The organism is Halomonas sp. Mc5H-6 (assembly GCF_024124705.1).
GTDB classification, from domain to species: domain Bacteria; phylum Pseudomonadota; class Gammaproteobacteria; order Pseudomonadales; family Halomonadaceae; genus Vreelandella; species Vreelandella subterranea.
In genome coordinates this window covers 113,804-170,369 of sequence record NZ_JAMXSI010000007.1, presented here as the reverse complement: position 1 = coordinate 170,369, position 56,566 = coordinate 113,804, and the positions used below count along the sequence as shown (strand labels likewise).

Below are 56,566 nucleotides of genomic sequence, written 5' to 3'. Positions count from 1 at the left end.
ATCCGCATTATTTTTATTAACCCGTTTTTCATTCACGCTACGGGGCTTAACGAACGCCCGCAATAGACAGTGTCAGAAAGGTTGATGGCACCTTTATCAGCAATGATCCCAGTATTATTTTCGACCATAAGAGAGTTCCCTGTTCATGAGTTTTGGTTTGTCGATGATGAGCTGCTTACTCATCGCCCTGCGCCGAAAGCGGCGCGTTTCCGCCCATTAAAGCGGTAATAATGGTAACAGGACGTAAAACCTGAGCTAACGCTCGAATGTAGAGCGGAGTGGCTGTCGGTGTATGCCATTTCCACGGGAAAATATGTCAAATTCGAGGTAAGTCGATCACTTATAAGACGTTAGTTTAGTTTGACAGGCTCTGCCAGGGGATTATATGGACGGCTAGTCAACGGGGTGGAGAGTCTGCGGGATTGACGAAGCTGGCGGGGAGAGAGCCCATAGCCACGGCGAAACGCATGCGATAGCGCACTCTGGTTGGCAAAACCGGTTTGCAGCGCAATATCGGTCAACGACAATTGGCTCTGTACCACAAGCTGATGGGCCGCATGGAGTCGCTGACGCTTAACGTATTGCCAGGGCGAGAGCCCTGTCTGTTGACGGAAACGTTCCGAAAAATGTGCCTCGCTCAGGCACACCAGTTTCGCCAGGTCGGCGACACGCAGATTGTCGGCCATATGCTGTTGAATATAACGGTCAAGGTGGCGAATATCGAGACGCGAGGGTGGGTCAGAGACATTGCCCAGGCGCCCCTTGAGAGCCCCCAGAAAAGTGGCAGCCAGTCGGTCATGTTGAAAGGGCGGCAGGCCAGGGGAGTCGGTCTGGCCAAGCTCACATTCCATGAAGGCCAGGTAGTGGCGCAGCGAGGCATCCAGAGCAAAAAAACGCGGCGCATCGAACAGGGCGACCAGCTCGCGCTGCTCACCGGTAAGCGCCGGTGCATCTTCTGGCAGGTCCAGAATCAGCTGTCGGTTATAGCCACTGCCCGAGTAGTAGTGCTCATGATTCGCGGGCACGATACAGCCCGAAAACGCATTGACACGGCCGCCCAGCCCCTCGATCTCAAACTCCGACGCACCGCATAGAGTGATAACGATTTGGTGAAAATCATGAGCGTGGTGACGCGTAGCGCTTTCCAGAGGAATTCGGCGAATCGTGCTGGGCATAGGAATCTCCGTCGCCACCTGCGTTAATGTGCATGGAGTTCGGTGTGGGCCGCCAAATGGTCACGCAGGGCTTTCAGCTCCGCTTGACCTTCTGCGTTAAGCAGAGGCTTTCCCTGAGCCAGCTGCCAGCGCCTACCATGTTGGTCCATCAAGTGGGATGCCCGCCTCCGCACCCCCTCCAGGTACTCGTCATGCCGGATGGGGTAGCCGATCAGGGCGTTCCATTCCGTCTCGCTCACCTGGCTGGCCAGCGCTTTGTCAAAAAGTGCCAGCAGATCTTTCGGCTCGGTGCGGTACCTTGGCGTGCGTGAGGTCAGCAACACGGCGACGACACTGCCAATCACCAGAAAACACACCCCGAATACCAAAAGATAAAGTGCCATGCAGTACTCCCTTGGGGGTTGAGTGCGAAATGTCGATACAGACCATTATACCGTTCACATTTTTTGAAACGAAAATTTTGCAGATTGCCGAACTTTTTCAGAAAAGCGTGTCTGAGTAAGTACAGACAACGTAGTGATAGCAGTCGCTAATGGTGTTGTCTCGCTATTGTTTTGATCCCTTGCTTCCGCTGCTCCATGAGCAGCGGTTTTTTTTGCCTGACGTTCATGACGTCACGGCGGCCTGCTTTCGCAATGTTTGGCGACAGCCTCCTTAGTGGCGGCGAATGGTTAGCAAGGCGACAAGGATATCCCGCCGTGTGACAATCCCAACCAGGCGGCGTTGTTCAACCACCGGATATATTTTGGGCTTTGCGCCCAGCATTTCCTGAGCCAGATCGGTAATGCTTTTCACCGGAGTAACGCTGAGCACTTCGTTGCGCATCAATTCTCTAACCAGGGGGGCCTCGTCGTCATGATACACGCTGTCGAGAACGCGGCCCAACACATCCTGTTCCGAGATAAAGCCGATCAGATTGTCATGCCGGTCGACCACCGGCGCCCCTGGCAGTCGGTGCAGTGCGAGCCCCTGGGCCAACGTGGTGATCGACATTTCCGGCGAAACACGATAGCAATCGCGAGACATGATATCGCGTACTGTGTGAGGCGTGGGTTTTGACATTGTGGTTCTCCTTTTGCGTGAGCATGGCGAACGTTTAGTTAACCGTCACTCCATTCACTTTAGAAGATTTACATACAGATGCGATGATCATCCCGCTGGAGCATTCAACGCTTTAAAAGCGCTTGTAAAGGGCCGGGGGCGTCGCAATTGTTATTCTTATCTGGTCGAATAACCCAAGGGGCTGGCCGCAACAGACCCCAATGACTTGGCGTGAGGAAACATTATGGACGCACGTGAATATTTGAATCGCAAAGGGGTGCCGCTGGACCGTGATGCCGACCGCCCCAACACGCTGGAAGAGAAATCCTGGGAGCGTGCGCGTGAAGCCGGGCATCAACCCCCCAAGGTGGGAACACCCCACGATTGGGAAGAGTGGGAGCGCTATCACGATGATCTGGCGCACGACGCTGACGCTCTGACGCAAAAAATCGACAAGGAAGCACACCGCAAGACGAAGGTTAACGAGTCCACCAAGGCTGAAGCGACGCCCGCTGTTGATAAAAGCGTTGAATATTACACCCCTGAAAAACCGTCTGTTAACGAATCGGCGACGCAGCCACCGCCGCTGAGAGACATGCCTTCATCGGTGAAGGCCGCGTACTATGCATTGGCTGTGCTATTCCCGCCATTGGCGGTAGCGCTGACGGATGGGGGCGCGCGACGCGTCGCCATTACGACCTTACTGACGCTATGCGTCTGGCTACCTGGAGTCGTTTTTGCTTTTGTCTGGCTTCGCCGACAATAAGGCGCGCCAATTCCCAGGCAGGTCAACATTCAAGCGATGTTTTTGCCTACCAGCCATTGGCATTGACGAAACGCTACGTATAATCCATGTCAACTTTTATAATGTCTGGGGTTTACAATGGCGTATCTCGTCGGTGTCACCGCGCTGTGGGCGTTCTCTTTCTCGCTGATTGGCGTTTATCTGGCGGGCCAGGTGGACAGCTATTTTGCGGTCCTCCTCCGGGTAGGGCTTGCCGCCCTGGTGTTCTTGCCGTTCCTGCGGCCGAGCCTGTTAAAAGGCAAGCAGCGTTTGGCGCTGATGGCGCTGGGCGCCATTCAGCTTGGCATTATGTACACCTTCTTCTATCAGTCATTTATATTGCTGTCGGTGCCCGAAGTTCTACTGTTCACTATCTTCACGCCCATTTATATCGCACTGCTGGATGACCTGCTGTTTGGGCGGTTTACGCCGATCTACCTGTTAAGCGCTGGCTTGGCTGTGCTGGGCGCGGCGGTTATCCGCTACGATGGGGTGGATAGTGGTTTTTGGGCAGGCTTTTTAGTCGTTCAGGGGGCCAATCTGTGTTTTGCCATTGGCCAGGTAGGCTACCGGCGTCTAGCGGCTGACCTGCCCGCAGACTTGCCCTGGCACAATGTATTTGGCTGGTTTTTTATCGGCGCCATGGTGATTGCGCTGCCGGTCTTCCTGCTGTTCGGTAATAGCGCCGCCTTGCCAACAACCGGTGTGCAGTGGGGCGTGTTGGCCTGGCTTGGACTGGTCGCTTCGGGCGTGGGGTATTTTGCCTGGAACCAGGGGGCTATCCGGGTCGATGCAGGTACGCTTGCGGTCATGAACAACGCGCTGGTACCCGCAGGGCTGGCCGTCAACCTGTTGATCTGGAACCGTGAGGCCGATGTGGCTCGGCTGCTGCTCGGCGCGGGCATTATGGCGGCGTCCCTTTGGTTGAATCATTGGTGGCTGCAACGTCAGCAGGCACACCCTGCCTAGGGCCGGTTGACGTTTCACTCACGTAAGTCCATTTGCCCGCGCTGCCTGCTCTGGCCATAATGGACTGATATTACTTGAGTCGACCCACGACCCATCATGTTCAGGAAGCTGCTGTGCCATCGAATACACCCAAGGAGTCAGGGCGGCCATTTAGTACCATCGGGCTAATTGGCCGCCTGGGCAGCGATAAAGTCGTCGACTCGCTGCAGCGCTTAGTCAATTACCTGGTTGAGCATCGCTACCGCGTACTGGTCGAAGATCGCACCGCAACGGTGATCCCCCACCATGGTCAGCCCGAGGCCAGTCGTCGAGCCCTGGGGGAGATGTGTGACCTGGTGATTGTGGTCGGTGGTGATGGCAGCCTGTTAGGCGCGGCCCGAACTCTTTGCCATAGCGGGACGCTGATTTTAGGCGTTAATCGAGGTCGCTTGGGCTTTCTGACCGACATCTCGCCGGATGAGCTGGAAAGCCGCGTTAGCGAAGTGCTGGCCGGTGAGTTCGAACGCGAGGAACGCTTTCTGCTGGATATGGCGCTATATCGCAACGGTGTCATGGTGGGGTCGGGTGAAGCGCTCAATGAAGTCGTCGTCCATCCTGGCAAAGCGGTGCGCATGATCGAGTTCGAACTGTTCATTGATGGCCAGTTCGTTTACAGCCAGCGAAGCGACGGGCTGATTATCGCCACGCCCACGGGCTCTACGGCTTACGCCTTATCCGGCGGTGGACCGATCATGCACCCCAAGCTGGATGTGATTACTCTGGTGCCGATGTTCCCGCATACGCTTTCAAGCCGCCCCATTGTCATCGATGCGGCCAGCGAGATCCGCCTGCACATCGGTGAGACCAACCTGTCCTACCCCCACGTCAGCTGCGATGGGCAAACACGCTCGGTCGCCAAACCGGATGATGTGGTGGTCATTACGCGCAAGCCAGAACGCGTCCAACTGGTGCATCCCATTGGGCATAATTTCTACGAGGTGCTGCGCAGCAAACTCGGCTGGAGCAACCGGTTGGGAGACTGAAGATGGCCCACCAAATCGCCACCAAGTCGGTGTTTGAAGGCTACGATCTGATTGGGGATGTGCACGGGTGCGGGGCCACGCTCGCGGCGCTCCTCGAAAAGCTCGGCTATCGCCAGCGCAGTGGTGTCTATCGCCATCCGCGCCGCCGGGTGATCTTTCTTGGTGATCTTATCGACCGGGGGCCGCGCATCCGGCTTGCTGTGACGATCGCCCGGCGTATGGTCGAGTCGGGCGAGGCCCAGATTGTCATGGGCAACCATGAATATAACGCCTTGGCGTATACCCACCCGGCACCGCCGAATAGCCAACAGCGCTGGTTACGCGAGCACACACCGCGTCACAACCGGATTATTCAGGATACGCTGGAACAGTACCGCGACCACACCAATGAATGGGAAGACACGCTGGCGTGGTTTAAAACGCTGCCGTTGTTTCTCGAGCAGGATGGCTTGCGGGTGGTCCATGCCTGCTGGGACCACCAGCTGATTGCGCAATTCAAGCAGGATTACCCGGATGGCTGCCTGGATGACGATTTTCTGGTCGCGTCTACCGATCCATCGACCCAGGCATTTCAGATTCTGGATCGCCTGACGCGGGGCAGTCATCTACCGCTTCCCGACAATGTTGCCATTCATTCGGGTGATGGGTTTACGCGGCGCAGTTTCCGCACTCATTTCTGGGCAGCATCGCCGCAGTGCTGGGGCGATGTCGCCTTCCAGCCTGATAACTTACCCGGCGATCTAGAGCAGCGACCGCTCAGCCAAAAAGAACGCGAGACACTAAGTTATTATGGCCCTGACGAGCCGCCCTTGTTTGTCGGCCATTACTGGTGTGAAGGCATTCCTGCGTTGCCCACGGCGAACATTGCCTGTCTTGATTACAGTGCGGTGAAGTATGGCCGTCTGGTTGCCTATCGCTGGAATGGGGAACAAAACTTGAATGCCGATCAGTTTGTCTGGATTCGGGTTGCTAGAGAAGAGCAGAGTGTTTTAAACACCGTGCAGGATGACGATGATTGATCCGAATTGTTAATGTTACATTAATTTACATAATTTTTGCAAAACATATGAACTAACGTTGTCGCTGCTCGTCAGAATAGGTGTTCCCTTGAATGATCCCTTGCTATTTACCCGGCGGCCCCCTCCGCCGGTTTTTTTTGTGGAAATAATAACCACTGTCTTGTCACGCCCCGGCGTGTTCTATCAAATGGTTGCCAAGCTTGGCGTTTGTATGAAAAGCCTATGTCGTTACCATGAAGGAAGCCTATGCACCCCGTAATGCGTTTACCCCCTGAAGCGGATACCCAGGCACTTCGCAAAGCGCTTTGGCGTTATCGCATAGGGCACCGGATTACCGCTGAAGGCGATGCCCTGGTGCTCTGGGTCGCCGATCCAGATCAGCGTGAAGCACTTCTCGCGCTGGTAGCCCGCTGGCAGAAGGGCGAGCCCCTTGAATTAGCTGAGCAGGTCTCAAAGGCGGATTCCCCGGGGGTGTTCCCAACGCTAAAGCAGTTGCCGGTTACCGTGGCCATGGTGGTAGTGAGCCTGGTTGTGTTTGTATTGTTGGGTCAGTTCTACGGGCAAATTATGTCTGTCCTAAGCATTATTCCTACAACTTTTATAGGTAGGGATCTAGTTTCCTTCGGGTCACTGACGGAGACGCTAACCAGCGGCCAGATATGGCGTCTGCTGTCGCCAGCTTTTTTGCATTTTGGCTGGATGCACCTGATCTTCAACCTGATGTGGGTCTGGTATTTCGGGCGTCAGGTCGAAGCATTTCAGGGCGGACGGACGCTGCTCCTGCTACTGGTCGTCGCAGGGGTACTGGCGAACCTGGCGCAGTACGCGGCTGGCACCGTGCTGTTCGGTGGCATGTCGGGTGTCGTTTATGCCTTGCTGGGGCATGTGTGGCTGATGTCGCGTCGGGTGCCGGGAAGCGGCTTTTTTGTACCGCAAATGCTCGTCGTGTTCATGCTGGGCTGGATGGTCTTTACCATGACCGACATGGCCGGACTGGTAGGCTTTGGCAATGTTGCCAACGAGGCGCATCTTGGCGGGCTGATCGTCGGCCTGGTTACAGGCTGGTATTATAGTGCGCGGCGTTTACGGTCTTAACTGAGGAGTTTGGCATGAGCGATATGACCTTCGATAAAATGATCAACCAGATGACCCCGGCGATCTATGAGAGCCTCAAGCAGGCCGTATCGCTGCGCAAGTGGCCCGATGGTCGCTACCTCACTGCCGAGCAGACCGAATTGTGTCTTGAAGCCGTGATGCGCTATGAGGTGGAAAACAACGTGCCCGAAGCGAACCGCGTCGGGTATCTGGAACAGCGCACCTGCGGTGCTGGCGCCACGGGGCAGGGCGTTTCACCGGAAATGGTCGGCCTTGCCAAGGATGCGTCGCGTGACTGATGGCTTAGTGCAGGGCTGCTTGCGGAAAATGGCGGTGGAACCGGGTTCGACCCAGGCGCAACCCGTCAGCTATCAGCTGCGCGCGGGTGAGCATCGTATTGATTTGAACGCACGGTTGGGATCGCCGTTAAAGCTGAGTTGGAGCGGCGCTATCGCCTGCACCCATTGCGGTCGTGCAACCAAAAAAAGCTTTGCCCAGGGCTACTGCTACCCCTGCTTCAAGCGCCTGGCCCAGTGCGATACCTGCATCATGAAGCCGGAAACGTGCCATTACTATCAGGGTACCTGCCGCGACCCCGCATGGGCGGAGCAGCATTGCTTTCAGCCGCATATTGTTTACCTGGCCAACTCGTCGGGGTTGAAAGTAGGGATTACCCGTAAAACGCAAATGCCCACCCGCTGGTTGGACCAGGGGGCGATACAGGCCTTGCCGATTATCGAGGTCGATACCCGCCAGCAATCAGGCTTTGTGGAGATGCTGTTCAAGGAGCATGTTGGTGACCGCACCAACTGGCGGGCCATGCTCAAAGGCGAGGTGGCGGAGCTTGATCTGAAAGCCGAACGCGATCGCCTGATGGCCGCAACCGCCAGCGGCCTTGGGCAACTGAAAAGCGAACACGGGGAGGACGCCATTCGCGAGCTGGATGGTCAACACCATGCCTTTCACTATCCAGTTGCGGCCTTCCCGCGCAAAATCGTGTCGCATAACTTTGATAAGCAGCCCGAAGTCAGCGGCATTTTGCAAGGCATCAAAGGCCAATACTTGATGCTGGATACCGGCGTGATCAATCTGCGTAAGTTTACCGGTTACGAGGTAAGCGTTGCTTAATACCGCTTAGGCGTTACCGTAGCCCAGTGCCTTTTGCAGGTACTGGGCGTGACTTGCCACCCAGTGTGGGTCAATCGCCCCCCAATCGCGTATCTGATAGCGGCCGATGTTGTGCCGCTCGCCTTCATCCTTTTCGAACACACATTCGATATCCAATTCGGCAAGCGAGGTAATGGTGTCTTGCGCGGTGCGCCTTGGCATGCCTGTCGCCTCGATCAAGGCGGGGACGCTGGCAGCGCCCTGGTCAATCAGGTACGCCACATAAAGGCGGCGGTAAAAGCTCGATTTGGTTTTGCTTAACGGCGCGGGCATGGCGCATCCTTTTATGGGGGTCGACAGTAACGCCGCCCAGTCTAATAGAATAAATCCCCTTGCGCGCGCGGCGGGCGGAAATCGCGGGTATTCAATCCCTGCTCGGTGCGGGACTGCAATTTCCACTGGCGACTGGCACGATTGAACCGCTGGCCAATCATTTCGGCAAACACCCCTTCACCGCGGAAACGCTTGCCAAAGCGGGCGTCGTAATCCTTTCCGCCGCGGCACTGGCGAATCAAGCTCATCACTTTGGCTGCCCGTTCAGGGTAGTGGGCTTCCAGCCATGCCTCGAACAGTGGCGCCACTTCATGGGGCAGTCGCAACAGCATCCAGGTGGCGGTGCGCGCCCCCGCTCGGCTGGCGGCTTCAAGAATCCGCTCGATCTCATGGTCGGTCAGCCCAGGGATGATCGGCGAAACCAGGGTGCCCACAGGAATCCCCGCCGTATTCAGCTCGCGGATGACTTTCAGGCGGGCTTGAGGCGACGCCGTGCGCGGCTCGAGGGTGCGTTTCAGGTTGGCATCCAGGCTGGTAAGGCTGATAAACACTCGCACCAGGCGGTGTTCGGCCATTTCCGAAAGTAGCTCCAGGTCTCTCAGTATCAGGCTGCTTTTGGTCACGATGGTGACCGGATGCCGACATTCCAATAACAACTCAAGCAAGCGGCGGGTGGTTTGGTGTTTTGCCTCAAGTGGCTGGTAACAGTCGGTATTGCCGGAAAGGTTAATCGGACGGCATACGTAATTAGGGTGGCACAGCTCGTCGGTTAACCGCTCCACCAAACCGCTGCGGGCAATCAGCCTGGTTTCAAAATCCAGCCCTGGCGATAAATCCCAGTAGGCATGGGAGGGGCGGGCATAGCAGTAAACGCAGCCGTGCTCACAGCCGCGATAAGGATTCAGTGAGCGATCAAACGGCAAATCCGGCGAGGTGTTCCACGACAGGGCGCTTTTACTCACCTCTTCGCGTACCTCGGTGGCGATGGAGGTGGATGCTTCCTCCCGCCACCAGCCATCGTCTTCCGCAACGCTTTGGGTGGGCGCAAAGCGGTTATGCGGGTCGTACGTCGCTCCACGCCCTTTGCGTACAGAGGAGCCGCCATCAGCGTAATGAAAAGACGTCATCTGCCACCCCCGTTAATATATGGTTATATATACAGTATATGGCGTTTGTAAAAAGACGCAAGGCGAGGGAAAAGGGCTTAAGTGCTAAATTTTTACTTCTTCAATCACCAAACCCATCACCGAGGGCAGGTGGCCACCTTAATTCTCTCAAGCCGGTGTGGATATTGGCGTTACCGCTCTGCTGGCGATGATTCCGGATGAGATGGAAAAATGATGGTTATTTTGTCTCTTTCAGGATACGGTGCTATTCTATCTTCAGGGTGCCATTCAAGGAGGGGGCATGCCAGAGATTGATGCTCTGCTCGGGCTTTCATTTTGTATGTATTTTTTTGATAACAAGCAGCACAAGCTTCCTCACCTGCACGTCAAATATGGTGGCTATGAACTGATAATCGCAATTGAGTCAGGTGAGTGCTTGGAGGGATATCTGCCCAATAAGCATCGTAAGCGGGCAGAAAACCACATTGCTGAGCATCGGGAGCAGCTAATGCATATGTGGCAGAAAGCAGTCAATGGTGAAAACCCAGGCAAATTAGGTGACATATGTTAAAAATCATTGATGTGGACTTGGTTGGGTCATATACGCTTGAACTGGTTTTTAGCGATGGTTTTCATGGCGTTGCTGATCTATCAGGCTATTTTAGCAAGGCTCCTTTTTCAGGGATTAAAGACTTCCAAAAGTTCTCACTAACCGCGGCTGGGTCGCTCAACTGGGGTGGCAATGAGCTTTCTGCGAGCACCCTGCGTGCAGTGACAAAAGGCGTGCAGAAAACAGCAGCCACTCACTTCAATGTGCAGGAAATGGAAGACGTTATTAAGCAAGCCTCATGGGACTCTATGCAGGAAGGGCGTCCCGACATTTTACAGGCTGCTATTCGTTCCTACGTGGAGCAGTTCGGGCATAGCCAGGTCATTGCCAAAGCAGGTATCAAAAGCCGTACCAGCGCCTATCGTTCTCTAAAGCCACAAACCACCCCCAATTTCGCCACCTTGGTTCAACTGGGGCATGCGGTCATCGAATTAGCAAAAGAGAATGTCAGTGAGCGTTCTACAGCACAGCGATAAAACCAGGAAGTTAAATCAGATATTCTAAGAAGAGTAAGTACGCAGGTGGTGGAAGATAAGCCATGAATTGAGCTCAAAGCTGACTGGCCAAAGATCCGGCGGCAGGTAGAGATTGAATAGCGTCGCTACGACCAAGCCAGTCGTCCAATAGCAACAAAAACGCCTTGGCTCTCTAAAGCCAAGGCGTTTCGCGTTATCCAGTACGTGACTCGCTAGCGCTTAGCGCTTTTTCCGCGTGGTTTTTTTATCGTCGTTGGCTTTTGTGGCGCTGTCTTCACTTCTCCCATTGCCGGGGAAGTGCCCGCGCAGCAGCTCCAGCAGTCCCTGGGTCGAGGCGTCGAAGTCGGCGGCGTTGGTGTCGATGCGCTCGCTGATTTCACCGGCGATGCGCTTGCCGAGCTGAACACCCCACTGGTCGAAGGAGTTGATGTTCCAGATAACGCCTTGCACGAACACCTTGTGTTCGTAGAGCGCGATCAGGGCACCCAGGTTTTTCGGCGTCAGCTCGTCCAGCAGCAGGGTGCTGGACGGGCGGTTGCCAGGGCAGCTGTAGGGATCGTGCTGGCTAAGCTCCTTGCTGTCTCCCTGGCTGCCTTCCATAAAGGCGTTGGCCTGGGCGAGCATGTTGGTGAGCAGCGCGAAGTGGTGGTCTTCGACACCCGGCTCGGGCTTGAGTGAGGCGATAAAGTCGATCGGTACGTAGCGTGTGCCCTGATGCAGCAGTTGGAAGAAAGCGTGCTGACCGTTGGAGCCGGTCTGGCCCCAGACAATCGGGCCGGTCTTGTAATTCACCGGGTGGCCGAAGATATCCACCGACTTGCCGTTGGACTCCATATCCAACTGCTGGAGAAACGAAGGCAACTGGTGCAGGGCCTGGTCGTAGGGCACGATGGCCTGGGTTTCCGCACCAATGAAATTGATATACCAGATGCCAATCAGCGCCATCAGTACCGGCATGTTCTCGGAGAAGGGCGCTTCAATGAAGTGATTATCCATCTCGTGAGCGCCTTCCAGCAGCTCGATGAAGCCCTCAAAGCCAATCGAGAGCGCAATCGGCAGGCCAATGGATGACCACATGGAGTAGCGCCCGCCGACCCAGGCCCAGAACTCGAACACGTTCTCTTCACGAATGCCGAATTCCATCGCGGCCTTGCGATTGGTGGAGGCAGCGATAAAGTGCGCGCCCACATCGGCGTCTTCACCTGCGTTCTCCAGGAACCAGCGCCGCGCCGTCTTGGCGTTGAGCAGGGTTTCCTGGGTAGAGAAGGTCTTGGTTGAGACGATAAACAGCGTGGTGGCCGGGTCGAGACGCGAAAGCACCTTCTGGATATGGGTGCCGTCCACGTTGGAAACGAAGTGGAAATGCAGCTCCGGGTGGCGGTACTTCAATAGCGCACGGACGGCCATGTTGGGGCCCAGGTCCGACCCGCCGATGCCAATGTTGACCACGTCCTTGATGCGTTTGCCGCTATAGCCTTTCCACTCACCGCTACGCACCGCCTCGGAAAACTGCTTGATCTGCTCGCGGGTGCGGGTGATCTCGGGCATTACATCCTTGCCATCGACAAACACCGGCTCGTCGCCCAGGTGGCGCAGCGCAGTGTGAAGTACCGGGCGGTCTTCGGTGACGTTGATGATATCGCCCGAGAACATCTGCGCTCGGCGCTGCACCAGGGCGGAGTGGTCGGCCAGCTCGATCAGCTTGGCCTTGACCTCGTCGGATACGTGGTGCTTCGAGTAGTCGAGGAAAAGGCCGCCCACCCGCAGGCTCATTTTTTCAAAGCGCTGCGGGTCATTGGTGAAGTAGTCACGAATGCGGTCGTTAGCGGTTTTGTCGCGCAGGCGTTCGAGTGCCTGCCACGTCACACTGCGGGTTAACTGAAACATAGCGGTGTCCGTTGTTGTAGATCGGCGAGTTGTCTTGATGTTATGTGTGTAAAAATACTACATAAAACGCGCACTGTGGCAAACCACCGTAAACAAAAGCGTGTTGCGCGGTAATAAAACCAATAACGGTATCAAGAAAAAGGCGGGCCTTGGCCCGCCTGGTATTGCTTAGCTGGCAATGGCCACCTGGGTGGCGCCACGTTTGATCATGGCATAGCTCAGGCCGGTAATCAGCGAGCCGACCACAATGGCGCCCAGGTAGAGAAAGACCGGGGTGATGGCATTGGGGATAAGCAGTACGAAGATACCACCGTGGGGTGCCATCAGTTTAGCGCCTACCAGCATGGAAAGTGCGCCGGTAACGGCACCGCCCAGCATGCAGGCAGGGATTACCCGCAGTGGGTCTTTGGCGGCAAACGGAATCGCCCCTTCGCTGATAAAACACATACCCAGCACAAAGGAGGCCTTGCCTGCCTCGCGCTCGGGCGCCGAGAATTTGTTGCGCGCCACCAGACTGGCAATGCCCATACCGATGGCAGGTACCATGCCCGCGGCCATGATCGCCGCCATGGGACCATAGGTTTCCGAGGCCAGAAGCCCGACGCCAAAGGTATAGGCGGCTTTATTGACCGGGCCGCCCAGGTCGAAACACATCATGGCGCCCAGCAGAATACCCAGCAATACCGCGTTGGCAGAGCCCATGGTTTCAAGGAAGTTGGTCAGCGTGTTGAGAATGCCCGCCACTGGCTCGCCGACGATATAGATCATTACCAGGCCGGTGACCAGGCTGGCGATCAGTGGAATAATCAGAATCGGTTTGAGTGATTCGATACTCGAAGGCAGCTTGACATAACGGGTAACCGCCAGGGCGACGTAACCGGCCAGGAAGCCGGCCAGAATACCGCCGATAAAACCAGCGCCAATATCGGCGGCCAACATGCCGCCAATCATGCCCGGCGCGATACCGGGGCGGTCGGCAATCGAGTAGGCAATATACCCCGCGAGTACCGGGATCATCAGCGCGAAGGCGGTGCCGCCGCCGATTTTCATCAGTGCGGCGGCCAGCGAGCCTTCTTCCTCGGCGGCGTTGATACCGAACACAAACGACAGCGCGATCAGCAAACCACCCGCCACCACCATCGGCAGCATAAAGGATACGCCGGTCAGCAGGTGCTTGTAGACGCCTTTCTCCTTGACGCTTTTGCCTTCACTGCTGGTACTGGCCTGGTTGCCGTTTTCGACACTGGCGTGGGCGAGGGCGGCTTCCAGGGTTGGGCGCGGTTTTTTCAGGGCACTGCCGGTAGAGGTGCGATAAATGCGCTTGCCCGCAAAGCGGGTAGGGTCGACGTCGATATCACAGGCCAAAACGACGACATCGGCGTCAGCGATCTCTTTTTCCGTCAGCTGGTCCTGGGCGCCTACCGAGCCCTGGGTTTCCACGCGGATCGCATGGCCCATGGCTTTGCCCGCTTCCGCTAGCGCCTCGGCGGCCATAAAGGTATGGGCAACCCCCGTCGGGCAGGCGGTCACCGCGACAATGTTCTGCCCTTCAGCGGCCGCGGGTGCCGAGGCGCTGTCAGCGGGCGTGCTGGCGGGCGCTTGATAAATCGGCGCATCGCGTTTCGCGGTGGCCAAAAAGCCACTGGGGTCAGGGAGCGCGTCGGCAATCGGCGCTTGATAGAGCCGCTTGCCTTCAAAGCGCTCGGGGGCGGGCACGTGATCCGCGGCGACGACGACCAGATCGGCATTGGCAATCTGCTCGGCGGTGGCCGCCTGGAGCGGTGCCAGCTCACCGTGCATTTCCACATGAACGTGCCAGCCTTGGCGTTCGGCGGCTTGCTCCAGCCGCTTGGCGGCGAGGAAGGTGGTCGCCATGCCGCTGGGGCAGGCGGTAATCAGAATTACATTCATAGCGTAGCTCCCTCGGTGGTGGTGTCATCAAGACGCCGTACCCGGGTCTGTTGTTGGAGTGAGTCGAAGTCGTCGGCCTGGGGGTTGCCCACGCCCACATGGCGAACCGCATCGGCGGATAATGCCGTGGCGAAACGAAGGGTCTTCTCGGGATCGTGGCCGCTGAGCAGGCCGTGGAGCATGCCCGCGACGAACGTATCGCCGGCGCACACGGTGTTGACGGCGGTGACTAAGGGTGGCGTTGCCTGCCAACTGCCCTGGGTGTTAACCCAAAGCACGCCATCGGCACCGGCAGAGACCAGCGCCTGTTCCACGCCGCCTTGATGCAGACGACGAGTCGCCTGGGTCAGCGCATGACGGGTTTCAAGCGGCTCACCCACCCAGTGTGCAAGCTCAAGCTCGTTGGGCTTGACGGCGGTGGGCTGTATCTCAATGGCGGTGTTAAGCGCCGCGCCGCTGGTATCCACCCAGAGAGGAACACCGCAGGCCTTCAGGTGCTGGAGAAAAGCGCGAAAGTCATCGAGACTGAGCCCCGGCGGTAAGCTGCCCGCCACCACGACCGCGTGAGGCGGCGCGGCGCCGTATAAATGTGCATCCAGCCTTGCCGTTAAACGTTGCAGATCGTTTGAAGTGATCGGCGTGCCGGGGCCGTTGATGTCGGTGACCCGGCCGCTTTGTTCAGCTAGCTTGGCATTGATGCGTGTTTCACCCGCAACACGCACGAAGTCGTCATGCAAGGTGGCGTGCTGAAAGGCCAGTGCGAAAGGGGCGTCGTTATCAGCCCCCAGAAAGCCGCTCACGGTCACGTCATGGCCTAACCCTGCCAGTACCCGGGCAACATTGACGCCTTTACCCGCGGCCTCCAGCTGGGCGCTATGGGGGCGGTTAACCGCCCCTAGCGTGAGCTGGTCAAGGCTGAACGCCAGGTCCAATGCCGGGTTGAGGGTAATGCATAGCACACGGGCCATCAGCGAGCCTCCAGCGCGTCGCGTACGTCATCGCTGGTGGCTTGGGCCAGTGCCAATTGAGCGCTGGCCTGGGCATCCGCCAGATCAAACTCGCGCAGCCGCGCCTTGACCAGCGGGATCTGCCGGGCGCTGACAGAAAGCTCGTCAACGCCCAGGCCGACCAACACGGGCACTGCCATGGCGTCAGAGGCCAGTTCGCCACAGACACCCACCCATTTGCCCTGGGCATGGGCGGCATCAACGGTCATCTGGATCAGCCGGAGCACCGCCGGATGCAGGCCGTCGGCCTGGGCGGATAGCTCCGGATGACCGCGGTCGATGGCCAGGGTGTACTGGGTCAAATCGTTGGTGCCCACCGAGAAGAAGTCCACCTCGGCGGCCAGTGACGGCGCCAGCAGGGCACTGGAGGGCACCTCGATCATCACGCCGAGCTGGACGTCGGTGGCCCGCTGAGACGGGGCGATCTCGCTCAGTAGCCGGTCATAGATCGCCTTGGCGGCACGGAACTCGGCGATGTCCTTGACCATGGGCAGCATGATGCGCAGAGGGCTATCCTTACCGGCCATCAACAGCGCGCGTAACTGGGTTTCGAGCACTTCCGGCTGGGTCAGCGCCAGGCGAATGCCGCGCAGACCAAGGAAGGGGTTGTCTTCCTGCGGCACCGGCCAGTAGGGCAGCGGCTTGTCGCCGCCGACGTCCAGCGTGCGGGCCACCAGCGGGCGGCCGCCGAGAGCGTCAATCGCCTGGCGGTATTCGTCGATCTGGGTCGCCAGATCCGGCGCGCTGGCGTGGGCCATAAACAGGAACTCGGTGCGCAGCAGGCCAACACCTTCGGCGCCGCGCTCGACGGCGTCTTCGGCATGCGCGGTGTTGCCCAGGTTGGCGGCGACTTCGACCCGGTGACCATCCTGGGTTTGAGCCGTTTCAAAGCGCGTTTCCCAGGCGTCGGCTTCGCGCTGCTGCTGGTCAAGCAACTGCTGCTCGGCGCGCTGCAGGCGGTCTTCCGAAGGCTTGTGGGTGACCCGCCCGCGTTCGCCATCGAGAATCATCATGCCGCCGTCAGGTAGCGCCATGACGGCGTCACCGGCACCGACAACCGCCGGGATGCCTAACGCGCGGGCCAGAATCGCGCTATGCGCCGTAGCGCCGCCGCGAACGGTGAGCAGACCACGCACTCGCGAGGTATCCAGCCGTGCGACATCAGAGGGGCCAATATCGTCCATCACCAGAATATACGGATGCTCGGGCGGCGCGGGCCGCTTGACGTCGCACAGCACGCCGAGGACTCGGCGGCCCACGTCGCGCAGGTCGGCGGCGCGTTCGGCCAGTAGCCGGTCGGCTAGCATTTCCTGGGCGTGGGCCGCGGTGTCGATGGCTTCCCACCAGCCAGCCTCTGCCGAGGCCCCTTCGCGGATGGCATCGATGGCGGCCTGGTGCAGCTCCGGGTCGTCGAGCATTTCTTCGTGCATGGAGAGAATGTCAGCGACTTCACCGCCCGGCGCGTTGTGTACCAGCGTTTCCAGCTGGTCGGCGCCTTCTTTCAGCGCCTCGCGCAGGCGCGTTACTTCATGCTCGGGGTCGTCGGCGTGCTGCGGATATTCAAAGCTCGGCGGGCGGATGACGAACACCGGCGCGATGGCAAGCCCCGGCGAGGCGGCCACGCCGGTATGCGGCGTATCGTCAGCCAGCGGTTCCACGGCGGGCCTGGTGCTGTCGGTAGCGGGAGAGACGCTTTCCCGGCCGCCGTCAAAGGTGGCAACTTTCTCGCCGAGGCCGGATTCGACGGCCTCGCTGACGGCCGCGAGTGCCTGGCCTGCCTGCTCGCCCTCGGCAGAAAACACCAGCCACTGGCCCCGCCGTGCGCCCAAACCAATCACCTTGGTCAGACTGGCGGCGGAAACTGGCGTGGCGCTGCCTTCTTCAAGGCGAACGTTGATCGGCACCGCCTGGGCGCGGGCGGTCTGGACCAGTTGCTTGGCCGGGCGAGCATGGAGGCCGTGAGGGTTTAATACGCGGGCGCGCTGGGTTTGCGTGCTGGCGGTTTCACCCGCCAGGGTGGCCAGCCACTGGGCACTGGTGTTGTTGACCAGGCTCTCGCTGTCGTTGTGGTCCAGCAGAGGCAATAATTGCTCGAGCAGTGAACGGTGGCTTTCACCGCTGGCCGCCAGGCAGAACAAGGCATGAACGGGATGGCCGTGATGATTCAGTGATGTATCTGCCGGGGTTGCAACACCCAGAGCGGGCTGGGTAACCCCGTGAGCGTGGCTTGCCAGCCACAGGCCGTTACCCAGCCAGGTGGGCTCAGCGGAGGCAATGGCGCTGATAAACGTATTATCGACGCAGCCGCTTTGGCGCAGTCGTGCGGCAGCGGCTAACGTCAATTCCTGCAGATCCTTGGCGGGGAAGCTAACGCACAGGGTGTCGTTATCCAGACGTGGCATCACGGCTGGCTTGGAAAGCAGGCGCGCCACATCGGCGGCGGAGGTGGCGTCAGCCAGCTGCTCAGCGACGCCCTCGCGATCGAGTACATGGGTCAGCTGGCGCAGGATGTCGAGGTGCTCGTCGTTTTGTGCGGCAATGGTCACCAGCACGTGCACCTGCTGCCCATCGTGCCATTGAACCCCGTGGGGAAACTGTAAAACGCGTACCCCGGTTTGCTTGACGTATTGGCGGCTTTCCGGGGTGCCGTGGGGGATGGCGATGGCATTGCCCAAAAACGTCGAGGACTGGGCTTCCCGGTCGAGCAAGCCGTCACGATAGTCGGGTTCGACAAACCCCGCCGCCACCAGCGCATCGGCGGCGCTGTTGAGAGCTGCTCGCCAGTCGTCAGCATGGCAGTCCAGCAATATGTCATCAGAGCCGAGCGTCAGCATAGGTGTCTCCGTGTAGAACCATGGTCGTAGCGCACCGAAGTGAGCTGGATGAATCGTGTCATCTGTGTATAGTTGGCTATGCTGAATCGATTCACTTCGGGACACAAGAGGTTCGCGCCTAGACTTTGGTCTGATGGGCGTCTGTCGACTGTTAAACTGGCGGCAATCAGAGGGGAAATTCATGACACTTGCCGATATTGCCCGGCTTGCCGGGGTATCACGTACCACCGCCAGCTATGTGATTAATGGCCAGGCCGAAAAACGCCGCATTAGCCAAGCGACCATTGACAAGGTGATGGCGGTCGTTCGCCAGCACCGTTATCACATCGACCCCCAGGCCGCCGCCCTGCGCCGGGGGGCCAGTCGCTTACTGGGGTTGATCGTACCTGACCTGGAAAACATCAGTTACGCGCGGCTTGCCAAGCGTATAGAGCGGGGCGCTCGCGAACGCGGCTATCAACTGCTGGTGGTGAGCTCCGACGATTGCCCGGAAAGCGAACGGGCGCTGGCGCTCGCGTTGCGCGCCCAGCGCTGTGAAGTGCTTATCACGGCGAGTTGTCTGGCCAGCGACGATCCGTTTTACGCGGACCTGGTAAAAGAAGGCTGGAGCGTGGTGGGAATGGACAGGGGGCTGGACCCTGAACACTTTGCCAGCGTGGTCAGTAACGACCGTCAGGCATCGCTGGCGCTGACCCACTCGGTGATTGACCCGGCTACCCAGCGCGTTGCATGGCTCGAGGCAATGCCAGACCTTTCCATCAGCCGTGAGCGCCGGGCCGGTTTTCAGCAGGCGCTAGCGGGCACGTCCATAACGCCGCTGTATTTATGCGGTACGCATTATGAGCGTAGCGAAGGCGCCCGCCTGGCGGTCAAGCTGCTGGATGAAGAGGGGGGAGCCGATGCGTTGGTTACCGCGTCCTATACGCTGCTGGAAGGTGTGTTTGACGTCTTTCTGGAGCGAGGAGGGTTGCCGGAAGGGATGCGGCTGGCCACCTTTGGTGATCATCGCCTGCTGGATTTTTTGCCCCAGCCGATCAACTCGGCCCTGCAGGATTACGACCGCATCGCGGAGTTGACGCTACGCTGTGCCCTGGCCGCGACAGAGGGCGAGCCCCAATGCGGTCAGCAGGTGGTGGCACGCCATTTGCGCACCCGTCATCCCGGTGCGCAAATGATGGCTTGAAACCAAGCGGCCAACGACTCGCCGCTCGTCAGTCAATCCTTGCGGGCTTCGGCCCAAGCATCTGCGTCGGGTATCGACATGTAGTAGCTTTCATCTAGATAAGGCGAGGAAAGCACAAAGTCGGCGCTGGCGGCATTGCACGCTACCGGGATATTCCAGAGTGCCGCAAGGCGCAGTAGCGCTTTGACATCCGGGTCGTGGGGCTGGGGCGCGAACGGGTCCCAGAAAAAGATCAGCACGTCGAGCGCCTGCTCGGCAATGCGTGCGCCAATCTGCTGGTCACCGCCAAGCGGCCCGCTCATCAATCCTTCGATAGGCAGTCCCAGTGCGTCGTGCAAGCGTTTTGCCGTGGTGCCGGTGCCAAGCAGTTCGTGGCGGCCCAGCGTGTCTTTCCAGCGCGTCGCCCACTCAAGCATTTCGGTTTTCTTGCCGTCGTGGGCAATCAGCGCAATCCGCTTGCGGGCCTGGAGCTTGCGAATTGCCTGACGAGGGGGGCGCGCATCGTTCATGGTATGGATCTCCAAAGCAGGATCATGGCGACTCGGACGCAACGGCTAACACCTTCATGGTGTTGGTGCCGCCATGGGCGTTCATATGGTCGCCTCGAGTGAGAATGACATGCTCGCCGGGGTCCGCCAAGCCGTGGGCTTTTAATAATCTCAGCGCCTCGCCGTTGACGTCTTCTGCCTGCATGTGGCTCGTGTCGAAGGGTATCGAGACCACGCCCCGGTACAGCGCCATGCGGCGCTGAGCGATGGGGCTATGGGCCAGGCCGACAATCGGCAGCTTGGAGCGAATGCGCGACGCAATCAGGGGCGTATAGCCCGTGGCGGTCATGCAGGCGATCACGCTGACACCCGCGAGATGGTTGGCCGCGTACATGGCAGACAGCGCAATGGTCTCGTCAATGCGCTCGAAGCCTTCGTGAATGCGGTGGCTCGACTCCTGGGCAATGCGCTCGCGCTCAGCGCCCAGGCAGACGCGGTTCATCGCCTCGATGGTCTCCACCGGATAATCCCCCGCGGCGGTTTCGGCGGAGAGCATCACCGCGTCGGTGGCATCCAGCACCGCGTTGGCCACGTCAAACACCTCGGCCCGGGTGGGCAGCGGCGACTCGATCATCGACTCCATCATCTGGGTCGCGGTAATCACCGCACGGTTCAGGGTGCGGGCGTGCTTGATGATGCGCTTCTGGGTGCCGATCAGTGCCTCATCGCCAATTTCCACACCCAGGTCGCCGCGCGCCACCATCACGGCTTCCGAGGCCTGGATGATGCCATCCAGGGTTTTGTCGTTGGCCACGGCTTCGGCTCGCTCGAGTTTGGCAACCAGGCCGATGTCCTTGCCAGCATCACCAAGGAGGGTGCGTGCCTCCTGCATGTCGGCGGCGCTACGTGGGAAGGAAACCGCCAGGTAGTCCACGCCGATATCCAGAGCGGTGACCAGGTCGGCCTTGTCCTTTTCGGTGAGCGCCGGGGCGGAGAGGCCCCCGCCTTGCTTGTTGATGCCTTTGTTGTTGGACAGCTTGCCGCCCACGTGAACCCGTGTGTGCACTTCCTGGTCAACTACTTGAGTGACATCCAGGACCACGCGACCGTCGTCGAGCAGCAGGCGGTCGCCGGCGGTGACGTCATCGATCAGCGACTTGTAGTCACAGCCGACCCGTTCCTGGTTGCCCTGGTCAGTGCCGAGCGCCATGTCGAGGATGAACGGCTGGCCGTGGGTGAGGTGGATGGCACCATCCTGAAAGCGTGAAATGCGAATTTTAGGCCCTTGAAGGTCGCCCAGTACGGCGACGCTACGCCCCAGTCGCTGGGCGATCTCACGAACGTCCTGCAGGCGGCGGCGATGGTCGTCCGCGGCGCCATGGGAGAAGTTCAGGCGAACGACATCGACACCGGCTTTCAGCATGGCTTCCAGTACACCGGGGCGGTCGCTTGCGGGGCCTAGCGTGGCGACAATCTTGGTGCGGCGTATGGGGAGTGAGAGGATTTGGCTCGTCATTGCACATTCTCCTGGGTCGGCCATGGTTATTGTTGGCGCTGCGCGGATATTGAAATTGCAGGCTATTAAGTTGTGGACTACGATAGCGTCTATATAGTAATTTTACTACATATTGATTGAAAGGCAGCCTTTTTGAGGACTTTGGCTCCGCAAAGCGTCTCGTTAGGGTGCTTAAATACGTATTTTTAGTAACTTTTTACTGAATATAGAACCGGTTGCGTAGCAAAGATCCGCTATGTATTTTTGTTACAAACGTTCTCTGCAAAGGTGAGGTGCCCCATGACAATAAGAGTCGCTATCAACGGCTTCGGTCGCATTGGCCGTAACGTACTGCGTGCCCTTTACGAAAACGGCTACCGTGATCGTATGCAGGTCGTTGCGATCAACGACCTTGGCGATCCGTCGCTTAACTCCCACCTGCTTCGTCATGACAGCGTCCACGGCCATTTTCCGTATTCGGTCGATCATGACGCGGAAAGTATCAGTGTCGATGGCGACCGCATCGCCATTTCCTCTGAGCGAGATCCCGCAAAATTGCCCTGGGCATCGATGGACATCGATATCGTGATGGAGTGCACGGGCTTGTTCACCAAGCGCGAAGCAGCGGCCAAACACATCGACGCGGGCGCCAAGCGTGTGTTGATTTCAGCACCCAGTTCTGATGCCGATGCCATGATTGTGTACGGCGTCAATGAAGAAACACTCACCGCTGAGCATAAAGTGGTCTCGAATGCCTCCTGCACAACGAATTGCCTGGCGCCGGTCGCCAAAGCCTTGAACGATGCAGTGGGTATCGAGAATGGCCTGATGACGACGGTGCATGCGTATACCAATGACCAGAATCTGTCGGATGTCTATCACACTGACCCCTACCGGGCGCGCAGTGCGACCCAGTCGATGATTCCGACCAAGACGGGTGCCGCGGCTGCCGTCGGCAAGGTGCTGCCCGAGCTTGAGGGTAAGTTCGACGGTCTGGCAGTGCGCGTGCCGGTGATCAACGTCTCGCTGGTGGACCTGACCTTTACTGCGGGCCGTGACACCACCGCAGAAGAGATCAACGCGGTCGTTGAAAAAGCGGCAGTCAATTCACCGGTCTTGGCGGTCAACGCCCAGCCATTGGTGTCTATCGATTTCAACCACGACGCCAACTCGTCCACTTTCGATAGCAACCACACCCGTGTTAACGGGCGGCTGGTGAAAATCATGGCCTGGTACGACAATGAGTGGGGCTTCTCCAACCGCATGCTGGATACCGCGGAAGCCATGCAGGCCGTCGCCAAGTAATCCAACCGGTCAGGGACAGGTATCGCCGAGCAATAACTCCGTTTTCAACCGTTGTTGCTCGGCGGGCTTCAGGCCGAGAATCATCTGCGCCGCCACCCGCCCTTTGCCTTCGCTATCCTGCCTAACCGTCGTCAAACGGGGGGCTCGGTACTGGCCTTCCGCAATCCCGTCAAAGCCGGTGATACGCAGCTCCTCGGGTACCCGGATGCCGCGCTGCTCGGCCAGCGTCAGCGCCGTCAAGGCAATGCGATCCGACATGCACAACAGCAGGTCGGGACGCTGGTGCTCAGGTTGATCGAGTATTTCTGCCAATACCGGGCGACACACCTCGAACGTATTCTCCTCGATATTCCACAGCGGTACCTGTTGTGCATCCACGCCGTGTTCGCTGAGCGCGGTATGGAAACCTTCCAGCCGTGCGCGGCTGATCGTACTGGTGTTGGGCAGCAGGGTGTGCTCGGGCGTCACGCGCCCGTTGCAGGGTTCCTTGGTCAAGCGCAGGTTAATAATCGTTGGTCGCTTTGATGGCTGCTTAAGGGCATGGCAGGCGATGTGGTAGCTAGCCTCGGTATCGTCGATATGAACCGTTGGGCAGCCTTCTACGTCAAAATCGACCGAGACGAGCGGACGATGGGCCGGCAGCCGCTGCAACAGCTGGTTGTTGGGCATCAAACCATAGACGATGAAGCCATCGGCGATATTAGCCGAGCCCGCTGGTTGCGAATCGTGTCCACGCCCCGGCAGCAGCAACAGCGTATGCCCATGGGCGTCGAGAACTTCGGCGACACCGGAGAGAAACTCGCTGGCCACGGCATCATTCAAGCTGTAGGTAAGGCTCTCTGCCAGTACCACGGCAACAATTCGTGAACGGCCGGTGCGCAGGCTGCGGGCCTTGGCATCCGGACCGCTGTATCCCAGGCGGGCCGCTTCACTCAAGATGCGTTCGCGCAGTGTGGGAGACAGTTGGTCGGGCCGGTTGAAGGCGTTGGAAATGGTGGCAGTGGAGACGCCGAGTTCACGGGCAAGGTCCTTGAGCGTCATTCGGCGGGGTGGTGTCACGGGGTTTCCTATGCAGGCTAATGTCAGGCGTCCATCCGCAAGAATACCGACCCCCGCAGCCACCCGACAAGCCTTGCATCATACGGCTCGTGGCGATCTGCGCGGGTCGGTGGATAATCGTGGTCAAAGCACGCCAGTCAGGCGGCTTGCCGTTGAGCAGGCAAATCCAGCGCGGCACCGCGGTCATCGAACAGATGGACATGTTGCGTGTCAGGCACCAGCGCGACGTGTTGCCCTTCTTCCCATTGACTAGGCGCTTCGCTGCGATGGATCAGCAGTGTATCCCCTTCTTTGGGATCCAGGTAAACGTAGACTTCGTTACCCAGGTATTCAACGTTGACGATCTCGAAACGGTTATCTCCAGACGGCTCTGCCAGGCGTAGGTGTTCCGGGCGCACGCCAATACTGAGCGCGGCGCTTTGCGGCTGCGCACTTGCATCCTGTGGCAAGGCAAGTTCGCCCACGCCTGCAGCGAGTACCCGGCAGCCATGGTCATCCTTTGCCAGCAGTTGGGCGGGCATGAAATTCATGGTGGGTGAGCCGATAAACCCGGCAACGAACTTGGTAGCGGGGCGCTGATAAAGCGCTTGAGGGCTGCCCACCTGCTCGACGTGGCCGCCGTTGAGGACCACGATCTTGTCGGCAAGCGTCATGGCCTCTACCTGATCATGGGTCACGTAGATCATGGTGGAGCCGAGACGATTATGCAGCCGGGCGATTTCGTTGCGCATCTGCACGCGCAGTGAGGCGTCCAGGTTGGAGAGCGGTTCGTCAAACAGCAGAATGCGCGGTTCCCGGGCCATGGCACGGCCCATGGCTACCCGCTGGCGCTGGCCACCGGAAAGTGCCTTGGGCTTGCGGTGCAGCAACTCTTCCAACTGAAGAATCCTGGCTGTACTCATCACCCGATCATTGATCGTCTCATCCGACTGTTTGGCCAGCTTAAGACCAAACGCCATGTTGTCGTATACGGTCATGTGCGGGTAGAGCGCATAGGACTGGAACACCATGCCGACACCGCGTTCACGTGGCGGTAAATCGTTGACCACAGTGTCATCAATACGCAAATCGCCATCGGTGATGGATTCCAGACCGGCAATCAGGCGCAGCAGGGTGGATTTGCCGCAGCCCGATGGGCCGACAAACACCACGAATTCGCCGTCGCCGATTTCCAGATCGACATCGTCGATGATGTGGTCGCGGCCAAACACCTTGTTAATTTTTTCAAGCGTAACACTTGCCATGGGTGACTCCTTGCCAACCTCAAGGCCTGTGCCCCGGGTTGGCCTGTTGTTGTTTGAAACGGCCTAGGCGGTGCGCATAAAGGCCGCCTGGTAAGCGGGGAGCGTCAGTCTGTCGCCGTCGCGTTGATAGTTGAAGCCATGGCCGTCGAGATCGGCGGTCACCGTAACGGGGAGCGTAACCTCTTGCGGCTGGCCGGTCAGATTGAAAACGCACAGCAGGGATTCGTCGCCGTGTTGGCGGGTAAAGCCCAGCAGGTCGTCGCCCACGTCGACCAGCGTCAAGTCACCGTCAAACAGCGCGGCGTGCTGGCGCCGAAACGCCAGCAACTGGCGTGTGGCATTGAGGGTTGAGGCCGAGTCGCCCTGTTGCTGGCTCACGGCAAGCTCGCGATGTCGTGGCGAGACCGGCAGCCATGGTTCAGCGCTTGAAAAGCCCGCCTGGGACGAATCATCCCAGGGCATGGGCGTGCGACAGCCGTCGCGGCCCTTGAATTCGGGCCAGAGCACCTTGCCGTAAGGGTCCTGAATGCGTTCAAAGGGAACCTCGGCTTCGGGTAGCCCAAGCTCTTCGCCCTGGTAAAGGCAGACGCTGCCACGTAGTGAAAACAGCATTGCCAGGGCAACTTTAGGATAGGCCGTTGGGTCTTCGTCGGCGCCCCAGCGCGAGGCGCTGCGCTCAACATCGTGATTCGAGGTGGCCCAGCACGGCCAGGCATCGCCCGCCAGCCGCTGGAAGCGCTCGATGACCTCACGTAGATAGGCAGCGGAATGCGGCTTGTTGAGCAGGTCGAAGGTGTAGGCCATATGCAGCTTGTCGCCCCCGGCGGTGTACTCGGCCATACGCTCCAGCGGGTTGTCATCGCCGATTTCACCCACGGTCGTGGTGCCGGGGTATTCATCCATCAGCGCACGCAGATCCTTGAGAAAGTCCAGGTTCTCCGGGCGGCTGAGGTCATAGACGTGGCGCTGCCAGGTATACGGATTGCTGTCCGGGGCGCCCAGGGTTTTGGCTTCGCCTTTGGGAACGGGTGGGTTGTCGCGTAACTTGGCGTCATGAAAGAAAAAGTTGACCGTGTCCAGGCGGAAACCATCGACACCCAGCTCCAGCCAGAAGCGCATATTATCCAACTGGGCCTGACGCGCTTCCGGGTTATGGAAGTTGACGTCCGGCTGACTGGTTAGAAAGTTATGCATGTAATACTGCTGGCGGCGAGGCTCGAAGGTCCATGCCGGGCCGCCAAAAATCGACAGCCAGTTGTTGGGTGGCGTGCCGTCTGGCTTGGGGTCAGCCCATACAAACCAGTCAGCCTTGGGATTGGTGCGATTCTGGCGGCTTTCCTGAAACCAGGCGTGCTGATCCGAGGTATGGCTGATGACCTGGTCGATCATCACTTTCAGGCCCAGCCTGTGGGCTTTGGCCAGCAGCGCCTTGAAGTCGTCCAGCGTGCCGAACATCGGGTCCACGTCGCGGTAGTTGCTGATGTCGTAGCCGAAATCGAGCATTGGCGAAGTAAAGAAAGGCGATAGCCAGATACCGTCGACATTGAGCGATGCCACATAATCGAGCTTTTCAGTAACGCCGGGTAAATCACCGATACCATCCCCGCGGCTGTCCATGAAGCTGCGCGGATAAATCTGATAGATAACGCCGCCGCGCCACCAGGCGTTTGTGTCTTGGGTATCTTGCATGAGTGAGTCCGTTGATGACATTAAAAATCCTTAGCCTTTGACGGCGCCAGCGGTGAGTCCAGAGACGATGCGTCGCTGGAAGATAATCACCAGCACCACCAGTGGGACAGTCACCACCACCGAGGCCGCCATGATGGGCCCCCAGGGCAATTCGTAGGCGCTGCCGCCGGACAGCAGGGCGATCGCCACCGGCACGGTGCGCTGGGTGTCGGTCAGGGTGAAGGTAAGTGCGAACAGAAACTCGTTCCACGCGGCAATGAAGGCGAGCAGCCCGGTGGTCGCCATGGCGGGCCACATCAGGGGTAAAAACACCTTGGTAATGGTGATCCACGGTGTAGCGCCGTCCATGATGGCGGCTTCTTCAAGTTCCATGGGGAGCTGCTTCATGAAGGTGGTCAGCACCCACACCGTGAAGGGCAGGGTGAAGATGGTGTAACTCAAGATCAGCCCTGCCGGGTTGTTGTAGAGGTTGAGCGTGCGGATGACTTCAAACAGCCCGGAGAGCACTGCCACCTGGGGAAACATCGACACTCCCAGAATGACCAGCAATACCGTTGAGCGCCCGCGAAAACGGACGCGACCCAGCGCGTAGGAGGCCGTAATGCCCAGCAGTAGGGCGATGAACACCACGCTCACGGCGACCACGATGGAATTGAAGATCGCCCGCAGAAAGCTCGACTGGGTGAGCACCTGGGCGTAGTTACCCAGGTGCCAAGTAGACGGCCAGAGCTCCACGCGGAACAATTCGCTTGAAGGTTTGAGCGAGGTGATCACGGCGTAATAGAACGGGAACACGGCGTAGACCATGATCAGCACGATCAGCGCCCAGAAGCCGACCCGTTTGGCTATTTTGCTCAGCTGACGTGCGGTCATGCGTCACCTCCCAGTTGCAGTTGCTTGCGACCGGCATAAATGTAGGCAACGGTTGCCAGGGCGATAATCAGGAACAGCAGGGTGGACGCCGCGCTGCCATAGCCGACGTCCTGGAATTCGACCAGTTGCTGGCGAGCGTAGACCGACATGGACATGGTGCTGGTGGAATTCGAGGTCAGCACGTAGATGACATCGAACACCCGCAGTGCGTCGAGAAGGCGGAAAATCACCGCCACCATCAAGGCAGGGGTAACCAGCGGCAGCGTCACCTTGAAAAACACCCGCACCGGATGAATGCCGTCGACTTCGGCAGCCTCGTAACAGTCCTTGGGCAGCATCTGCAGGGCGGCAAGCACCAGCAGGGCAACAAACGGGATGGTTTTCCAGACATCGACCATGATCACCGCCCACATCGAGTAGGTGGCGCTGGCGGTCCAGGCAATGGGGTCATCGATGACGCCAACCCCCATCAGCATGTGGTTGATGATGCCGAACTGGTCGTTGAGCATCCATGCCCACATCTGCGCCGAGACAATGGTGGGGATGGCCCAGGGAATCAGTACAGCGGCACGCACAATGGTGCGCCCTTTAAACTCCGCATTGAGAATCAGCGCAACGATGACGCCAAAGACAACCTCAAGCGATACCGACACCACCGAGAAGTAGACGGTATTCCATACCGACTGCCACCACACGGGGTCGGCCATGATGCCAAACCAGCGGCCGTTATCGTGAACCAGGTAGTTCTCGAAACCGATGAAGTTGGCGGTGCCCAGGTCAGACAGTGAGGCGTCGGTAAAACTTAAAAAGAAGGTGCGAAATAAAGGCCAGCCAGCCACCAGCGCTAGCGCCACCAGCATGGGGGTCAAAAATAACCAGGCCGCCTTGACCCGCTGACGGCGCACCTTGGTGCCGCGCGAGCGCCGCGCCGTCAATGGGGCGGTGCGCGCCCCAACGGGCGCGCTTGAGTGAGAAGTCGTCATCAGGCTCTCCAGCGTTACCAGTTACGACGCTTCAAACGCAGAAGCTCGTTTTCCAGGTCCTCAATGGCCTGGGCGCCATCCTTGGTACCCGAGAGCACCTCGTGGGTAGCGCTGAAGAAGGCGTTGCTGACCCGGCCGTAGGCATCGCCGGTTGGCGCAGAAGGACGGGCAACGGCGTTGGTGAAGGTGTCGTAAAGGGTGCCGAAGAAGGGCACGGCATCCAGCACCTCGTCATCCTGATAGAGCGCGTCAATGGTCGGGTTGTAGGAGGCTTCGATGGCGCGACGTTTCTGCTCTTCCTCGCCGGTCAGGAAGGCCACCAGGTCGGCGGCAAGCTCGGGGTTCTCGGTGTAGCGGGATACCGCCAGGTTCCAGCCACCAAGGCCAGCAGCGCTTTCACCGTCTTCGCCGCCCGCCGGCAGTTGGGTGACGCCGACATTGCCACGGACGTCGCTGTCTTCGCTTTGCGCCAGCGCCCAGGCGTAAGGCCAATTGCGCATGAAGACGGAATTGCCACCCTGGAAGACACCGCGGGCTTCTTCCTCGGTGTAATTGAGCACGCCATTGGGCGAGATGTCGCCGATCCATGAGGCCGCCAGGTCAAGCGCTTCGGCCGCCTGCGGGTTATTGATGCTGACCTCGCCGTCAGCCTCGACAACATTACCGCCACCGTGGCTTGCCACCCATTCAAGGGCATTCACCGTCAAGCCTTCATAGGCGCGGCCCTGGAAAACATAGCCCTGCATGCGGTCGTTGCCTGCTTCGCGCTCTGCCTGCTTGACCGCGCGGGCAGTTTCGGTCAGTTCCTGCCAGGTGGTGGGTACTTCAAAGCCATGTTTTTCGAGCAGGTCTTCGCGGTAATACAGCACGCCTGCATCGGTAAACCACGGCATGGCGACCAACCGACCGTCGATGGTGTTGTTGTTCAAGATGGTCTCGAAATGTCCGGCAGCAGCGTCGTCGACCAGCACCTCGCGCAGATCGAGCAGGTGGTTGGCCAGCAGCCCCGGCCAGACAACGTCAATCTGCATGACGTCGATATCGCTGGAATTGGCGGACAGGATCTGCTGATACAGCGAAAGCCGCTCGGTGGACGAATTGGGCGTCGAGACCACATCGACCTCGTGGCCGGTCTTTGCTTCCCAGGCGGCCACGCCTTCCTGGCAAAGCGTCAGTTCGGCACCTACGGCACCGCATGAAATAGTCAGGTCAGCCGCCTGAGCCTGGCTGATGCCACCAGTAGTGCTGGCAAGCGCAATGGCGGTCGTTAAAAGCGTTTTTTTCATGATGGTTCCTCGGCGTTTGTTGTTGTCGGGTAGCGCATCGTTCAAGCCCGTCGAACGTGGACTTAAACGATTAAGTTGGTGCGCATAGTTAGCCGCCTCTTGTCAGCAAGTTCAATAGCGACTTTTGTCTAATTATTTATTCAGGTTTTGCTAACACGATGCCTGCTGTTTAGACATTGGTCGACAATTAGTAATTACTGGTTGGTTTACGTAGTCTTAATCGATTAAGTTTCGCCTGTTCCAGCGTTTTGGTTGGCAGCAGTGGTTGCTTTACCAACTGTTGGAGCAAATACGATTTACAACAATCGACTCAAACGCGGCCGCTTTCATGCGCATCGGATTGCAACGCAGTGAAGGGCGGGCGTCGAACAACAATAGGGTTTAAAACAATGGATAAAATGACGTTCAAAACACCGCTGGCGATTGCCATCGCCGCCGCCAGCCTGGGTGTCAGCGGTGCGGCCATGGCCGATACCACCATGGAAGAGCGGCTTGCCGAGTTGGAAGCGCGGATTATCGCTGCTGAGCAGCGAGCCGACGCCGCCGAGCAGCGTGCTGCCGAGGCTGAACAGCAACGCGCCGCGACCGCTGATATTGAAAGCGATGCTGAAATTGAAGAGCGTCTGGCAAGGGTAGAGCGCTATGCTGACGGCGAAGAGGGGTTTTCATTCAATGTTTATGCACGCTCGGGCTTGTTGATCGGTGAAGATGGAAAAAGTGCAGAGGGTGGTCCTTACGTCACACCTGCAGGCCCTGAAGGCGGCGCGGTGGGTCGCTTGGGTAACGAGCCCGATACCTATGCCGAAGCGATTCTGAACTACCGCATGCGGTTCGATAACGGCGCCAAAGCGCTATACCGCACCATGATTGCCGACGGCACCACCTCGAGCAATGACTGGACTGGCGGCGAGTCGGATATCAACGTCCGTCAGGTATATGCTGAATTCAGCGATCTACCGAGCTTTACCGGGGCGTTTGAAAACGCCTCCATCTGGGCCGGTAAGCGTTTTGACCGCGACAACTTCGACATCCACTGGCTGGATAGCGATGTGGTGTTCCTCGCCGGTACCGGTGGCGGTATCTACGATATGCAACTGGCCGGCAACTGGAAATCAAACCTTTCAATCTATGGCCGCAGTTTTGCCGATTTTGATGTGGTCAGCAGTGAAGACCCCGGCCTCGAAGGCGATACCGATAACCTGATCCTGACCTCCAACAACTACTTTGGTAACTGGCAGTGGATGGTCAACGGCATGTCCGCCGCCGATAACGATACCCGTGATATCGGCGCCGGGCAGGAAGCCGCCGAAAACGGCTTCCATACCATGGTGGCCTACCACGGCGACAGCTTCTTCGGGTTGGGCGAAGGCAACTACAAGGCGGCAGTGCTGCACGGCCAGGGCCTGGGCGCCGAGACCAAGAACATCGGCGCCAACGGTGATTTGACCGATGATGCCAGCTCAACCCGTCTAGCGCTTTATGGGACTACCTATCTTGCACCCAAATGGCGTATTGCGCCTTCCGTACTGGCAGAAACCAGCGAAGACCGTTTTGCGGAAGGCGATTCGTATGACTGGGCCACGCTCAACGTACGTTTGGCCAACGAGCTGACTGAAAACTTCGAAATGCAGTACGAAGCCAGCTACCAGATGATCGACATCGACCCCCAGGGCTATTCAAGTCGCAACGAAGTTGACGGGGACTACACCAAGTTCACCGTTGCGCCGACTTTCAAGCCGGAAGTAGGTGGTTTCTGGCAGCGGCCTGAAATTCGCCTGTTTGCCAGCTGGAGCGACTGGGATGACGAGCTTAACGATTATTCGGCGACCGACTCCTTTGGCTCTGATGAATTTACCGGCAGCCAATGGACCTTTGGCATTCAAAGCGAAGTCTGGTTCTAAGCCAGTAGGCCTGGTAAGAGGCCAGGCCGCTTGCTGTTTACCCGTTTCTGATTGCCCGCGACACGTCGCGGGCTTTTTTACGTTTTTTAGAAATATTATGAATTGGCTGCATCCAAAACGTCTCCTCGCGGGTATTCCCTATACAGCCGCTATTTAAGGCAGCTGATATTAAACCTTTAGGAGACTGAAAATGACCCTTCATCATCTAACGCGCGCTACCTTGGCCGCCACTCTGATTGCATCCTTCAGTCACGCTGCGCTTGCCGACATGACGCCCGCGGACGTCCAGGTACCGGACGGCAATGCCGTTGCGCTCGAAACCGTCGGTGTTGGCGCAATCACTTATATGTGTGAAATGAACGACGAAGACACCATGGCTTGGGTATTTAAAGGCCCACACGCTGCGCTTAATGATAGCGACGGTAGCCAGGTCGGCAGTTACTACGGCCCGCCCGCCACCTGGGAAGCACTGGATGGCTCGAAAGTCACCGGCACCCAGCTGGCAACCGCCGCCAATGGTGATGGCAACATTCCACTCCAGCTTGTTGAAGCCAACCCCGCTGAAGGCGAAGGCGCTATTACCGGCGTCAGCTACATCCAGCGGCTGAACACCCAGGGTGGCGTTGCTCCGGATGTGGCCTGCGATATGGATCATGACGGTGCCACCGCCGTCGTTACCTACCAAGCAGATTATATCTTCTGGTCGGCTGAATAAGTCGACGAGCGCGCTAATTCCGCTGGGGTCTCGTTTGTCGAGCCTCCAGCGGCTATGCTGTCTTTGGGAACGACGACCGACGTCGGCGCCGTCACCAGGGAGCTAGGGGTTTGACTGACGAGTCTTTAGAGTTTGATCATGCTTCGGTATTAGCCAAGTGTGCCCGCGGCGAGCATGACGCCTTGCACCAACTTTATGTTTATGAAGGTGCCCGACTGTTAGGCGTTGTCCTAAGAATCGTCAAGGATCGCGGCATGGCCGAAGACATTGTCCACGATGCCTGCCTTAATATTTGGCAACGCGCCAATAGCTTCGACCCAGCCAAAGGGTCGGCGCGAACATGGATATTCAGTGTGGCGCGCCATCAGGCATTGAACGCCATCCGTTACCGTGATCGTGAAATCACGTTTGATATTGACGACCCCACCGACATAAACCTCGACGAACATTTCCAGCATTCGTCCGTTGTTGAAGAAGCCTTCGATTGGCAGACCGGCCAGCGCATGGATGACTGCCTGCATCAGTTAGAGACCGAGCGGCGTAACTGTGTGCTCCATGCCTATGTGGATGGTCTCAGTCACGCGGAAATTTCCGCCCACACGGGGGCACCGCTGGGTACCGTCAAAGCCTGGATAAAACGCAGCCTGCTGCGCCTACGGGAGTGTATGGCATGACCGGTCCCCTTGATCAAGACGACCACACCCTGGCGGGTGAATACGTACTGGGAACACTGTCGTTGGCACAGCGCAAGGCAGTAGAAGCGCGACTCAAATACGAGCCGGAATTGCTCAGAGCGGTGATGGCATGGGAAGAACGCTTCGTGCCCTATACCGCGCTGACTCAGCCAGTAAGGCCTTCTGACTCTTTATGGCCACGTATCGAACGCAGCCTTAATGCTTTGCATGACTCACAAAGTGCCAGCGTTACAACGCCGCCACGCCGTCGCTGGTTCACCCAGTTGCCGTTTTGGCAGGGAGCTGCCGGTATTGGAATGGCTGCCGCGCTAGTCATGGGCGTGATGTTGAGCCAGGTATCCACCGCGCCTACAACGCCAGAGTACATGGTGGTATTGCTCGCGCCACAAAGCCAGTCCGCAGGGTGGGTCGTTCAGGCCTCAAATCAACAGCAAATTGAGTTGATACCGCTAGGCACCTTTGAAGTGCCGGAAGGAAAAGCGCTGGAGTTCTGGACCAAGGCAGATGAGTGGCAAGCGCCTGTCTCGCTCGGTTTGGTGGAGCCGGGAGAGCCAATTCGCATGCAGCTAGATAAACTGCCGCCGCTTGAGGACAACCAGTTGTTTGAACTGACGTTGGAAGAAGAAAGCGGCTCACCTACTGGTTTGCCAACTGGCCCTATCCAGTTTATTGGTCGCGCCGTAGAGATTTAGCTGTTTCATTAACAAACACCCGGACTTGTGAACTGCACGCTAAACGATGCTGCATCTGTTCCAGATGCGGCTGGGTCAAAGGCGCTCTCTTTCTAATCATAGCAGCTACTTAGCTTTTTCCGGATACTTACCCGACCATTGTTATAACCCATCCAGTTCGCCAGTTGACCATCCTCGAAGTGAAGCTGGGCTTTTATGTTCCTATCAAATTGAAACCTCAGGTCTTATCGCGGTGTTGGCATTGCCCCTTGAACAGGCTTAGCTACGCTTATTCGTACCTCTACTGCCTCATCTTTTCGGGACGCAGACGTCGTTGATAGGGGAGGGAGTACTTGATGTGAAGTGCAGCCGCTGCGTCATATTGCAACAGCGCAAAACCAGAATAGAGTTAAGGTAACGCTTGAAGATTTTTTGTAGTAAAATTACACGTAATATTGCGTATAATGCCTTTTTTCAGATAGATTTTAGGTAATCTAACAACATTAGATCATCTAATGGTCAACAGGAGCTGAGATGAGCCCGTCACCTGCCTCCCAGGGTGCCCCATTGGGCGATCCGAATAACGCCATCGACTTAGCGCTGTTTGGCGCGCTTGGCGATTTGGCGCTGCGCAAGCTGTTTCCCGCGCTCTATCAACTGGACCGAGAAGGCCTGATGCCCGAGAGCACGCGCATTCTGGGGTTGGCGCGCCAGGAGCATGATACGGCCGAGTTTCGTCAATTGGTAAGCGGTGCGCTGCACAAGCGTCTCAAAAAGGACGAGCAGGATAAAGCCAGCCTGGAGCGCTTTCTGGACCGCCTCGATTACTTGAAGCTGGATTTTACCAGCGTCGAGGGGTTTGATGCCGTGCGTCAATGGCGCGAGGGGTCGCCGCGCCCGATGGTGGTCTATCTGTCGGTGGGCGCCAAAATCTACGGCGATATCTGTCGAAACCTTCAGCAGAGCGGCAGTCTGGACAATGCCACGCGCGTCGTGGTGGAAAAGCCCATCGGTTTCGACTTGGCGTCTTCCGAGGAAATCAACGACGCCATTGGCGATGTCTTTCCCGAGTCGCGGGTTTATCGCATTGACCACTATCTGGGCAAGGAAACCGTTCAGAACCTGATCGCGCTGCGCTTTGCCAACCCGCTGTTCGGCACCCAGTGGAATCAGAACCATATCTCCCACGTGGAAATTACCGTGGCGGAAAAGGTCGGCATCGAGGGCCGCTGGGGCTATTTCGATGAAGCGGGTCAGCTGCGCGACATGGTGCAGAACCACTTGCTGCAGTTGCTTTGTCTGATTGCCATGGACCCGCCCTCCAATCTCGACGCTGACGCCATTCGCGACGAAAAGGTCAAGGTGCTGAAGGCGCTCAAGCCGTTCACCGGTGAAGCCCTGGACAAAGACGTGGTGCGCGGCCAGTACACGGCGGGCACCAGCGACGGCCAACAGGTGCCGGGCTACCTGGAAGAGGAGGGCGCCAACACGGAGAGCCAGACGGAAACCTTCGTCGCAATGAAGACCGAGGTGGCCAACTGGCGCTGGGCGGGCGTACCTTTCTATCTGCGTACCGGCAAACGAATGCCGGAGAAGCTGTCGCAGATCGTGATCCACTTCCGCCAGCAGCCGCACTACATCTTCGATCCGGATCAGCGCAATATCGCGGCCAACAAGCTGATCATTCGCCTGCAGCCGGAAGAGGGCATTGCGCTCCAGGTACTCACCAAAGACAGCGGTCTCGATAAAGGCATGCGTCTACGCCCCGGCCCGCTGCACCTGGATTTCAACAACGCCTTCCCCAAGTCGCGTATCCCTGATGCCTATGAACGGTTGCTGCTGGAAGTCATGAAAGGCCAGCAGTACCTGTTCGTGCGCCGTGACGAAGTCGAGCATGCCTGGCGCTGGTGTGATCAGCTGATTGATGGCTGGAAAGCTCGGGAAACGCCGCCGCGCCGTTATCCGGCCGGGTCCTGGGGGCCGGTCGCCTCCATTGCCATGATTACTCAGGATGGTCGCAGCTGGTACGAGGATTATTGATATGAGCGATGCACGCACACAGCTTGCCGAACAGCTGGCAGAGGCCGTTTTTCAGGCCTTGAACGACGACCTGGAACATCAGGAAAACGCCTTGCTGGTGGTCTCCGGCGGCTCGACGCCCGTCCCCTTTTTCAAAGCGCTGGCGGCCAAGCCGCTACCCTGGGAGCGGGTGGAAATCACGCTGGCGGACGAGCGCTGGGTGGATGAGCAAAGTGACGACAGCAACGCAAAATTGGTTCGCGAGCACTTGCTTCAGGGGGCGGCAGCAGCGGCTCATTTTGAACCCTTGACCAGCGAGGCCGGGACGCCTGAAGAAGGTGTGTCCGACGTCAGTGAGCGTGCGCTATCACTTAGCTGGCCGGCAAGCGCCGTGATTTTGGGCATGGGTGGCGATGGCCACACGGCCTCGTTGTTTCCTGACAGCCTGGAACTTGGCTTGGCGCTCGCCACGGAAGAGCCGCTGGTCGCCGTGCGAACGCCCAGCCAGCCGCAGCCGCGCATCACGTTTTCGGCAGACCGGCTGCATCAGGCGCGCCGCCACATTTTACATATTACCGGTGACGATAAGAGAGCGGTGTTGGCCAAGGCTCTGAGCGGGGACGACATGCGTCAACTGCCCATCCGCGCTTTCTTATCCTGCCCCTTGGCGATTTACTGGGCGCCTTAACGCCGCTTTCGTCAATAATAATTTGCTTGGAGACTCACATGACCATTGATAAGCAGCTACCGTCGACACGTACCGCGGAGCTAGACAGCATTTGCCTCAAGGCCGAGGTGATTCCGGTGATTACCATTGATCGCCTGGAAGATGCCGTACCGATGGGGCGTGCGCTGGTAGAAGGCGGCTTGACGGTGCTGGAAATCACCCTGCGTACCGATTGCGCGCTGGAAGCCATCAAGCGCATGAAAGAAGCGCTGCCGGGCGCGAGCATTGGCGTCGGCACGGTGTTGACCCCTGCCCAGTATCGCCAGGCCGAGCAGGTCGGCGCTGACTTCGTGGTCACCCCTGGGGCGACCGACGCGCTTTATCGCTATGGCGTGGAAAGCCCGGTGCCGATGCTGCCCGGCGTATCCACCATTTCGGAACTGATGACCGGCTGGCAGTACGGCTACCGCCGGTTCAAGTTCTTCCCGGCGGAATCCAGCGGCGGGGCCAAAGCGCTCAAGGCGTTTGGCGCGCCGATTCCGGAAGCGCGTTTCTGCCCCACGGGCGGCATCACCGTCGACAACGCCGAGGATTACCTGTCGCTGCCCAACGTCATGTGCGTGGGCGGTTCCTGGCTGACGCCGAAGCCAATGGTCGAGGCAGAAGACTGGGACGGTATTCGCGAGCTGGCCCGCCAGGCTGCCGAGCGCTTTCACCACTAAAGGTGGTGTAATCAGTAAGTTGCACTCTCGCCACTTGCCTCACGCAAACAGGGTCGTTTGTGCAAGTGGATTGCCCCGGACATGGTCCGGGGTTTTTTTGCTGTGGCTAAGCCAGGCGCAATAGCGGGTCGGCAAGCCCGCGCACGCCAACGTCGCAGGTGAACAGGCCGCCCGCCTGGGGCTGTTCCCGGCGCTGGTCGTCACTAAACCCTTCCTGAGCGGTGGTGATGTAAAGCCGGTCCAGATTCTTGCCCGCGAAGGCTGGGCAGGAGGGTTGGCTAACGGGGAGCTGAACGCTATCAATCACCTGGCCATCGCGGTTCAGCCGCACCACTTTGCCAGCGCCCCACAGGGCGAGCCACAGGCAGCCTTCGCTATCGACCACGGCGCCGTCCGGGTTGCCTTCAACCCCCGTGAAATCTGCCCAGGCAACCGGTTCGCCGACAGGCCAGCCCTGGTCGTCCAACGCCCAGCGCATCACGACCCCGGCGGCTGTGTCGGTAAAATACGCCGCGTCGCCTTGAGGTGAAAAGCAGATGGCGTTGGGAATGGTGAGCCCGCTTCGCACTCGGGTCAGCTCGCCGCGATGCAGGCGGTAAAGGCTGCCCGCGCCGGGTTCGGCGGTCTTGCCCATGGTGGAAAGCCATAGGCTGCCGTGGCGGTCCACGCGGGCATCGTTGCTGCGCGTAACGGGGTTGTCGGCTTCGAAGTCGGCAAAATGCTCAAGGTGTTGCGTGGCCGGATTCAACAGGCTCAGGCTGTGTTCGCCGACCAGCATTAACCGGCCATCGTTCAGTGGGGTGGCGAGCGATACCATTTGCTCAAGCGGGTAATGGCCGTGGTCGCCGTTTTCAGGTGACAGCCAGCGAAGGCATTTGCCCAGAATATCGCACCAGTAAAGCCGTCCGCTTTCGGCGTCCCACTGGGGGCCTTCGCCCAGCTCGCAGCGGCAATCCACCGCCAGGTCGGCCATGTTGTCGTGATTCATAAACGGTCTCCTGCGGCTTGCCAGGCGTCTACCAGTGCATGGGCCTGCTTGCCGACTTGCTGAGGCGTTTGCCCCGGTTGGTAAAGTGCGCTGCCAAGGCCTGCGCCATCCACGCCCGCGGCGCGCCAGGCGGCGAAATTGTCGATACCGATACCCCCAACCGCATATAGCAATGTGTTAAGGGGCAGCACGGCGCGGACAGCCTTCATGCCCGCGATGCCCACCTGGACCGCCGGGAAGAGCTTGAGCCCGGTGGCCCCCGCATCCAGGGCATCAAAGGCTTCGGAAGGCGTCACAATGCCCGGCCAACTGGCCATGGAGAGGCGACAGGATGCTTCGATGACGGCAGGGCGGCAATTGGGCGAGACGATCAATCGACCGCCTGCGGCATGAACGTCGCGTACCTGCTCAGCGCTTAATACCGTTCCCGCACCGATCAGCGCCTGGTCGCCATAGGCCTCCGCCAGGCGTTGGATACTGGTCAATGGATCGGGGGAGTTGAGCGGCACCTCGATTTGCGTGATGCCCGCCTCAAGCAAGGCGCCGCCAACGGCCACCGCGTCATCGGGCGTTACCCCACGTAAAATGCCAATTAAAGGCAGTGTCATAGCGCTCTCCTTGTTTAGCTGGTGCTTATTGCCGGGTACTTTGGTAGGCGAGGGTCAGCCCTGCCAATACCGCTGTATCGCCGTCAACGCGCTGGGTGTCGATGCCGAGGGTTTCCAGGGCGAGTGCGTAGCGGTGGCTGAGCGCCTCGTTGCCGATCAGAGTCACGTTTTCTCCTGGCGTCAGCTCGTGGCAGGCACCGGCCAGTTCCAGGCCGATCGCCAGCCCCGAGAGATGTGCGGCAAGCACGGCACTTCGGGCATCACCGCTCGGCAGGGTATTAGCCAGCAAGTCCTGAGCGCGGACGCCGAATAGCCTCTGGCTGAAGCGTTCGGGCGCCTGATAGGTTGCCTTGACCGCCTGGGTAAACGCCTGGCGACAGCCGTCGTGTTGCAGGTCATCCTGCCCTACGGAATGCTTCAGTACGGATTGATGAGCGAGCAGTTGATATAGCTCGCCAGTCAAGTAGGTCGCAAACTCGGTGACGGCACCATCGGTTAAGCGTGCCCATTTGGCATGGGTGCCGGGCAGGCAGACAAGGCCGCTAAAACGCGATGTATCCGCCAACAGGCCAGCCAACTGGGTTTCCTCCCCGCGCATGACATCATAGTCATGGTTTGTGCTGCCGGTCTGGCTTAATCCAGGCAGTAAATAAACCCGCAGGCGAGGGTCGGCGATGGGCGGCATCACCGCGCCACGAGAGAGTTGATCGAGACGCGTGGGCGTCGCCAGATAGGCGGCTTCCTGCCAACCCTGCCGCGCGCCCGCCATACCGCATACCATCACGGGCGTTTGGCCGCTGTCGGGTAACCAGTCGTCGACGATTCCAAGCAGCTCGTCCTCGTACTCGGCGGGGGTCAGCGACAGCATGCCGCGAGGGCTGGAGGCACTCGCCATGACGTGATGCTGGGCATCCATTGCCCAGGCGCGCAGGTTGCTCGACCCCCAGTCCACCGCAATCCACGCTAAAGGACGTGTCAGTTCACTTGCGCCCATAGGGACGTCTCCCGTTGATGAGAGGGTTTACCACTCGGCAATCGAGCCATCTTCATGGGTCCAGACGGGGTTGCGCCAGCGGTGGCCGACCCTGGCGCGCTCTTCAACGAAGGCCTCGTCAATCTCCACACCTAGCCCTGGGCCCTGGGGAATCGCACAGAAGCCGTCTTCAATGCTGAGCGCCGATTTGTCGACCAGGTAGTCGAGAACATCGTTGCCCTGATTGTAGTGAATGCCCATGCTCTGTTCCTGGATAAAGGCGTTGTGGCTAACGGCATCCAGCTGTAATGACGCGGCCAGGGTCAGCGGGCCGAGCGGGCAGTGGGGCGCCAGGGCGACATCGTAGGCGGATGCCAAGGCGGCGATTTTAAGCCCCTCGCTGATACCGCCACAGTGGGAGATATCTGGCTGAATAATGTCGATCATGCCGTCCTTGAGCAGGTCGCGGAACTCAAAGCGGGTATGCAGCCGTTCGCCGGTGGCGAGCGGGTACCCAAGGCCACCGGCAATGTCTTTCAGGCAGGGCAAGTGCTCGGGAGCAACCGGTTCCTCGACGAACATCGGGTGGTAGGGCTCCAGCTCGCGCAGCAGCGCCTTGGCCATGGGGCGATGCACGCGGCCATGAAAATCGATACCAATGCCCACATCCGGGCCCACCGCATGGCGCGCTTCGGCCACCCGGGCGACCGCCTCATCCACTTTGCGGTGGGAGTCGACGATCTGCAGCTCCGGTGTGCCGTTCATCTTGAAGGCGGTAAAGCCCTTGTCAGCCAGTGCCTTGGCGCCCGCGCCCACGTCGCTTGGCCGGTCGCCGCCGGTCCAGGCGTACATGCGCATTTTATCGCGCACCGCGCCGCCCAGAAGCTGGTGCACGGGCACACCCAGATCGCGACCCTTAAGGTCCCACAGCGCCTGGTCGATACCCGCAATGGCGCTCATCAAGATTGGCCCGCCGCGGTAAAACCCGGCGCGATACAGCGTATTCCACAGGTGTTCGATGCGGTGCGGGTCCTGGCCAATCAGGTAGTCGGAAAGCTCATGAACGGCAGCCTCGACAGTCGCCGCGCGGCCTTCGATGACCGGCTCGCCCCAGCCGTAGCAGCCTTCGTCGGTTTCGATTTTGAGAAACAGCCAGCGGGGCGGTACTTGCCAGGTTTTCAGTCGGGTAATTTTCATAGGGTCAGATCCTAGTCAGTTGTCGATGGCCGGTTAATTGACGATACCCAGGTCGATCGCCGTGCGGCGAAGTACTTCCCGTGCGGCGCGAGACGCCGCCTCGGCATCCCGGCGCATAATGGCTTCAAGCACGCGGCGATGCCGTGACAGGCTGTCGTCGAAGGCGTCGGTTCGGTGCTGAGAGCCATGAACCAGGGCCATGATCGAAGGGCGCAACAAGTGTCCCATTTGCCGCCACACCAGGTTATGGCTGGCTTGATAGGTAGCATCGTGAAACATCACGTCATACTCGGCGTGCTGGGCGCGAGCGGCGGGTGACCGGGCCGTTTTCTGCATGCCTTCAAAGGCGGCTTCCAGGCGGGCGATATCGTTCGCATCGGCTGCGTCGGCGGCAAGGCCCGCTACGACGGGCTCGGCCGAAAAGCGAAACGCATAGATGGCGCGCGTGAGCTGCGGGTCGAGATCGGTAAGCCCTGTCATCCATTCGCTCATCAGCGGATCCAGCAGGTGCCAGTCGTTCATTTCACGGACGTGGGTGCCACGCCCGGCGGTGCGGTCTAAAAGCCCTGCGGCGGTCAAGCGGGTCAGCGCATTGCGCACCTGGTTACGGCTCACATCGAAGTGTGTGCCGATGTCCATTTCTTTGGGGAAGGCGTCACCCGGCTGCCAGTGGCCTGCCAGCAATGCCCTTGCCAGCAGGCGGGCTAACTCGTCCGCACCCCCTTTATGGCGGGGAAGGGTTTCCAGCGTCATAGCGGTCACTTAGTAACGATAGTGCCGGTATGGTAGTAAATGTCTGACATTTAGACAAGCCGGAGCGGTACGACCTTTGTCGGCAATGCAGGGCGCATATCGGGGCGCCCTGGGCAAATGGCTGTTATTTAGGGAGCGTTGCGCAACGCTTCGATATCGGCGTGGGTGGGCAGCGCTGAGTAGGCGCCGGGGCGCGTTACGGCGTGAGCGCCGCAGCGGCAGGCCGTTTTCACCGCGCGGGTAAGAAAGTCGGCGTCCTGGTGCCAGCCTTCCTCAATGCCGTGATGTGACAGCTCGGCCAGCAGCCCGCCGATGAAGGCGTCGCCGCCCGCGGTGGTGTCCACGGCCTCAACCTTGGGCGGCGCGATGGTTTGATCAATGCCCACGCCTTTCACCGCCACGCTATTGGGCCCGTCGGTCACCAGCATGACCTTCACGCCTGCGGCAAGGCGCTCTGCTATCCAGGCGTCTTGGGGGTGATCGCCGCGCAGGTAATCAAGCTCGTCGAGCGATACCTTGACCAGCTCGGCGCTATCCAGCAGTTGCGTCACCAGGCCCATATCCGCTTCACCCTCTGGCCAGAGGTTGTGGCGCAGGTTGGCATCCACGCTGATCAGGCAGCCTGTGCGTTTCGCCATGGACGCCATGGCAAGCGTCACGTCGGCGATTTCCGGGTCGGTCAGGCTGTTACTGCAGAAGTGAAGAATCGCGGGATTCTCAAAGACACCTTGAGGGAGATGTTCAAGACGGTAGAGCAGGTCGGCGGCCGGTGGCCGGTAAAAATCGAAGGTGCGCTCGCCCTGGCTATCCCGGGAGACAAACGCCAGCGCCGTGCGTGCCTCTTGGGTGAGGATCACGCCCTGGGTGTCCACGCCATGGTGTTGTAATTCGCGGATTAGAAAATGCCCGAAGGTATCGTCGCCGACCATGCCCAGAAACTGGCTGGGCACGCCGAGCCGGGCGCAGGCAACCGCCACATTGGCGGGAGCACCCCCGGCGTAGGGGGTAAAGGTCTCGGGTCCTGTGTCGTCGTTACCCAGGCGGCTGGAGAGCATATCCACCAGGGCTTCACCAAACGCAATGATCGGCGTCATGATCGGTTCCTTGTCATTATTGATCAGAAGAGAAGCCTTGAACTAGGCCACGCAATGGCCCCGGGCGGCTTCCAACAGTTCATACCAGGCTTCCCTGGGGAGGGTATCTGGGCCTGCTAGCATATCGGCAATCCGTTCGGGCTTCACGCTACCTACCACGGGCGCAGGGCGATTAGGCAGCGTACGTAGCCATGCCAGGGCAAGTGCGCCGGGCGTGCTGTTGTACTCGCTTGCCAAACGGTCAAGCACCTTATGCACTGCGCCCTGCATCAGGTGACCGCCTGCCAGCGGCGACCAGGCCATCGGCGCGTGGCCGTCGGCGCATAAATCGTCGAAGCTGCCGTCAAACAGCGGTGTGCTATGGGCGATGGACAGCTCGATCTGATTGGCGCGCAGCGGGTAGTGCATGGCGCTTTGCAACCTGCGCCACTGGCCGGGCAGGTGGTTGGAAACGCCTGCGGCGCCAATTTTGCCTGCCTCGATGGCCCTGTCCAGGGCGCGCCCGGTGGCCTCGGCGTCCATCAGCAGGTCAGGGCGGTGGATCAGAAAGTGATCGATCCGTTCAACGCTCAGGCGGTTTAGCGCGTCATCAATGGCTTGGCTCAGGTACGCTGGGCTGGCGTTGTAGTGCTTGACCTCGCCTGAGCCAGGGGCGGGGTTGTCGTTGGCAATACTGGCCTTGGTCACCACCTTGAGCCGCTTGGCAAGCGCCGGGCGGGCGCGCAGTGCCTGACCAAACAGCGTCTCGCCAGCCCCCTTGCCGTAGATATCGGCGTGGTCGAACCAGTGCAGCCCCTGCGCGAGTCGCGCCTCGATCCAGTCAGCCAGGTGGTTGGCCTGGTGCATTTCGGCGGTCTCGTGGAGACGCATCATGCCGAGGACAAAGGGCACGTCAAAAGTTGGCGCGGGCATAGGGAGGTTCCTGTTGGTGGGCTTAAAACACTTCTTCGTTATGCAACGCCTCAGCGGCGCCCAGTAGCCCCGTCCACGGGTGGGTGACCACCCAGACGGGAATGTCAGCGTTATACGCCCCCATGCGGCCCTTGTTGACGAAGCCGTCGCGCAGCTGGCTTTTGGGCAGCCAGTCAAGCAGGCGCGGCAGGATCCCGCCGCACAGGTAAACGCCACCTCTGGCGCCCATGGTCAGCGTGGCATCGCCACACACATCGCCTAGGATTTTCAGGAACCGCAATAGCGTGGCGGTGGCAATCGGGTCGCCCTCGTTGGCTGCCTGGGTCACCTCCGCGGGGGAGGCGCAGCGCGGTGCCTGATCGTCGAGCGCGCAGTGGGCCTGATAAAGCTCGAGTAAGCCTTGGCCGCACAGAATGCGCTCGACGCTAACACGTTGGTGGCGCTGTAAAAATACGTCAAGCAGCGCGCGCTCGGTGTCATCGGTGGGCGCGAAGGTGACGTGGCCACCCTCGGTAGGCAGCGGTATCCAGGCGTGCTGGCCAGGGAAGACCCCGGCCACGCCAAGCCCTGTGCCAGGGCCAATCACCAGGCGGGTGGAATGTGCCTGGCCGTCACCGGCCTGAACCTCGACGAGGTCATCGGCGGTCACATGGGGCACGCCCAGGGCCTGAGCGGTAAAGTCGTTGATAACCTTGAATAGCGATAGGTTCAGCGTTTCGCGAACATCGCGCTTCATGAAGTCCCAGTGGTTGTTGGTCATCTTGACCCGTTCGGCGTGAACCGGGCAGGCAAACGCCAGGCAGGCTTCGCGAGGGGCGTTGTCGCCGGTCGCACCCACCCTGGTCAGGTAGTCCTGAATCGCCTCAATGACGCCCGGGTAGTCGGCGCAGGGCAGGTTGATGATATCGTGCGGGGTAATGTCGCCTGGCGTCACCAGCGCCAGGCGTGCATTGGTCCCGCCGATATCGCCGATCAAGGCCGGTCGCATCAGGCATCCTCTTCGAAGATCTGTCCTTCCTGGCGGGCCAGGTCGTCGGCTTCAAATCCACCAAACACCCCGGCGCCTTCTTCGCCGCGCATGGCCAAGTGGCGGAAACCAGAGAACAGCTCGCGACCCAGGCCTACGTGGTAATGGTCAAGATTGCCGATGGCCAGTTCACGCTGCCCCCAGGTGACAGGGTCTACCTTGGCGTCGAGGGTGCCTGCGTTGGCGTCCAGGCGCACGATGTCGCCATCGCGCAGTTTGGCCAGCGGGCCGCCGTCCAGGGCTTCCGGGCTCATATGGATAGAGGCGGGTACCTTACCCGAGGCGCCCGACATACGGCCGTCGGTGACCAGCGCGACCTTGTAGCCACGGTCCTGTAGGACACCCAGGTACGGCGTCAGCTTGTGCAGTTCCGGCATGCCGTTGGCCTTGGGGCCCTGGAAGCGCACGACCACGATCACGTCGCGATCCAGGTCGCCGGATTCGAAGGCGGCCTTCATCTCGTTCTGGTCTTCGAAGATCTTCACCGGCGCTTCGACGATGCGGTGCTCTTCGGTAACCGCCGAGACCTTGATCACACCCCGGCCCAGGTTGCCTTTCATCACCGTCAGGCCGCCGGTGGGCGCGAACGGGTTGGCGACGGTGCTCAGCACGGCTTCGTCGAGGCTCTTTTCGGGACCTTCGTTCCAGACCACCTTGCCGTCTTCCAGGAAAGGCTCCTGGGTGTAGGCGGTCAGGTCGGTGCCGAAGACGGTGGGAATATCGCCGTGGAGCAGGCCTGCGCCCAGCAATTCGCGGAACAGGAAGCTCATGCCGCCTGCCGCCTGAAAATGGTTGATATCTGCCTGGCCGTTGGGGTAGACCCGCATCAGGCTTGGAGTGACCGCGGACAGATCGGTGAAGTCGTCCCAGTTGAGCGTAATGCCAGCGGCGGCGGCCATGGCGATCAGGTGCATGGTATGGTTGGTGGAGCCGCCCGACGCCAGCAGGCCAACCACCGCATTGACGATCGCACGTTCGTCGATCTGCTTGTAGAACGGGCGATAGTCACCGCCAGGCTCGGTGTTGCGGATTGCCTGCTCGGTGGCGTAGCGGGTCAGGGCCTCGCGCATCTCGGTGCCAGGATTGACGAAGGAGGTGCCCGGCAGGTGCAGGCCCATCACTTCCATCATCAACTGGTTGGAGTTGGCAGTGCCGTAGAAGGTACAGGTGCCGGGGCTGTGGTACGACTCGGACTCGGCTTCCAGCAGCGCATCGCGGCCGACCTTGCCTTCAGCGTACAGCTGGCGGATGCGGGCCTTTTCCTTGTTGGGCAGGCCGCTGGGCATTGGGCCCGCTGGCACGAACATCGCGGGCAGGTGGCCAAAGCGTGCTGCGGCGATGAACAGCCCTGGCACGATCTTGTCGCACACGCCAAGGTACAAGGCAGCGTCGAACATGTTGTGGGACAGGCCCACGGCGGTGGCCATGGCAATCACATCCCGAGAGAACAGCGACAACTCCATGCCTGGCTGGCCCTGGGTCACGCCATCGCACATCGCCGGTACGCCACCGGCAAACTGGGCGGTAGAGCCCATGGCACGGGCAGCCCCCTTGATGGTTTCCGGGAAGGTCTCAAACGGCTGGTGAGCCGAGAGCATGTCATTGTAGGCGGAGATGATCCCCAGGTTGGCGCTGTTCATCAGCTTGAGGGAATCCTTTTCCTGCGGGTTGCAGGCCGCAAACCCATGGGCGAGGTTACCGCATGAGAGCTCGCCGCGATGCACGCCGCGTTTGTGCTGGTCGGCCATGCGCCGCTCGTATAGCGCGCGCCGCTCGGCAGAACGCTCACGTATGCGCTGGGTAACCTCGGCAACGGTGGGGTTTAAAGGGGCGTGTGTTGAGCTCGGCATAGGGACCTCTGCATGGTAGAGACGGTGAGTCAGACCTGTAGTTATTTTACATTTTTTGATGGCGATAGGAGAGACCTTACGGCAATAAAAGCGCTAATTGTAGTTTTATTACCCTAATTGATGACAGCTATCGCCCTGGGCGATCAGGGCAAACGATGGATTGCGGTAGCGGTAATCGCCCGCTTGCAAAGCGTAAATCGCAAGTATAGCAGGCCTGCTTTTGCTACCATCCCCCCCTCTCGTGATGTTGAACGCTCTGGAGCCGCCATGCCTATCGATGTTGCCCCGTCTATTATCGAGCGTATTGCGCCGGTAGATGCTTGCGCAGGCGAACGTACCCGCGCCTATCTTGATACGTTGACCAAACCCCGGGGCAGCCTTGGTCGCTTGGAGACACTCGCCATACAGTTGAGTGCCATCACCGGTGGGCAAACGCCCAATGTGACGCCAGCCAGTGTGCTGGTATTTGCCGCCGATCACGGTGTGGCCGAAGAGGGCGTGTCCGCGTTTCCTCAGGCCGTAACGGCGCAAATGGTTGCCAACTTCGCAAGCGGCGGTGCCGCCATCAATGTCTTTGCCCGGCAGATTGGCGCGAGAATCGACGTCGTCGATGTGGGGGTGGTGGCACCCTTGACCGTGGCGGGTGTGACGCATGCCAAGGTGCGCCCAGGCACGGCCAATATGGTGCTCGAAAACGCCATGCAAGGCGCTGAAGCCCACGCAGCAATCAATGCGGGCGTTGCCGCCGTGGAGCGCGCCAGCCACGCCGGGGCCCGGTGCATCATCGTTGGCGAAATGGGGATTGCCAATACCACCGCCAGCAGCGCCATGCTGGCGGTGTTGACCGCTACGTCAGTTGCTCAGGTGGTTGGCGCCGGGACCGGTATCGATAGCGCACAGCAAGCTCATAAAGTAGCGGTGATCGAGCGCGCCATTCAAGCGCGCCAGGCCGACCCCAATGACCCTCTGGACGTGCTTGTTAAAGTGGGCGGCCTGGAAATCGCCGCCATGACCGGGGCCTACCTGGCCTCGGCGGCACACCGGCTGCCCGCTATCGTCGATGGCTTTATCGCCACGGTGGCGGCGCTGGTGGCGTGTCGTTTATGCCCCGCGGTGCGTGGCTACCTGGTATTTGGTCACCGCTCGGAGGAACCAGGCCACGCCACGGCACTTGACGCGTTGGACGCCAAGCCGCTGCTGGCACTGGGCATGCGTCTGGGCGAAGGCAGCGGGGCGGCATTGGCATTCCCGCTGCTTCAGGCGGCTGTCGCAATGCTCAATGAGATGGCAACTTTCGCCGATGCGGGCGTAAGCGATAGCGCCCGCCAATGATGCCCTTCAACGACGACGCACTCATGATCCTGGTGTGGATCGCCGTGGCGATCATGATTGATCTGATCGTCGGTGACCCGCGCTCGCTGCCGCACCCAGTGGTGATCATCGGCCGTTTTATCAGCCACTACGAGCGGCTCTGGAACCGCGGCTCGCCCAAGCAGCGGCGGCTGAGTGGCGTGCTGCTCACCGTCATTGTGGTGGGTGGCGTATGGGGGGGTAGCGTGTTGGTGCTGGCGATCTTGGCGCGTTTGCATCCCGGGCTTGCACTCATCGCGGAGCTCTGGCTGTTGTCCACCACGCTTGCCATCAAAGGGTTGGCGGATGCGGGGCGCGCGATTGCCGTCCCGCTTGCCAAAGGCGACCTGCCCGCCGCTCGGCAAGCCCTCGGCATGATTGTCGGGCGCGATACCTATGGCCTGGATGAAGCCGAGATTACCCGCGGTGCGGTTGAAACCGTGGCGGAAAATACCGTCGATGGGATTACCGCGCCGCTGTTTTTTGCCCTGATCGGCGGCGCGCCGCTGGCGCTGGCGTACAAGGCGGTGAATACTCTGGATTCGATGGTCGGTTATCGCAACGCACGCTATAACGAGTTCGGTTATGCCTCCGCCAGACTGGACGATGCGGCCAACTGGCTGCCAGCTCGCTTGACGGCTTTTTGTTTGTGGCTAGCGGGCCTGCTGTTGAGCGTTTTTTGGGGGATGCGCTTGCACTGGCGAGGCGCGCTGCGCGGTACCTTGTGCGATGCACCCCGTCACCCGAGTCCTAACGCTGGCTGGCCGGAAGCCATGGTGGCGCGATTGCTCGGTGTGCAGTTGGGCGGTACCAATTACTATGAAGGTGTGGCTTCTTGTCGTGCGACGCTAGGCAAGCCGCTGGAGTCACTTCGGGTTGACCATATCGACGCCACGATTCGCTTGATGCACGGTGGCTGGATGCTATTCATTTTGCTGTCCGCTGTCCTGATGGTTGGGTTGGGTATGATTTTTCCGAGGCTTATATGAGTACACCTGAATGGCCCAGCCACGGCGGCCAAGCCGAGGCGCTATTAGCCCACTTCGGTTTGCCCTCCGGGCATCGTCTGGACGATTTCAGCGCCAATCTGAATCCCCTCGGGCCACCCGCCTGGGTACGCGACTGGTTAACGCAACATCTGGTCGGCCTTGAGCGCTATCCAGCGCCGGATTATTCCGCGGCCCGCCAGGCCATCGCCAACCATCACCAGCTGCAGCCCGAACAGGTGCTGCTGACCAACGGCGGCGCCGAGGCGATTTTTCTTGCCGCCGCGCTACATGCCTGGCAGCGCGCGGCGATTATGACGCCAAGCTTTGGCGAGTATGCCCGTGCTTGCTGCGCCCACCAGCTCTCAATCGTTGAGATCGCGCTGCCCGCGCCGGACTTTGCCCTGGATGTTGATACGCTGTTGGCAAGGCTTAATGATATCGATGTGCTGTTTCTGTGTCGGCCCAATAATCCCACAGCGACCCTTATCGATACCTCGGCCATGGAGGTACTGCTGGATTACACGGCTTGGGCGGGTTGCCGGGTGGTGGTGGATGAGGCCTTTGTGGATATGGTCGGCGATACGCATGATGCGGTGTCGCTGGTACCGCTGCTGGATCGCTACCCGCATCTGATTCTGCTGCGTTCAATGACCAAGTTTTATACGCTGCCAGGGCTACGGCTAGGCTACCTGCTGGCGGATGTGGCCACGATTCAAGCGGCACAGACCCACCAGCCGCCCTGGAGCGTGAATCACCTGGCGGCGGAGCTGGTAGCGCCGCTGCTGGCGGACGGTGCCTTCACCCGGCGCACCCAGCGCTGGTTAGCCAGCGAGCGGCCACGCCTGCATCAAGCACTTAGCGAGTTGGGTCTGGACGTTGTACCCAGCCAGGCCTGCTTTTTTCTTATCCGGCCTGGTGCCGCGCAGCGCGCCGCAGGCACCACCAGTGATGTGTTATTTGAGCGGCTGCTGCAGCAAGGCGTACTGGTACGCCATACCCACAATTTTGCCGGGCTTGAGGGGGAATGGCTAAGGGTGGCGCTGCGCGATGAAGCGGCTAACCGGCGGCTAGTCAATGAGCTGAAAAAGGCACTGCATGATTGTCTTCGTTAGCGGCGGAGCGCGTTCCGGCAAAAGCGACATCGCCGAGCAGCGGGTGCTTGGCGCGGCGGCCGGTTCCCCCTGTTACTATTTGGCCACCGCAGACGTGTACGACGACGAGATGGCCGCACGTGTCGCTCGCCATCGGCAATCCAGAAGCGCGCAGTGGCTGACACTGGAAGCGCCGCTGGCCATTGATCGGGCGATTTCCCGAGTGCCAGAAGGGAGCGCCGTGCTACTGGACTGCCTGACGCTGTGGGCCAGCCAGGTGCTGTATGCCAGTAAGCTTGGCGAAGACGAAGGCTTGGCGTTACTGGCAGACACCCTCGCAGATGCCCACGCACGCAGCGTGCATCTAGTGATTGTCTCTAACGATATCAACGAAACGTTACCTCCCGGTGATGCCGAAACCTGGCGCTACCTGAGCTTTCTTCAGCGTGCCCACCGCTGGCTAGCCGCCGAGGCGGACTCGGTGCTGGAAGTGGTCGCGGGCTGTGCCATCGAATGGAAAAACGACGGGAAGTCGCTGTGAAAGAAGATGCTGTAAAAGAAGACGCCGTGAAAAACGCTTTGTTCGGTCTCTTACTCGCGCTACAGTTTTTGACAAGAATCCCCATCCCTGTCGCTTGCCCATGGACGCCTGCAACCCGGCGCTGGGCGGTGCGTGCCTATCCCTTGGTCGGCCTGCTCATTGGCAGCGTGTTGGTGCTGTTGGCATTCGCCATGCAAGACGTCCCCACGCCGATCACCGCGCTGGCGCTGCTGAGCCTTTGGGTCGCGCTTTCCGGCGGGCTGCACCTGGATGGCGTCATGGATATCGCCGATGCGCTGGGCAGCAATCAACCGTTGGAACGCCGCTGGGCGATCATGAAGGACCCGCAAATCGGCAGTTTCGGCATGCTGGCGCTGGTGTTTCTACTGGCCTGGAAGGGCGTTCTACTGTGGGCATTACTTACCTATCAAGCACCGCTCTGGTGGCTGCTGGTGGTGCCCGCGTTCGGGCGCTGGGCGGGTGTGGCATTGCTGGTGCTGACCCCCTGTGCCCAGCAAAAGGGCCTGGCCTGGAGTTGGCAGCAGTCGCTCAGCGGCCAGGACGTGGCCCTGGCGCTGGTGCCGCTGGCGCTGGTTGCGCTGCTGGCACCTTCGCTTACGCTGATTGGGCTTGCGGCGGCGGTCTTCGTGGCGCTTTCACGCGTGTTCATGTTGCGACTGTTTAACGGCATCAACGGCGATATGGTCGGTGCCACCATCGAAGGAGGAGAGCTTTGGCTACTGATCTTAGTGTGGAGCTGGTGGCAGTTCGCCACGGTATCACCGCCTGGAATCTAGAGCGCCGCTACCAGGGCCAGCGCGATATCCCGCTGCTGTTTCCCGATGCCGAAGCGGGGCTTTTGGCGCTGCGCGAAGCGCTGGCGGGTGAGCGTTTTGATGCCATTTATTCAAGCGACTTGAACCGCTGCCAACAGACGCTTGAGTGGATCCAGGCCGCGAAAGAGGGCGTGCCGGTTGCGCTTGAGCCGCGTCTGCGCGAACTCGATTTTGGCGAATATGAAGGCAAGGTCTACGACGAGCTAAAAGATTTGCCCCATTACCGCGCCTGGATCGACAGCGTCGGCGAGCTGCAAATCCCTGGCGGCGAATCGGCCGCTCACCTGCGCGCGCGCCTGGAAGCCTGGCTGCGTGATGTGGCCGTGAATGCCCGGCAAGACGGCCATCGAAAGATTCTAGCGGTCACTCACGGCGGTGTGATTCGCGAACTGCGCCGTCGTTTTGAAACCCTTCACTTCTGGGATGGCTCAGTGAGTCAGGCCCAGGGCAGGCGCTGGACACTCACTTATCAAACCGATGCGAATGGCAAAGGAGATTGGCAATGCAGCTCTTCATCGGGGGTGCCTGCGCTGGTAAACGCGACGCCGTAACGGCTCGCTTTCCCGACGCCGTATGGCATCGCCTCGCACCGGGTCAGCGGCTGGAAGAGTGCCAGCAAGCACTTGTTGCCGGCACCCCGCTGGTGATAACCGGTGTGCTCGAGTGGCTAGAAGCCGCTTTAGCAAACGCGGAAAATGACACCCTGCGCCAACAGTGGCAGGGCGATATGACACGGCTCTGCCAGCGTGCTGACGAACTTAAGGCGCCGCTTATCATTATCGCTAATGAAGTCGGTCGGGGTATTGTGCCCATGCCACCCGAGCAGCGCCGTCTGCGCGACCTCAATGGCTGGTTTACTCAAGAGGCCACCGCCCAGGCCGAGCAGGTGTGGTATGTGCGGCATGGGTTGGTGCAGTTGATCAAGTAGTTATCCCGGCTTTATCACAATAATTCGGGCAAATTTTTGCCTGTTTTGTAAGCTATTTCGTACACGTGTAAGAGATCGCTGTGACGTGCCCCGCAAGGGTTGCGCTTCGCTTCTGGCTCGCTATTCTGACCGTTTTCATTAGCGATTAATGGTCCAGGGAGCGGCACGATGTCGGAAAGGACGGGGGCACACAAAACAGGCCTGCAATTCACCCTATCGCTTCCGGGGGTGGATGATATCGCAGTGATCGACTTCACCCACCGTGAAGCGCTCTCCCAGCCCTTCGAGCTGGCGCTCAACCTGGCCAGCCGAGACGGCAATCTGGATGCTGCCGAGCTGCTGGATCGTGAAGCCACCCTGACCATCTGGCAGGACGGCGAACCGCTACGCCGGGTGCACGGCATCGTCAGCGAATTTGGCCGGGGCGACCGCGGTCACCGGCGTACCTTCTACTCCCTGGTGCTGCGCCCCGCGCTCTGGCGTCTCTCGCTGCGCCACAACTCGCGCATCTTCCAGAAAGTCGACCCGCTCACCATCATCAATACCCTGTGCGATGAGCGGGGCATTCGCGACGTGGCCTTTGCGGTCACCCGCGAGCTCCCCGAACGCGAGTACTGCGTGCAGTACCGCGAGACCGACCTTGCCTTTATCGAACGCCTGGCCGCCGAAGAAGGCCTGTTTTACTTTCATGAGTTCGAGGATAGTCCCAACGGCGCCCATCGGCTGGTGTTTGCCGACGACCCGCAGCTACTCACTAGCTTAGGCGAGCGCAGCTATCACAGCCGCGCCGGTGGCACCGCGCCCACACACCATGTGCGCAAGCTCAGCCACACTGCCCGGGTGGCGAGTTCGTCTGCCACGCTGAAAGACTACAGCTTTAAAAATCCCGCCTATGCGCAGCTGCACGACCATCTGGGCCGTGATGTGGAAGGCCATGGACAGCAGGTCGATTACGAACACTACGACTACCCCGGCCGCTACAAGCAGGATGCCTCCGGCGAGCCGTTCACTCGTATCCGCCTGGAACAGCTGCGCCGCGAGGCGATCACCGCCAGCGCCGAAAGCGACCTGCCTGAACTCGCCCCCGGGCTGCGCTTCACGCTGACCGACCACGACACCGATAGCCTCAACCGCGACTGGCAGGCCATCAGTGTTCTTCACCACGGTGAGCAGCCCCAGGCGCTGGAAGAAGACGGCATCACGCAAAGTGATTCAGCCGGTATGACCCGCTACTACAACCAGGTCACGCTGATCCCCGGCGAAGCGCCCTGGCGCGCCACGCCAAATCCCAAACCCCGCGTCGACGGCCCCCAGGTCGCCTTTGTGGTCGGCCCGGAAGGGGAAGAGATTCACTGCGACGAGCACGGCCGGGTCAAGGTCCAGTTCCCCTGGGACCGCTACGCCGAACCCAACGAAACGGCCAGCTGTTGGGTGCGGGTCGCCCAGGGGTGGGCGGGCGGCGGCTACGGCAGCATCGCCATTCCGCGCATCGGCCACGAGGTCATCGTCTCGTTTCTGGAAGGCGACCCCGATCAGCCGCTGATCACCGGGCGTACCTACCACGCCGTCAATACCGCGCCTTACCCGCTACCAGAACATAAAACCCGCACGGTACTGCGCACCCAAAGCCACAAGGCCGAGGGCTTCAACGAGCTGCGCTTCGAAGACGAAGCCGGTGAAGAGCAAATCTGGCTCCATGCCCAGAAAGACCTGGAATTGCTGACGCTCAACGACCGTATCGAAGAGACCAGCAACGACAGCTTCTTGAAGGTCAATAACGACCGCATCAGCGAAATCGACAACGACGATCACCACACGGTCCATGGCAATCGCTTCGAGCACACCGAAGGCCAACAGCACTTCAGCGTTGACGGCACGCTGCATATCAACACAGGCCAGGCCTGGCTCACCGAAAGCGGCCGGGAATTGCATATCAAGGCAGGCCATAAAGTGGTGTTTGAGGCGGGTGACGAATTAACCCTGAACGCTGGCGGCAGCTTTCTCAAGCTGGACGGTAACGGCATAACCATCGTTGGCCACAAAGTGCGCGTCAACGCAGGCGGCAGCCCCGGCAGTGGCAGCGGGCAGGCGGTGGAAGGGCCGCTGCTGCCAGGGCATGCGGTGGCGGAAGCGCATGAAGCGATACCGCCCGTCACCCATGAGGCGCTGCTGGAGGCTTCAGCACAGGAGGCCAGCATCGTCCAACTATGCCAAAAGCAGACCGATGGCAGTTGCCCACTGTCTGACTGTCCATGCCGGGATAGGGCGAGTTAATGCGTTATGCAGTGAATCTTCCGGAGCAAAGCGAACGGCGCTACTGGTTGATCGATACGGCCAGCCTTCCCGAAGGTGAGGTGTTGCGTCGCTTCTATAGCGTGGTGGACCAGCCCATGTTTCGCTGGCTTTACGACGGCACGGCCTATCACGCCGTGCGAGAAAGCGGCCCCGTGCTGCTGGATATCACACACAATGCCAAGGTGTGGCAGCAATGCAGTGCAGACTGGATGCCGTATGCCGCATCGGTGGTCATTGACACACCTGCCTCTCTGGATGCCCTGCAAAAGCGCCTGGCCGCCTGTCTGACCATCGACACGCCTGGCAGCGGGGTGGGACTGCTGCGCTTTCATGAGCCGACCGTCTTGCACCTCTTGCTGGGTGAGGAACAACTCGACCAGGCAGACCGCCTTGTCCTGATGGGGGAGGACATCTGCTGGTCGTGGCCGCTTTGCCTGAGTCAGGAAAACATCGTCCATGAACGCTATCTCTCGGCAGGCGCTAACAACCTGCCAGACGGTAAGCTACTACGATTGGCGCCGGAGACCCAGCAGCGTCTGCAAGGCTTGAGGCAGTTTTCCCGACTGATGCCCTTACTGGGCGACGCCATCCATCGTTTTGACCTGCTGCAAAAAGAAGACGACTGCATCACCTCTCTCTGGCAGGCGCTGGAGCACTACTGGCACGACACCTGGCAACTCAATCTGTCACGCAAGCAAGCGGTGAAAAACGCGCAAGGCAAGCTGATAACGAGTGACGCATTTGAACACTTCATCGAGTCCCTTTCTCTCGATGCAATGACATGACAAAGGACACGGGAATGTCACAGAACCATGCGTGCAGCCCCAAGGCGATCTACGTGGAAATTACCGGTCGTCATACGGATAACGACCAGAATGAATACTGGCTTTATCAGGGTGACGCCGCCGAAGAATGCCTGGCAGAGGGAGATGCTTCGGAAGGCCGTTACGGGCCAATTGTCGAGACCCAGCAAACGTACTTAGAAGAAGAGTTGGCAAACTATCGCTTGGTACAAAAGATAGGCGATATTGAAGTGCCGCTACTGTAGGTGGAAGAGGTCTCGCAATGCGGCCTGATTCCCAAGCAGCGTTCATTCCAGCACAACCTGATGGTCTCGACCTTGCCCATGCTGTACATCGATCATCAGGAGCTGGCGGCAGGGCCATGCCGTGGCGGCTTCGTCTACGTGTTTCTCGACAACCGACTGATCAGGGAGTTGGTGGTATCCGGCGAGCCGAACCAAGCGCCACGGTTCACCGATAGCGACATCGCGACGTACCGGCAACAGGGTGATGTTCCCACCGTTCGCGATTTCACCGGTCCCGCTCTGGCACACCTACATTTGCCCCTCAAGCTCAACGGTCAAACAGCCAATGTGCGCCTGGCTTTCTCAGATCATCCCTGGCCCTGGGCGCATATCGAACAGTTGGAAGCCAACCCGGCGTTGATCAACCAACGCTGCCAACCGCTTGCCCTCAATGAATCGTCAGTGAGTGCCATGCTGAAGGGTGACATGCGCAACATGTACACCCATAGCGTGGAGGTCGGTCGTGACGAGTGCGCTGGCAAGGCCGCCCTGGATTGGCTGCCGTCCATGCGCCCACGGGATGTGATGTATGAGCAAGCCTGGGGCAGCCCCAGGGATTATCTGGAAGACACTACGGCGGCGGGCTGGAACACCCTTGTCGAGCAGTTAGAGGCCGAGCGTGAGTTCTTCGAGTCCGATGACCAACAGGCAGTGGCGCCAGACATCGATACGCAGA

Annotated in this window: 55 protein-coding genes and 1 pseudogene (1 of these 56 only partly in view); 30 read left to right on the top strand and 26 right to left on the bottom strand. The window is 59.5% G+C overall.

From position 1 onward, the window contains the following. Nucleotides 1-350: 350 nt before the first annotated feature. From NH395_RS11935 to NH395_RS11925, 3 genes are all read right to left on the bottom strand, one after another. Complete coding sequence (locus NH395_RS11935) at nt 351-1,175, bottom strand: AraC family transcriptional regulator (protein WP_199285112.1); 825 nt, start codon at nt 1,173-1,175, stop codon at nt 351-353. A gap of 23 nt (nt 1,176-1,198) precedes the next feature. Then, complete coding sequence (locus NH395_RS11930; RefSeq protein WP_066317341.1) at nt 1,199-1,558, bottom strand: hypothetical protein; 360 nt, start codon at nt 1,556-1,558, stop codon at nt 1,199-1,201. A gap of 271 nt (nt 1,559-1,829) precedes the next feature. Then, complete coding sequence (locus NH395_RS11925) at nt 1,830-2,237, bottom strand: CBS domain-containing protein (protein ID WP_066317336.1); 408 nt, start codon at nt 2,235-2,237, stop codon at nt 1,830-1,832. A 223-nt stretch (nt 2,238-2,460) separates the two neighbouring features. On the opposite strand from NH395_RS11925, the gene NH395_RS11920 reads away from it, so the two are divergent. From NH395_RS11920 to NH395_RS11890, 7 genes are all read left to right on the top strand, one after another. After that, a complete protein-coding gene (locus NH395_RS11920) occupies nt 2,461-2,982 on the top strand; it encodes a YqaE/Pmp3 family membrane protein (RefSeq protein WP_199285113.1) in 522 nt (173 codons plus the stop codon). Nucleotides 2,983-3,099: 117 nt separating this feature from the next. Continuing rightward, nucleotides 3,100-3,969, top strand: a complete 870-nt coding sequence (locus tag NH395_RS11915; RefSeq protein ID WP_199285114.1) for a carboxylate/amino acid/amine transporter — start codon at nt 3,100-3,102, stop codon at nt 3,967-3,969. 113 nt (nt 3,970-4,082) lie between these two features. Next, nucleotides 4,083-4,991 (top strand): NAD(+) kinase, encoded by a 909-nt coding sequence (locus NH395_RS11910; RefSeq protein WP_066317328.1) that lies wholly within the window; start codon nt 4,083-4,085, stop codon nt 4,989-4,991. Nucleotides 4,992-4,993: 2 nt separating this feature from the next. Continuing rightward, entirely contained in the window at nt 4,994-6,010 is a 1,017-nt protein-coding gene (locus NH395_RS11905) for a metallophosphoesterase (protein ID WP_066317325.1), read from the top strand. Between the two features lie 246 nt (nt 6,011-6,256). Next, entirely contained in the window at nt 6,257-7,105 is an 849-nt protein-coding gene (locus tag NH395_RS11900) for a rhomboid family intramembrane serine protease (RefSeq protein ID WP_199285115.1), read from the top strand. Nucleotides 7,106-7,119: 14 nt separating this feature from the next. Further along, on the top strand, nt 7,120-7,404 hold the full coding sequence (locus tag NH395_RS11895) for a DUF1315 family protein (RefSeq protein WP_199285116.1): 285 nt from the start codon (nt 7,120-7,122) through the stop codon (nt 7,402-7,404). A gap of 28 nt (nt 7,405-7,432) precedes the next feature. Continuing rightward, a complete protein-coding gene (locus tag NH395_RS11890) occupies nt 7,433-8,233 on the top strand; it encodes a DUF2797 domain-containing protein (RefSeq protein ID WP_199285431.1) in 801 nt (266 codons plus the stop codon). 6 nt (nt 8,234-8,239) lie between these two features. On the opposite strand, the gene NH395_RS11885 is transcribed toward NH395_RS11890, so the two are convergent. Together NH395_RS11885 and NH395_RS11880 are read right to left on the bottom strand one after the other, a co-directional pair. Further along, nucleotides 8,240-8,545, bottom strand: a complete 306-nt coding sequence (locus NH395_RS11885; protein ID WP_066317317.1) for a winged helix-turn-helix domain-containing protein — start codon at nt 8,543-8,545, stop codon at nt 8,240-8,242. 41 nt (nt 8,546-8,586) lie between these two features. Next, the gene (locus tag NH395_RS11880) at nt 8,587-9,672 is read right to left on the bottom strand and encodes a PA0069 family radical SAM protein (RefSeq protein ID WP_199285117.1); all 1,086 of its coding nucleotides are present in this window, start codon (nt 9,670-9,672) and stop codon (nt 8,587-8,589) included. A gap of 93 nt (nt 9,673-9,765) precedes the next feature. Here NH395_RS11880 and NH395_RS11875 point away from each other — a divergent pair. From NH395_RS11875 to NH395_RS11865, 3 genes and pseudogenes are all read left to right on the top strand, one after another. Next, nucleotides 9,766-9,886, top strand: a pseudogene (locus NH395_RS11875) (DinB family protein); the annotation flags it as partial. Between the two features lie 66 nt (nt 9,887-9,952). After that, nucleotides 9,953-10,222, top strand: a complete 270-nt coding sequence (locus NH395_RS11870; protein ID WP_066317314.1) for a DUF4160 domain-containing protein — start codon at nt 9,953-9,955, stop codon at nt 10,220-10,222. Further along, nucleotides 10,216-10,737: a DUF2442 domain-containing protein gene (locus NH395_RS11865; RefSeq protein WP_066317313.1), complete on the top strand. Its 522-nt coding sequence runs from the start codon at nt 10,216-10,218 to the stop codon at nt 10,735-10,737. The genes NH395_RS11870 and NH395_RS11865 overlap by 7 nt, the downstream gene beginning before the upstream one ends. A gap of 219 nt (nt 10,738-10,956) precedes the next feature. On the opposite strand, the gene pgi is transcribed toward NH395_RS11865, so the two are convergent. From pgi to ptsP, 4 genes are all read right to left on the bottom strand, one after another. Next, the gene (gene pgi, locus NH395_RS11860) at nt 10,957-12,624 is read right to left on the bottom strand and encodes a glucose-6-phosphate isomerase (protein WP_199285118.1); all 1,668 of its coding nucleotides are present in this window, start codon (nt 12,622-12,624) and stop codon (nt 10,957-10,959) included. Between the two features lie 168 nt (nt 12,625-12,792). Further along, the gene (locus NH395_RS11855; protein WP_253025070.1) at nt 12,793-14,535 is read right to left on the bottom strand and encodes a PTS fructose-like transporter subunit IIB; all 1,743 of its coding nucleotides are present in this window, start codon (nt 14,533-14,535) and stop codon (nt 12,793-12,795) included. Then, entirely contained in the window at nt 14,532-15,503 is a 972-nt protein-coding gene (gene pfkB / locus NH395_RS11850; RefSeq protein ID WP_253025068.1) for a 1-phosphofructokinase, read from the bottom strand. The genes NH395_RS11855 and pfkB overlap by 4 nt, the downstream gene beginning before the upstream one ends. After that, nucleotides 15,503-18,376 carry a phosphoenolpyruvate--protein phosphotransferase gene (ptsP, locus tag NH395_RS11845; protein WP_253025065.1) on the bottom strand — a complete coding sequence of 958 codons (2,874 nt, stop codon included), beginning with the start codon at nt 18,374-18,376 and terminating at the stop codon, nt 15,503-15,505. Before ptsP ends, pfkB begins: the two co-directional genes overlap by 1 nt. Before the next feature lie 181 nt (nt 18,377-18,557). On the opposite strand from ptsP, the gene cra reads away from it, so the two are divergent. Next, complete coding sequence (gene cra / locus NH395_RS11840) at nt 18,558-19,559, top strand: catabolite repressor/activator (protein ID WP_253025064.1); 1,002 nt, start codon at nt 18,558-18,560, stop codon at nt 19,557-19,559. 32 nt (nt 19,560-19,591) lie between these two features. Here the strand turns inward: cra and NH395_RS11835 are convergent, their stop codons facing one another. Both NH395_RS11835 and pyk read right to left on the bottom strand, forming a co-directional pair. Continuing rightward, nucleotides 19,592-20,068 (bottom strand): methylglyoxal synthase, encoded by a 477-nt coding sequence (locus NH395_RS11835; protein ID WP_253025062.1) that lies wholly within the window; start codon nt 20,066-20,068, stop codon nt 19,592-19,594. Between the two features lie 22 nt (nt 20,069-20,090). Beyond that, complete coding sequence (gene pyk / locus NH395_RS11830; RefSeq protein ID WP_253025060.1) at nt 20,091-21,563, bottom strand: pyruvate kinase; 1,473 nt, start codon at nt 21,561-21,563, stop codon at nt 20,091-20,093. 279 nt (nt 21,564-21,842) lie between these two features. Here pyk and gap point away from each other — a divergent pair, with 279 nt between their 5' ends. Beyond that, nucleotides 21,843-22,847 carry a type I glyceraldehyde-3-phosphate dehydrogenase gene (gap, locus tag NH395_RS11825; protein ID WP_253025058.1) on the top strand — a complete coding sequence of 335 codons (1,005 nt, stop codon included), beginning with the start codon at nt 21,843-21,845 and terminating at the stop codon, nt 22,845-22,847. 9 nt (nt 22,848-22,856) lie between these two features. On the opposite strand, the gene NH395_RS11820 is transcribed toward gap, so the two are convergent. The 6 genes from NH395_RS11820 to NH395_RS11795 all read right to left on the bottom strand — a co-directional run bounded on the left by NH395_RS11820 (nt 22,857) and on the right by NH395_RS11795 (nt 29,981). After that, entirely contained in the window at nt 22,857-23,906 is a 1,050-nt protein-coding gene (locus tag NH395_RS11820; protein ID WP_253025056.1) for a LacI family DNA-binding transcriptional regulator, read from the bottom strand. Between the two features lie 137 nt (nt 23,907-24,043). After that, nucleotides 24,044-25,150 (bottom strand): sn-glycerol-3-phosphate ABC transporter ATP-binding protein UgpC, encoded by a 1,107-nt coding sequence (gene ugpC / locus NH395_RS11815; protein WP_253025054.1) that lies wholly within the window; start codon nt 25,148-25,150, stop codon nt 24,044-24,046. 63 nt (nt 25,151-25,213) lie between these two features. Beyond that, entirely contained in the window at nt 25,214-26,839 is a 1,626-nt protein-coding gene (locus NH395_RS11810) for an alpha-glucosidase family protein (protein WP_253025052.1), read from the bottom strand. A 30-nt stretch (nt 26,840-26,869) separates the two neighbouring features. Continuing rightward, nucleotides 26,870-27,712, bottom strand: coding sequence for a carbohydrate ABC transporter permease (locus tag NH395_RS11805; RefSeq protein ID WP_253025050.1), 843 nt, complete (start codon nt 27,710-27,712; stop codon nt 26,870-26,872). Beyond that, on the bottom strand, nt 27,709-28,695 hold the full coding sequence (locus NH395_RS11800) for a sugar ABC transporter permease (protein WP_066317285.1): 987 nt from the start codon (nt 28,693-28,695) through the stop codon (nt 27,709-27,711). The genes NH395_RS11805 and NH395_RS11800 overlap by 4 nt, the downstream gene beginning before the upstream one ends. Nucleotides 28,696-28,709: 14 nt before the next feature. Continuing rightward, nucleotides 28,710-29,981, bottom strand: coding sequence for an ABC transporter substrate-binding protein (locus NH395_RS11795; RefSeq protein ID WP_253025048.1), 1,272 nt, complete (start codon nt 29,979-29,981; stop codon nt 28,710-28,712). A gap of 389 nt (nt 29,982-30,370) precedes the next feature. Between NH395_RS11795 and NH395_RS11790 the strand changes: the two genes are divergently transcribed. From NH395_RS11790 to NH395_RS11760, 7 genes are all read left to right on the top strand, one after another. After that, the gene (locus tag NH395_RS11790) at nt 30,371-31,882 is read left to right on the top strand and encodes a carbohydrate porin (protein ID WP_253025046.1); all 1,512 of its coding nucleotides are present in this window, start codon (nt 30,371-30,373) and stop codon (nt 31,880-31,882) included. Nucleotides 31,883-32,072: 190 nt separating this feature from the next. Further along, nucleotides 32,073-32,597: a DUF3455 domain-containing protein gene (locus tag NH395_RS11785; RefSeq protein ID WP_253025043.1), complete on the top strand. Its 525-nt coding sequence runs from the start codon at nt 32,073-32,075 to the stop codon at nt 32,595-32,597. Between the two features lie 110 nt (nt 32,598-32,707). Then, nucleotides 32,708-33,271 carry a sigma-70 family RNA polymerase sigma factor gene (locus NH395_RS11780; RefSeq protein ID WP_253025041.1) on the top strand — a complete coding sequence of 188 codons (564 nt, stop codon included), beginning with the start codon at nt 32,708-32,710 and terminating at the stop codon, nt 33,269-33,271. Then, nucleotides 33,268-33,984, top strand: a complete 717-nt coding sequence (locus NH395_RS11775; RefSeq protein WP_253025039.1) for an anti-sigma factor — start codon at nt 33,268-33,270, stop codon at nt 33,982-33,984. Before NH395_RS11780 ends, NH395_RS11775 begins: the two co-directional genes overlap by 4 nt. 513 nt (nt 33,985-34,497) lie before the next feature. Continuing rightward, nucleotides 34,498-36,003, top strand: coding sequence for a glucose-6-phosphate dehydrogenase (zwf, locus tag NH395_RS11770; RefSeq protein WP_253025038.1), 1,506 nt, complete (start codon nt 34,498-34,500; stop codon nt 36,001-36,003). Between the two features lies 1 nt (nt 36,004). Then, entirely contained in the window at nt 36,005-36,670 is a 666-nt protein-coding gene (gene pgl / locus NH395_RS11765; protein ID WP_253025036.1) for a 6-phosphogluconolactonase, read from the top strand. A 38-nt stretch (nt 36,671-36,708) separates the two neighbouring features. Continuing rightward, on the top strand, nt 36,709-37,371 hold the full coding sequence (locus NH395_RS11760; RefSeq protein ID WP_253025034.1) for a bifunctional 4-hydroxy-2-oxoglutarate aldolase/2-dehydro-3-deoxy-phosphogluconate aldolase: 663 nt from the start codon (nt 36,709-36,711) through the stop codon (nt 37,369-37,371). A gap of 106 nt (nt 37,372-37,477) precedes the next feature. Here the strand turns inward: NH395_RS11760 and NH395_RS11755 are convergent, their stop codons facing one another. The 9 genes from NH395_RS11755 to edd form a co-directional block, all read right to left on the bottom strand. Then, complete coding sequence (locus NH395_RS11755) at nt 37,478-38,359, bottom strand: SMP-30/gluconolactonase/LRE family protein (protein ID WP_253025032.1); 882 nt, start codon at nt 38,357-38,359, stop codon at nt 37,478-37,480. Continuing rightward, the gene (locus NH395_RS11750; RefSeq protein WP_253025030.1) at nt 38,356-38,967 is read right to left on the bottom strand and encodes a 2-dehydro-3-deoxy-6-phosphogalactonate aldolase; all 612 of its coding nucleotides are present in this window, start codon (nt 38,965-38,967) and stop codon (nt 38,356-38,358) included. Before NH395_RS11750 ends, NH395_RS11755 begins: the two co-directional genes overlap by 4 nt. 25 nt (nt 38,968-38,992) lie before the next feature. After that, complete coding sequence (locus NH395_RS11745; protein ID WP_253025028.1) at nt 38,993-39,961, bottom strand: 2-dehydro-3-deoxygalactonokinase; 969 nt, start codon at nt 39,959-39,961, stop codon at nt 38,993-38,995. A 27-nt stretch (nt 39,962-39,988) separates the two neighbouring features. After that, on the bottom strand, nt 39,989-41,137 hold the full coding sequence (gene dgoD, locus NH395_RS11740; RefSeq protein ID WP_253025026.1) for a galactonate dehydratase: 1,149 nt from the start codon (nt 41,135-41,137) through the stop codon (nt 39,989-39,991). A gap of 33 nt (nt 41,138-41,170) precedes the next feature. Beyond that, nucleotides 41,171-41,890 (bottom strand): FCD domain-containing protein, encoded by a 720-nt coding sequence (locus tag NH395_RS11735; RefSeq protein WP_253025024.1) that lies wholly within the window; start codon nt 41,888-41,890, stop codon nt 41,171-41,173. A gap of 128 nt (nt 41,891-42,018) precedes the next feature. Then, the gene (locus tag NH395_RS11730; RefSeq protein WP_253025022.1) at nt 42,019-42,984 is read right to left on the bottom strand and encodes a carbohydrate kinase; all 966 of its coding nucleotides are present in this window, start codon (nt 42,982-42,984) and stop codon (nt 42,019-42,021) included. A gap of 42 nt (nt 42,985-43,026) precedes the next feature. Then, nucleotides 43,027-43,896: an aldo/keto reductase gene (locus tag NH395_RS11725; protein ID WP_253025020.1), complete on the bottom strand. Its 870-nt coding sequence runs from the start codon at nt 43,894-43,896 to the stop codon at nt 43,027-43,029. 22 nt (nt 43,897-43,918) lie between these two features. Then, complete coding sequence (gene glk, locus NH395_RS11720) at nt 43,919-44,884, bottom strand: glucokinase (protein ID WP_253025018.1); 966 nt, start codon at nt 44,882-44,884, stop codon at nt 43,919-43,921. Beyond that, entirely contained in the window at nt 44,884-46,773 is a 1,890-nt protein-coding gene (edd, locus tag NH395_RS11715; RefSeq protein ID WP_253025016.1) for a phosphogluconate dehydratase, read from the bottom strand. The genes glk and edd overlap by 1 nt, the downstream gene beginning before the upstream one ends. 267 nt (nt 46,774-47,040) lie before the next feature. Between edd and cobT the strand changes: the two genes are divergently transcribed. The 11 genes from cobT to NH395_RS11660 form a co-directional block, all read left to right on the top strand. After that, nucleotides 47,041-48,105 carry a nicotinate-nucleotide--dimethylbenzimidazole phosphoribosyltransferase gene (gene cobT / locus NH395_RS11710; protein ID WP_253025014.1) on the top strand — a complete coding sequence of 355 codons (1,065 nt, stop codon included), beginning with the start codon at nt 47,041-47,043 and terminating at the stop codon, nt 48,103-48,105. After that, nucleotides 48,102-49,112, top strand: a complete 1,011-nt coding sequence (gene cbiB / locus NH395_RS11705; RefSeq protein ID WP_253025012.1) for an adenosylcobinamide-phosphate synthase CbiB — start codon at nt 48,102-48,104, stop codon at nt 49,110-49,112. The genes cobT and cbiB overlap by 4 nt, the downstream gene beginning before the upstream one ends. Next, nucleotides 49,109-50,224 (top strand): threonine-phosphate decarboxylase CobD, encoded by a 1,116-nt coding sequence (gene cobD, locus NH395_RS11700; protein ID WP_253025010.1) that lies wholly within the window; start codon nt 49,109-49,111, stop codon nt 50,222-50,224. The genes cbiB and cobD overlap by 4 nt, the downstream gene beginning before the upstream one ends. Then, on the top strand, nt 50,208-50,744 hold the full coding sequence (locus NH395_RS11695; protein WP_253025009.1) for a bifunctional adenosylcobinamide kinase/adenosylcobinamide-phosphate guanylyltransferase: 537 nt from the start codon (nt 50,208-50,210) through the stop codon (nt 50,742-50,744). Before cobD ends, NH395_RS11695 begins: the two co-directional genes overlap by 17 nt. Nucleotides 50,745-50,770: 26 nt before the next feature. Then, nucleotides 50,771-51,541 (top strand): adenosylcobinamide-GDP ribazoletransferase, encoded by a 771-nt coding sequence (cobS, locus tag NH395_RS11690; RefSeq protein ID WP_253025123.1) that lies wholly within the window; start codon nt 50,771-50,773, stop codon nt 51,539-51,541. Then, entirely contained in the window at nt 51,478-52,131 is a 654-nt protein-coding gene (locus NH395_RS11685; protein WP_253025008.1) for a histidine phosphatase family protein, read from the top strand. The genes cobS and NH395_RS11685 overlap by 64 nt, the downstream gene beginning before the upstream one ends. Then, a complete protein-coding gene (locus NH395_RS11680; protein ID WP_253025007.1) occupies nt 52,083-52,508 on the top strand; it encodes a bifunctional adenosylcobinamide kinase/adenosylcobinamide-phosphate guanylyltransferase in 426 nt (141 codons plus the stop codon). Before NH395_RS11685 ends, NH395_RS11680 begins: the two co-directional genes overlap by 49 nt. A gap of 168 nt (nt 52,509-52,676) precedes the next feature. After that, nucleotides 52,677-54,782, top strand: coding sequence for a type VI secretion system tip protein TssI/VgrG (gene tssI, locus NH395_RS11675; RefSeq protein ID WP_253025006.1), 2,106 nt, complete (start codon nt 52,677-52,679; stop codon nt 54,780-54,782). Then, nucleotides 54,782-55,588, top strand: a complete 807-nt coding sequence (locus tag NH395_RS11670) for a DUF4123 domain-containing protein (protein ID WP_253025005.1) — start codon at nt 54,782-54,784, stop codon at nt 55,586-55,588. The genes tssI and NH395_RS11670 overlap by 1 nt, the downstream gene beginning before the upstream one ends. 14 nt (nt 55,589-55,602) lie before the next feature. Further along, complete coding sequence (locus tag NH395_RS11665) at nt 55,603-55,851, top strand: hypothetical protein (protein ID WP_253025004.1); 249 nt, start codon at nt 55,603-55,605, stop codon at nt 55,849-55,851. After that, on the top strand, nt 55,852-56,566 hold the 5' end (the start) of the coding sequence (locus tag NH395_RS11660; protein ID WP_253025003.1) for a hypothetical protein. Its footprint extends 2,639 nt past the window's final position; only the first 715 of its 3,354 coding nucleotides appear in the window; its start codon is at nt 55,852-55,854; the stop codon falls past the right edge of the window.

Coding starts and splice junctions, on each gene's coding strand:
- NH395_RS11670 (WP_253025005.1), top strand. CDS start 54,782: ATGCGTTATGCAGTGAATCTTCCGGAGCAAAGCGAACGGCGCTACTGG.
- NH395_RS11775 (WP_253025039.1), top strand. CDS start 33,268: ATGACCGGTCCCCTTGATCAAGACGACCACACCCTGGCGGGTGAATAC.
- NH395_RS11800 (WP_066317285.1), bottom strand. CDS start 28,695: ATGACGACTTCTCACTCAAGCGCGCCCGTTGGGGCGCGCACCGCCCCA.
- NH395_RS11855 (WP_253025070.1), bottom strand. CDS start 14,535: ATGAATGTAATTCTGATTACCGCCTGCCCCAGCGGCATGGCGACCACC.
- NH395_RS11885 (WP_066317317.1), bottom strand. CDS start 8,545: ATGCCCGCGCCGTTAAGCAAAACCAAATCGAGCTTTTACCGCCGCCTT.
- pyk (WP_253025060.1), bottom strand. CDS start 21,563: ATGACGAGCCAAATCCTCTCACTCCCCATACGCCGCACCAAGATTGTC.
- NH395_RS11695 (WP_253025009.1), top strand. CDS start 50,208: ATGATTGTCTTCGTTAGCGGCGGAGCGCGTTCCGGCAAAAGCGACATC.
- NH395_RS11805 (WP_253025050.1), bottom strand. CDS start 27,712: ATGACCGCACGTCAGCTGAGCAAAATAGCCAAACGGGTCGGCTTCTGG.
- pgl (WP_253025036.1), top strand. CDS start 36,005: ATGAGCGATGCACGCACACAGCTTGCCGAACAGCTGGCAGAGGCCGTT.
- pgi (WP_199285118.1), bottom strand. CDS start 12,624: ATGTTTCAGTTAACCCGCAGTGTGACGTGGCAGGCACTCGAACGCCTG.
- NH395_RS11890 (WP_199285431.1), top strand. CDS start 7,433: ATGGCGGTGGAACCGGGTTCGACCCAGGCGCAACCCGTCAGCTATCAG.
- ugpC (WP_253025054.1), bottom strand. CDS start 25,150: ATGGCAAGTGTTACGCTTGAAAAAATTAACAAGGTGTTTGGCCGCGAC.
- glk (WP_253025018.1), bottom strand. CDS start 44,884: ATGCGACCGGCCTTGATCGGCGATATCGGCGGGACCAATGCACGCCTG.
- NH395_RS11865 (WP_066317313.1), top strand. CDS start 10,216: ATGTTAAAAATCATTGATGTGGACTTGGTTGGGTCATATACGCTTGAA.
- NH395_RS11785 (WP_253025043.1), top strand. CDS start 32,073: ATGACCCTTCATCATCTAACGCGCGCTACCTTGGCCGCCACTCTGATT.
- cbiB (WP_253025012.1), top strand. CDS start 48,102: ATGATGCCCTTCAACGACGACGCACTCATGATCCTGGTGTGGATCGCC.
- NH395_RS11915 (WP_199285114.1), top strand. CDS start 3,100: ATGGCGTATCTCGTCGGTGTCACCGCGCTGTGGGCGTTCTCTTTCTCG.
- tssI (WP_253025006.1), top strand. CDS start 52,677: ATGTCGGAAAGGACGGGGGCACACAAAACAGGCCTGCAATTCACCCTA.
- NH395_RS11730 (WP_253025022.1), bottom strand. CDS start 42,984: ATGACGCCGATCATTGCGTTTGGTGAAGCCCTGGTGGATATGCTCTCC.
- NH395_RS11790 (WP_253025046.1), top strand. CDS start 30,371: ATGGATAAAATGACGTTCAAAACACCGCTGGCGATTGCCATCGCCGCC.
- NH395_RS11665 (WP_253025004.1), top strand. CDS start 55,603: ATGTCACAGAACCATGCGTGCAGCCCCAAGGCGATCTACGTGGAAATT.
- ptsP (WP_253025065.1), bottom strand. CDS start 18,376: ATGCTGACGCTCGGCTCTGATGACATATTGCTGGACTGCCATGCTGAC.
- zwf (WP_253025038.1), top strand. CDS start 34,498: ATGAGCCCGTCACCTGCCTCCCAGGGTGCCCCATTGGGCGATCCGAAT.
- NH395_RS11870 (WP_066317314.1), top strand. CDS start 9,953: ATGCCAGAGATTGATGCTCTGCTCGGGCTTTCATTTTGTATGTATTTT.
- edd (WP_253025016.1), bottom strand. CDS start 46,773: ATGCCGAGCTCAACACACGCCCCTTTAAACCCCACCGTTGCCGAGGTT.
- cra (WP_253025064.1), top strand. CDS start 18,558: ATGACACTTGCCGATATTGCCCGGCTTGCCGGGGTATCACGTACCACC.
- NH395_RS11760 (WP_253025034.1), top strand. CDS start 36,709: ATGACCATTGATAAGCAGCTACCGTCGACACGTACCGCGGAGCTAGAC.
- NH395_RS11680 (WP_253025007.1), top strand. CDS start 52,083: ATGCAGCTCTTCATCGGGGGTGCCTGCGCTGGTAAACGCGACGCCGTA.
- dgoD (WP_253025026.1), bottom strand. CDS start 41,137: ATGAAAATTACCCGACTGAAAACCTGGCAAGTACCGCCCCGCTGGCTG.
- cobD (WP_253025010.1), top strand. CDS start 49,109: ATGAGTACACCTGAATGGCCCAGCCACGGCGGCCAAGCCGAGGCGCTA.
- gap (WP_253025058.1), top strand. CDS start 21,843: ATGACAATAAGAGTCGCTATCAACGGCTTCGGTCGCATTGGCCGTAAC.
- NH395_RS11930 (WP_066317341.1), bottom strand. CDS start 1,558: ATGGCACTTTATCTTTTGGTATTCGGGGTGTGTTTTCTGGTGATTGGC.
- NH395_RS11750 (WP_253025030.1), bottom strand. CDS start 38,967: ATGACACTGCCTTTAATTGGCATTTTACGTGGGGTAACGCCCGATGAC.
- NH395_RS11935 (WP_199285112.1), bottom strand. CDS start 1,175: ATGCCCAGCACGATTCGCCGAATTCCTCTGGAAAGCGCTACGCGTCAC.
- NH395_RS11900 (WP_199285115.1), top strand. CDS start 6,257: ATGCACCCCGTAATGCGTTTACCCCCTGAAGCGGATACCCAGGCACTT.
- NH395_RS11795 (WP_253025048.1), bottom strand. CDS start 29,981: ATGAAAAAAACGCTTTTAACGACCGCCATTGCGCTTGCCAGCACTACT.
- NH395_RS11895 (WP_199285116.1), top strand. CDS start 7,120: ATGAGCGATATGACCTTCGATAAAATGATCAACCAGATGACCCCGGCG.
- NH395_RS11755 (WP_253025032.1), bottom strand. CDS start 38,359: ATGAATCACGACAACATGGCCGACCTGGCGGTGGATTGCCGCTGCGAG.
- NH395_RS11745 (WP_253025028.1), bottom strand. CDS start 39,961: ATGGGCGCAAGTGAACTGACACGTCCTTTAGCGTGGATTGCGGTGGAC.
- NH395_RS11735 (WP_253025024.1), bottom strand. CDS start 41,890: ATGACGCTGGAAACCCTTCCCCGCCATAAAGGGGGTGCGGACGAGTTA.
- NH395_RS11725 (WP_253025020.1), bottom strand. CDS start 43,896: ATGCCCGCGCCAACTTTTGACGTGCCCTTTGTCCTCGGCATGATGCGT.
- NH395_RS11905 (WP_066317325.1), top strand. CDS start 4,994: ATGGCCCACCAAATCGCCACCAAGTCGGTGTTTGAAGGCTACGATCTG.
- NH395_RS11880 (WP_199285117.1), bottom strand. CDS start 9,672: ATGACGTCTTTTCATTACGCTGATGGCGGCTCCTCTGTACGCAAAGGG.
- cobT (WP_253025014.1), top strand. CDS start 47,041: ATGCCTATCGATGTTGCCCCGTCTATTATCGAGCGTATTGCGCCGGTA.
- pfkB (WP_253025068.1), bottom strand. CDS start 15,503: ATGGCCCGTGTGCTATGCATTACCCTCAACCCGGCATTGGACCTGGCG.
- NH395_RS11920 (WP_199285113.1), top strand. CDS start 2,461: ATGGACGCACGTGAATATTTGAATCGCAAAGGGGTGCCGCTGGACCGT.
- NH395_RS11810 (WP_253025052.1), bottom strand. CDS start 26,839: ATGCAAGATACCCAAGACACAAACGCCTGGTGGCGCGGCGGCGTTATC.
- NH395_RS11835 (WP_253025062.1), bottom strand. CDS start 20,068: ATGAACGATGCGCGCCCCCCTCGTCAGGCAATTCGCAAGCTCCAGGCC.
- NH395_RS11925 (WP_066317336.1), bottom strand. CDS start 2,237: ATGTCAAAACCCACGCCTCACACAGTACGCGATATCATGTCTCGCGAT.